This is a genomic window from Actinomycetospora sp. C-140 (assembly GCF_054796175.1).
Genome location: NZ_JBTWNF010000024.1, coordinates 55,470 through 107,622, shown reverse-complemented (window position 1 = coordinate 107,622; position 52,153 = coordinate 55,470). Strand labels below are relative to the sequence as shown.

Sequence of the window (52,153 nt, the reverse complement as noted above, 5' to 3'; positions counted from 1 at the left end):
ACCCCGTACGACGTTCAGCCCAGCACGGCGGTGAGCTCCCGGGCCGCGGTGCGGGCGTCGTCGACGGTGACGTAGGGCGCCGCGAAGCCGAAGCGCAGCAGGTCCGGGGGCCGGGCGTCGACGACGACGCCGCGCCGGGCCAGGGCCGCGCACCGGGCCTCGGCGTCGGGCACGCGCACCGCGACGTGCCCGCCGCGGCGGCCGTGCTCCCGCGGGGTGACGACGTCGACGCCGGCCGGCAGCGCCGCGAGGAAGGCGTCGCCCAGGGCCAGGGAGGCGGCCCGGATACCGGTGAGCTCGGGGGCGTCGGGGTCGTCGAACACCCAGAGCGCCCCGTCGAGGGCGAGCATCGAGAGCATCGGCGGGGTCCCCACCCGGAGCCGTGCGACACCGGGTGCGGGCGTCCACTCCTCGGTCATCCCGAACGGGTCGGCGTGGCCCGTCCAGCCGGTCAGCGGCGGGTCGAGGGCGTCGTGGTGGCGAACGGCGACGTAGGCGAACGCGGGGGCGCCCGGCCCGCCGTTGAGGTACTTGTACGTGCAGCCGACGGCGAGGTCGACGCCGAGGGCGTCGAGGGCGACGGGCATCGCGCCGACGGCGTGCGAGAGGTCGGCGACCACGACCGCGCCCGCGGCGTGGGCGCGCTCGACCACGGCGCCGAGGTCCCAGCGCTCCCCGGTCCGGAAGTCCACCGCGGGCACGGCCACGACGGCGGTGTCGGCGTCCGGCGCCATCGCTTGCGGCGAGGACGTCACCAGCCGGAGTCCCGTCAGACGCGCCACCGACGCGGCGAGGTAGCGGTCGGTGGGGAAGTGGCCGGCGTCGGAGAGCAGCACCGAACGTCCCGGCCGCAGCCGCGCGGCGGCGACGAGCGCGCCGAAGAGCTGCACCGACGTCGAGTCGCCGACGACGGTCTGCCCCGGCGCGGCCCCGACCAGCGCACCCACCCGGTCGCCGAGGCGTTGCGGCGTCGCCCACCAGCCGCAGTCCTCCCAGCCGGCCACCCCCACCCGGGCCCACTGGTCGTCGACGGCCGACAGCACCGCGTCCCGGGCCGCCCGCGGCTGTGCGCCCAGCGAGTTGCCCGCGAGGTAGACCGCGTCGGACCCGTCGGGCGCCCGCGGCAGGGAGAACCGCGAGCGCGCCCAGCCGGGCTCAGGCGAACTGCTCGAGGGCACGGATCTTGTTCGTGGCGTCGAGCGCGGCGACCTTGTAGGCCTCGGAGAGCGTCGGGTAGTTCAGCACCGCGTCGACCAGGTAGTCGACGGTGCCGCCGCACCCCATGATCGCCTGGCCGATGTGCACCAGCTCCGTGGCCGACGTGCCGAACACGTGCACGCCGAGCAGCGCGTGGGTCTCGGGGGAGACCAGGAGCTTGAGCATCCCGTAGTCGTCGCCGACGATCTGGCCGCGGGCGAGCTCGCGGTAGCGCGAGATGCCGACCTCGTACGGGACCGACTTCTCGGTCAGCTCGGCCTCGGTCGCGCCGCAGTAGCTGACCTCCGGGATCGTGTAGATCCCGTACGGCGACACGTCGGTCATGGAGTGCACGGGCTCGCCGAACGCGTGGTACGCCGCCTGCCGCCCCTGCTCCATCGAGGTCGCCGCGAGCGCGGGGAAGCCGATCACGTCGCCGACGGCGTAGATGTGCGGCACCACCGTGCGGTAGTGCTCGTCGACCTTGATGCGCCCCCGCGCGTCGGCCTCGAGGCCCGCGCGCTCGACCCGGATCTCGTCGGTGACGCCCTGGCGCCCCGCCGAGTACATGACCGTCTCGGCCGGGATCTTCTTGCCCGACGCCAGCCGCGTCACGGTGCCGCGGTCGGAGACCGAGACCCCGGCGACCTCCTCGCCGAACCGGAAGGTCACCGCCAGGTCCCGCAGGTGGAACTTCAGCGACTCGACGACCTCGGCGTCGCAGAAGTCGAGCATCTGCGGCCGCTTCTCGACGACGGTGACGCGGGTGCCGAGCGCGGCGAACATGGACGCGTACTCGATGCCGATCACGCCGGCGCCGACGACGACCATGCTGGCCGGGATCGTGTCCATCGCGAGGATGCCGTCGGAGTCGACGACGCGACGGTCGTCGAACTCCACCTCCGGCGGCCGCGCGGGCCGGGTCCCGGTCGCGACGACGATCCGGTCGGCGGTGACGGCCTGGTGCTCGCCGCGGCGCTCGCCGACGACCTCGACCGTGTGCTCGTCGACGAACCGTCCCTCCCCGGAGAGCAGGTCGACGCGGTTGCGCTGCAGCTGCGCCCGGATGACCTCGACCTCGCGGCCGATGACGAAGTGGGTGCGGGCCAGGAGGTCCTGGACGGTGATGTCCTGCTTGACGCGGTAGCTCTCGCCGTAGAGCCCGCGCATCGCGTAGCCGGTGAGGTAGAGGACGGCCTCGCGCAGCGTCTTGGACGGGATCGTGCCGGTCTGGGTGCAGACCCCGCCGACCATCCCGCGGCGCTCCACGACCGCGACCCGCTTCCCGAGCTTCGCGGCCGCGATGGCCGCCTTCTGCCCACCAGGGCCCGAGCCCAGGACGAGCAGGTCGTAGTCGCGGCGCGCGGAGGGCGCGGTCTGTTCCGCGTCGTCGGGTGAGGAGTCCGTCGCGGGATCCACCGGGTGCACGCGCCCAGCCTCGCCGCCGGTGTCGGCCCGGGCAAGCCGGGCCGGGTGACGGGCGTGCGAACTCCGCCCGAGTTGTCCACAGGCTGCGAATCCGCGGGATCCGTCGGGATCCCCGCTGCGTCGGAACCGGTGTGAGCACCGACCACCGCCCTCGTCCCTCCGGCCCCGCCCGTCGGTCCCGCGCCGGCTCCCCGTCGGTCCGGCTCCGCGTCCACGACCCCGGTGAGCTGATCGCCGCGGTCCCGCCCCTCCTCGGCTTCACGCCCGAGGCCTCGATCGTGCTCGTGGCCGTCCACGGGCGGGGACGTCGCCGCGAGCTCGGCGTCGTGGCACGCGCCGACCTGCCGGCTCCCGGCGACGTCGAGGCGCTGGCGGCGGGGTGCGCCACGCCGGTCGCGTCGAGCGGGCCCCAGGAGGTGGTGGCGATCGTCGTGGCGGAGCCGGCACACGACGACGAGCCGCCCCGGCCGGACGTCGTCGCGGCGGTCGCGGCGGCGTTCGGCGAGCGGGGGATCCCGGTGCGCTCCCGGCTGTGGGTGCCGCGCATCGCCGCCGGCGTCCGGTGGCGGTGCTACCCGCCGTGCGACTGTGCCGGCGCCGTGGCGTCCCCGGACGACTCGCCGCTCGCGGCCGAGATGGCGTGGCGCGGCCGGGTCACCCACGCGTCCCGCGACGAGATGGCGGGCTCGCTGGCGCCCGCGGTCCCGCCGCGGCTGCCCGAGCTGGTCCGCGCCGAGCGGGAGGCGGCCCGGCTCGACCGCGAGCTCGGCGGGCCCGCCGCCGCGCGGCGCGACCTGGCCGCGGTCGTCGCGGCCCGCGACGAGGTCGCCGCGGGCCGGGCCCTCGGTGACGAGGAGCTCGCGCGCCTCGCCGTGGCCCTCGGCGACCCGGGGGTGCGCGACACCGTCATGGGGTGGGCGCTCGATCCGGACGAGGCGGTCGCGGACGCGGCCGAGCGGCTGTGGACGCAGCTGGTCCGGGCGCTGCCGGAGCCCGACGTCGCCGAGCCGGCGATCCTGCTGGCGTGCGCGCTGCTCGTCCGCGGGGGATCGGCGCTGGTGACGGTCGCGCTCGACCGCGCTCTCGCCGCCGATCCGGGACACCGGCTCACCCGGCTGATCGACTCCCTGCTCGCCTCGGGGATGGGTCCCGACGCGCTGCGGACGCTCGTCCGGGAGTCGAGCGCGGAGGCCGCGGCGCAGCTGCGGGGACGGGCCGGATGAGTTCGCTCAGCGGGCGGGGCAGACCGCGGCGAGCTGCTCGAGCAGCTCCCCGAGCGCCGCCGGGGAGTCGACGAGGTGGTCCGCCCCGGCCGCCCGCAGCTCGGCGGCGCCGCCGAAGCCCCAGGTCACGCCCACGGCGGGCAGGTCGTGGGCGTGGGCGCCGTCGACGTCGTGGTGCCGGTCACCGACGAGCGCCACGACCGGCCCGTCGCACGTCTGCAGCGCGAGGTCCACGACGGCGGCCTTGCCGGCCAGCGACCCGTCGAGGGTGGCGCCGAAGACGCCGGCGTCGAACGCCGCGTCGAGCCCGACGTGGCGCAGCACCTCGCGGGCGTAGACGTCCGGCTTGCTCGTGGTGACGGCCGGCCGGTGGCCGGCCGCGGCGAGCCGGGTCAGCATCGCGGGGACGCCGTCGAAGACGGTGACGTCGTAGAGCCCGCCCGCGGCGTACACCTCCCGGTAGACGTCCATCATCGCCTCGGCGGTGGCGGGGTCGTGGCCGAGGACGTCGACGAACGCCTGCGGGAACGGCGGACCGAGCAGCGCGCGCACCTGGTCGGCGTCGGGGCGCGGCACGCCGGCGCCGTCCGCGGCGGCGGCGAGCGAGGCGGCGATGCCGGGCGACGAGTCGACCAGGGTGCCGTCGAGGTCGAAGAGGACCAGCGCGGTCACGAGGTCCGGGAGCGGGCGAACGCCCATGCGTCGGCGACGATGCCGTCGAGGTCGGTGTGGGTGGGCTTCCACCCGAGGTCGGCCTGCGCCCGGGCCGAGGAGGCCACGAGCACACCGGGGTCGCCCGCCCGCCGGGGCGCCACCCGCGCCGGGATGGGGTGCCCGGTGACCCGGCGGCAGGCCTCGATCACCTCGAGCACCGAGAACCCGGTGCCGTTGCCGAGGTTGCAGACGAGGTGACCGCCGGCCGGCCCGTCGCCCCGGGCCAGCAGATCCAGCGCGAGGAGGTGGGCGTCGGCGAGGTCGTCGACGTGGATGTAGTCGCGCACGCAGGTGCCGTCCGCGGTGGGCCAGTCGTCGCCGTAGACCGCGATCTCGTCGCGCTGCCCGAGCGCGACCTGGAGCACGAGCGGGATGAGGTGGGTCTCGACCGTGTGCCGCTCGCCGAGGGCCGGGACTCCGGTGGCGCCCGAGGTGCCCGTGTGCGCGCCCGCGACGTTGAAGTAGCGCAGGCTCACCGCCCGGAACTCCCCGTCCGCGGCCGCCGCGTAGGTGCCGATCGCGTGGTCGACGGCGAGCTTGGTGGCGCCGTAGGTGTTGGTGGGCCGCGTCGGCGCGTCCTCGGTGATCGGCGAGGTCTCGGGCTCGCCGTACGTCGCCGCGGTCGACGAGAACACCAGGCGGGGTACGCGGTGGCGGCGCAGGGCGTCGAGCAGGGCGATCGTGGTGACGACGTTGCCGTGCCAGTACTTCGCGGGCTTCTCGGTCGACTCGCCGACCAGGGAGCGCGCCGCGCAGTGGATCACGCCGTCGACGTCACCCCCGCCGAGCACGTCGTCGGCCGTCTCGGCGACGTCGCCCACCACGAGGCGGACCCCGTCGGGCACGGCGTCGCGGTGGCCCGTCGACAGGTCGTCGACGACCACCACGTCGTGCCCCGCGTCCAGCAGGTGCCGCGCGCACACGCTGCCGACGTATCCCGCCCCGCCCGTGACCACCAACGTCATGACCGTCAGTGTGCCGGGCGGAGCCGGGCCCGCCCGGTGCGGGGGCGTGCGGAGGGGCTACTGCGCGCGCACCAGCACGGCGTGGGCGACGAGCGGGTCGACCGAGGCGTTGGCGCCCTTGTGCCCGACCCCGACCGCGTCGCCGAAGCGCGGGATCGCCACGACGTCGACGTCGCTGCCCGGCAGGACGCCCGCACTCTTGAGGTCGGCCATCAGCCGCTCGTTGAGCTGGATGTGCTCGGCGATCCGGCGCACCTCGACCTTGCCGCCGCCGCTGCGGGCGAACTCGTCGAGCCGCACGAGGCCGGCCTCGTCGGGGGTGGGCGTGCGGGCGGGGGCGGTGACCTCGGGGTCGGCCTCGTTGCCCCGCAGGTACTCGAGACCGGGGATGGGGTTGCCGTACGGGGAGACCGAGGGCTCGCCGAGCAGCGTGAAGAGCTTGCGCTCGACGGCGTCGCTCATGACGTGCTCCCAGCGGCACGCCTCGACGTGGACGTGCTCCCACTCGAGGCCGATGACGTTGACGAGCAGCAGCTCGGCGAGGCGGTGCTTGCGCATGACGGCGACGGCCTTGGCGCGGCCGCCGGGGGTGAGCTCGAGGTGGCGGTCGCCGGCCACGTGGACGAGACCGTCGCGCTCCATGCGCGCGACGGTCTGGCTCACCGTGGGCCCGCTCTGCTCCAGACGCTCGGCGATGCGGGCTCGCAGGGGGACGACCCCTTCCTCCTCGAGCTCGTAGATCGTCCGGAGATACATCTCGGTGGTGTCGATGAGGTCGTTCATGCCCACCCCTTTCCGCCACGCCATCCTACCGACGAGATCGGACACCGGACGGCGGAGACGCCGTGCGGCAGGGCACGATCGCAGCATGGCCACCTCGCCGGGTCCACTACCCACCCCCGTCGTGCCCGTCGCCTGGCTCCGCGATGCCCTCGGGCGCGAGGAGGGGCGCCCGGTGGTGCTCGACGTGCGGTGGACGCTGCGGCCGCCGCCGAAGAACGCCAAGGAGCGCAAGGCGGCGGCGCGGGAGGACCCGCCCGGCCTCGTCGAGCACGACGCCGGCCACGTCCCCGGGGCGGTCTACGTCGACCTCGACACCGAGCTCGCCGGCCCGCCCGGCCCGGCCGGGCGCCACCCGCTGCCCGATCCCGACGTCCTCGAGGAGACGCTCCAGCGCGCCGGCGCCGACCGCGGCGGCGAGATCGTCGTCTACGACGGCGGCGACGGGATGGCGGCGGCGCGGGCGTGGTGGGTGCTGCGCTGGGCCGGCCTGCCCCACGACCGGGTCGCGGTGCTCGACGGCGGCTTCCCGGCGTGGGTGGCGGCCGGCGGCGAGGTCACCACCACCGGCACCGGCGTCCGCCGGCCGGGCAGCCTGCAGATCACGACCGGCTCGATGCCGGTGCTCACCGCGGACGACGCCGCGGGCGTCGCCGGGTCGGGGGAGGCCGTCCTGCTCGACGGGCGGGCGCCCGAGCGCTTCCGCGGCGAGACCGAGCCGCTGGACCCGGTCGCGGGCCACGTCCCGGGCGCGGCGAACGCGCCGGCGGCGGCGCTCGTCGCCGACGGGCACTGGCGCGACCCCGAGGGCGCCGCGGAGGTGCTGCGCCCGCTCGTGGACGGGGCCGGCACGGTCGGCGCCTACTGCGGGTCGGGCGTCAGCGCGGCGATGCTCGTGCTCGGGCTCGAGCACGCGGGGCTGCGCCCACCCGAGGATCCCGCCGGCCTCTACGTCGGCAGCTGGTCGCACTGGTGCGGGACGGGGCGGCCGGTCGAGACCGGGGCGTGACCGCGGCCGGTACGGTCGGGGCGTGACGAGCTCCGGGGTGCCGACGGTGGATCCGGCCCGCGTGGCCGTCGTGTGGGACGAGAGCCTGCTCGGCTACAAGCTCTCCGAGGACCACCCGCTGCACCCCGTCCGGCTGGACCTCACGATGCGCCTCGCGCGCACGCTCGGCGTGCTCGAGGGGATCGAGCCGATGGTGCCGACGCCGGCGCCCGACGCGGAGGTCGAGCGCATCCACCTGGCCTCCTACCTGGAGGCCGTCCGGCGGGCGCCCACCGGTGGCGACGACCCGGTCCATCAGCTCGGGACCACCGACAACCCGATCTTCGAGGGCATGCACGAGGCCAGCGCGCTCGTGTGCGGCGGGTCGATCGCCGCCGCCCGCGAGATCGCCGAGGGCCGCGCCGACCGCGCGGTGAACATCGCCGGCGGCCTGCACCACGCCATGGCCGACCACGCCTGGGGCTTCTGCGTCTACAACGACTGCGCCGTCGCGATCTCGTGGCTGCTCGACCACGGCTACGAGCGCATCTGCTACATCGACACCGACGTCCACCACGGCGACGGCGTGCAGAAGGCGTTCTACGACGACGACCGCGTGCTGACGATCTCGATGCACCAGCACCCGCGCACCCTGTGGCCCGGCACCGGGTTCGCCTCGGAGCTGGGTGCGGGCGCCGCGTCCGGGTCCGCGGTCAACCTCGCCCTGCCGCCCGGCACGCGCGACGCCGGCTGGCTGCGGGCCTTCCACGCCGTCGTCCCGGGCCTGCTGCGGGCGTTCCGGCCCCAGATCCTGGTCACCCAGTGCGGCGTGGACACCCACCACGAGGACCCGCTGGCCGAGCTGTCGCTCTCGGTCGACGGCCACCGCGCGATCTACCAGAGCCTGCGGCGGCTCGCGGCCGAGCACAGCGACGGCAAGTGGCTCGCCCTCGGCGGCGGGGGCTACGGCCTCTTCCGGGCCGTGCCGCGCTCGTGGACGCACCTGCTCGCGACGGTCCTCGACCGCGACGTCGAGCCGCACCGCCCGATCCCGGCGGACTGGACCTCCTACGCGACGGAGAAGACCCGCCGTCCGCTGCCGACCTCGATGACCGAGGAGGCCCCGACGGACTTCGAGCCGTGGGGCGGCTTCACCGAGGTCGAGGTCGACCCGTTCCTGCTCGAGACGCGGCGCGCGGTGTTCCCGCTGCACGGTCTCGACCCCGCGGACAGCCGTGACTGACCCGCGGGCACACCGATCCCCCTGGGGCTGTCGATGACCGAGTCGACGACCGAGTCGACGACCGAGACGGCTGACCCCGACGCGGCCACCGCGGAGGTCCGCGCGGTCCCCGACGCGCCCTATCCGGCGCACTGGGAGGCCGACGTCGTCGCCTCCGACGGGGCGACCGCGCACCTGCGGCCCATCTCGGCCGACGACGCGGACGCCGTCGTCGCGTTCCACGGGCAGCTCTCGGACCGCACCCGCTACTTCCGCTACTTCAGCCCCTACCCGCACATCCCCGAGCGCGACCTCAAGAACTTCGTCGAGGTCGACCACCACGACCGCGTCGCGCTCGTGCTCTGGCTGGGCAGGGAGATCATCGCGATCGGGCGCTACGTGCGGCTCGCGCAGTCGTCGGCCGCCGAGGTCGCGTTCGTCGTCCGCGACGACCACCAGGGCCGCGGCCTGGGCTCGATCCTCCTGGAGCACCTCGCGGCCGCGGCGCGGGAGTGCGGCCTGACGCGCTTCGTCGCCGAGGTCCTCACCGAGAACCACCAGATGGTGCGGGTCTTCCGCGACGCCGGGTTCGAGGTCAGCCGGGCCCTGGAGGGCTCGACGCTGCACCTGGAGTTCGACGTCGCGTCGACCTCGCGGGCCCGGGAGGTCCAGCACGCCCGCGAGCAGCGCGCCGAGGCCCGCAGCGTGGCGAACGTCCTCTCGCCGCGCTCGGTCGCGGTCGTCGGCGCCTCGCCGGACGAGACGAAGATCGGCCACGTCGTCCTGGCGAACCTGCTGCGCGGCCGGTTCACCGGGCCCGTCTACCCGGTCCACCCGGAGGCACGCTCGGTGCGCGGGGTGCGGGCGTACCCGACCGTCACCGACATCCCCGACGACGTCGACCTCGCGGTGCTGGCGGTGCCGCCGGACGAGGTGCCGGGCGTGTTCGACGCCTGCCTCTCGAAGGGCGTGCGCGCGCTCGTCGTCATCACCTCGGGTTTCGGCGAGACCGGGCCCAGCGGGCTCGCCGCCCAGCGCGAGCTGGTCACCGACGCCCGCGCGAACGGGATGCGGGTCGTCGGCCCGAGCGCGCTCGGCGTGGTGAACCTCGCCGAGGACGTGTCGCTGAACGCCTCCCTGGCGCCGGTGCTGCCCCCGCCGGGCCGCGTCGGGTTCTTCTGCCAGTCCGGCGCGCTCGGCATCCAGATCCTGGCCGCGGCCGCGGACCGCCGTCTCGGGCTGTCGTCGTTCGTCTCGGCCGGCAACCGTGCCGACCTGTCGGGCAACGACCTCATGCAGTACTGGGACACCGACCCCGACACCGACGTCGTGCTGCTCTACCTCGAGACCTTCGGCAACCCGCGCAAGTTCGCCCGCGTCGCCCGCCGGCTGGCCCGGCAGAAGCCCGTCGTCGCGGTGAAGAGCGGGCGCCACGTCGCCGCCGCGCCCGGGCTGGCCGCCAGCACCCAGCCGATCGACGAGGCCGCGGTGGCGGCGGTGTTCGACCAGTCCGGGGTCATCCGGGTCGACTCCGTCGACGAGCTCTTCGACGCCGCCCAGCTGCTGGCCCACCAGCCGCTGCCACCGGGCCCGCGCGTCGGGATCGTCGGCAACTCGACCGCGCTCGGCGTGCTCGCCGCCGACGTCGTCCTGGCCCAGGGGCTCTTCCTGGCCCGCGACCCGGTCGATCTGGGCACGGCCAGCGGCGCCGAGGAGCTGCGCGAGGCGGTCACCGACCTGCTCACCGACGACCAGTGCGACGCCCTCGTCGTCGTCTTCGTCCCGGCGGTGACCACCGACCCGACCGACCACGCCCAGGCCCTCGCCGACGCCGTCCGCGGCGCCGACAAGCCGGTGGTCTCGACGTTCCTGGCGTCCGAGGGCGTGCCCGAGGTGCTGACGGTGCGCGCCGAGGAGGACGGCCGGGGCAACGGCCACGGCGGCGAGCACCACGACGCCGGCCCCCAGCGGGGCAGCATCCCGTCCTACCCGAGCCCGGAGCGCGCGGTCCTCGCGCTGGCCAGGGCGGTGCGCTACACGCAGTGGCGCTCGCGCCCCGTCGGCGACTTCGTCGTCCCCTCCGACGTCGACGTCGACGCCGCGCGGGCGTTCGTCGACGAGCTCGCGCCCGCACCGCGCACCCTGCTCTCCGACGAGCAGGCCGACGCCCTGTTGCGCTGCGTCGGCGTCGTCGTCGCCCCGTTCCGGCGGGTGCGCTCCGCCGACGACGCGGTCGCCGCGGCCCAGGAGCTGGGCGGCGCGGTGGTGCTCAAGACCGCCGACCGCCGGTGGCGCCACCGCACCGACCTGCGCGGGGTGCACGTGGGCCTGACTGAGTCCTCGGCGATCGCGAGCGCCTACGAGCAGCTCGTCGACCTGTCGGGCTCGGACGAGGTCTACGTCCAGGTCCAGGCGCCGCCCGGCATCCCGTGCGTGGTGGAGATCCGCGACGACCCGTCGTTCGGGTCGCTGGTGTCGTTCGGCCTCGCGGGCGTGGTGGGGGAGCTGCTGGGCGACCGCGCCTACCGCGCCACCCCGCTGTCGACCATGGACGCCGCGACGCTCGTGCGCGCGCCCCGCGCCGCGCCGCTGCTCGACGGCTACCGGGGTGCACGGCGCGCGGACCTGCCGGCGCTCGAGGACCTCGTGCTGCGGATCGGCGTGCTCGCCGACGCCGTGCCCGAGATCCGGTCGCTCGTGCTCGACCCGGTGCTGGCCGCGGACCGCGGCGCCCACCCCACCGGCGTCACCGTCACCCTCGGCCCGCCGCCGGGTCCCCGCGACGCCGGTCCCCGCCGCCTGCGCTGAGGTGCGCCTCCGGCGCACGTGAGCACTTCGGAGTGCCGGAGCACTCCGAAGTGCTCACGAGCGCGGAGCGCACCATCGAAGGAGTGACCGCGTCGCGGGCGCGCACAGGGACGGTCCGCCCTACGGTCGGAGGGACCATGCGCCGCGCACCGATGCTCCCGACGACCCTGCGCCTCGGCCTGCTCACGGCGATCGTGCTGCTGGCCACGGGGTGCGGGTCGGGCGGCTCGCCGGAACAGCCCCCGTCGTCCCCGGGCGTCCCGCCGACCATCCCGACGGGTGCGCCGCCGCCGTCCAACCGCCCGGCGCCCGCGACGCCCGACCCGCTCGTCGCCACGCCGCCGGCGGGGGCGACCGCCCTGGCGGCGGAGCGCGTCGACGCGACCGCGTTGCCCGTCGGGCTCCCGACGCTCGTGTGGACGCGCGGCGACCGGGTGGTGGGCGTCTACGGCCGCGCCGGCGGGTGCACCGACGCGCGCGTGGAGGTCGTCGAGCAGGGGGCCGACCGGGTGGTGCTGCGCGTGGTGCAGTTCAGCACCGGCCCCGGACCGTGCACGCGCGAGCTCGTGTACCCGCCGCTCGAGGTGACCCTCGACGGGCCGCTGGGGGAGCGCCCGGTGGTCCTCACGGGTGCGGTGCCCTAGGAAAAGCCGGAAGACCGGGCCGGCCCCCGACCGTCCCGGTCTCCCGTCGCCGGCGGGCCGCGTCGCGCGCTGCTCGCCTCGTGGTTGGCCGGACCGGTGCGCTCCACGTGAGTGCGATCACACCCGGCCCGTGTGATTCAGACTGCCGTTACCGGCGAGTCTCCGTCAATGCGAACTTCGGGCGGCCGCAACGTGACCGATCCGGTCACGCTGCGTCCCCGGAGATCCCCGTCAGCTGGCCGCGTAGGCCTTCAGACGGCGCGCCCGGTCGCCGTCGCGGAGCTTGACCATGACCTCGCGCTCGATCTGGCGGACCCGCTCGCGGGAGAGCCCGAACTGGCGTCCGATCTGGTCGAGCGTGCGGGGCTGGCCGTCGTCCAGGCCGTAGCGCAGCCGGATGACGTTCTGCTCGCGCTCGTCGAGCGTCGCGATGACGCGGCGCATGTCGTCGTGGAGCAGACCCGAGATGACCGTCGACTCGGCGTCGGTGGCCTCGGCGTCCTCGATGAAGTCCCCGAGCGGGGCCTCCTCCTCGGAGCCGACCGGCATGTCCAGGCTGACGGGGTCGCGGCTGTGGTCGAGGAGGTCGGCGACCTTCTCCGGCGTCAGCCCCGACTCCTCGGCCAGCTCCTCGTTGGTCGCCTCGCGACCGAGGGTCTGGTGCATGTCGCGCTTGATGCGGGCCAGCTTGTTGACCTGCTCGACCAGGTGGACGGGCAGGCGGATGGTGCGGGCCTGGTCGGCCATGCCGCGGGTGATGGCCTGGCGGATCCACCACGTGGCGTAGGTCGAGAACTTGAAGCCCTTGGTGTAGTCGAACTTCTCGACCGCGCGGATCAGACCGAGGTTGCCCTCCTGGATGAGGTCCAGCAGCGGCATGCCGCGGCCGGTGTAGCGCTTGGCCAGCGAGACGACCAGGCGCAGGTTGGCCTCGAGCAGGTGGGCACGGGCGCGGCGGCCGTCGCGGGCCACGGCCCGGAGGTCGGCGGCGCGCTGGCCGTCCATGTCCGCGGAGTCCTCGAGCAGGTGCGCGGCGTAGACGCCCGCCTCGATGCGCTTGGCGAGCTCCACCTCGTCGGCGGCCGTCAGGAGCGCGGTCTTTCCGATACCGTTGAGGTAGACGCGGACGAGGTCCGCCGCAGGGCCCTGGGCGTCGAGATCGCTCTCAGCAGGCCCGGCGGGCACGGCCGCCTCGGGGCCGGTCTGCGGTGCGAGTGTCGCCGTCATTGCTTCCTCCCTGCGCGGCGCGAAGGTGCTGGGGCGCCGCGTCATCTGGTCGAACGCGTCGGGGGCGGCGTTCGTTCCCGAACTGGGATACAACGGAGGGGTAGCCCGATGTGGCGTGCCTGACGCATGGCACGCGCCACCCGGAGGCAACTCCGTCAGATCTCCACCAGCACGGTGAACGGGCCGTCGTTGACCGACTCAACGCGCATGTCGGCGCCGAACTTCCCGGTGGCGACGCTCGCCCCGCGCCCCCGCAGCGCGGCCACGACGGCGTCGACGGCGTCGTGCGCGACGGCGGGCGGCGCGGCCGCCGACCACGAGGGCCGGCGGCCTTTGCGGGTGTCGCCGTAGAGGGTGAACTGGCTGACCACGAGCAGCCCAGCGCCGGTCTCGGCACACGACTCCTCGTCGCGCAGCAGGCGCATCTCGTGGAGCTTGCGGGCCATCGTGGCCGGCGCGTCGGGGCCGTCGTCGCGGTGCACCCCGAGCAGGACGAGCAGACCGGGCCCGTCGAGCTCCCCGACGACCTCGCCGTCCACCACCACGCGCGCGGACGTCACGCGGCTCACGACGGCTCTCACGGCGCTGCCCTCACGACGCGGGCACCAGCATCCCGTGGTGCACGAGGTCGCGGACGACGGGCAGCGCGGCCGCCGCGAGTTCGTCGGCGTCGCGGCCGTGGGCGACGGCCAGGAGCTCGACGAGATCGCGCAGCGGCAGGTACCCGCGGCACCCCGCGAGCAGGGCGACGCCGAGCTCGTCGACGTCGTGGCGCCACTGCGGGCCGTCGAGGCGCACGAGCGTCGCGGCGACCGGCTCCCATCCCTCGTCGGCAGGGACCAGGCCGCGCTCGAGGGCGACGGTGTCGGGCACGCGCAGGCGCACGTCGAGCAGCGCCGCGCCGGGGTGCCGCGCCAGCCAGGCCGTGCGGTCGAGCCACGCCTCGATCTCGGGGCCCAGCGGGTCGTCGTGGGACTGGCGCAGGTCCTCGCACACGACGGTCCCGGGCACGTCCGGCGCGGTCCGGCGCAGCGTGACGAACCCGAAGCCGACGGCGGCGACACCCCCGGCGGCGAGGAAGTCGAGCCACCGCTCGGAGAGCCCGGCGCCCTCGGGCGAGGCCGGGTCGACGCCCGCGTCGCGCAGCCAGGTGCCGACGTGCAGGGCGGGGTCGGCGACGTCGCGCTGCACCACCCACGCGTCCAGCCCGCCGGGGGAGGCCGACCGCGCCGCCTCCGCGAGCCACGCCTGCGGGCGTTCCGTCCAGTCCTCGGACGTGATGAGCCACGACGCGAGCAGCTGCGCGACGCCGCCCTCGGTGAGGTGCGCCGGCAGTGCCCCGACGAGCAGCGCCGACGCCCCGTCCCCGCCGAGCCCCGCGTCGCGGTAGACGTGCTCGACCTGCGGCGGACCCGGCACGAAGGGCGGGTTGCTGACGATCTGGTCGAAGCGGCGCCCGGCGACGGGCTCCAGCCAGGGGCCGGCCAGCACCTCGGCGTCGACACCGGAGAGCGCGAACGTCGCCCGTGCCATCGCGAGGGCCCGCTCGGAGACGTCGGTGGCGGTCATCCGCGCCGCGTGGCCCGACGCGTGCAGGACCTGCACCCCGCATCCCGTGCCGACGTCGAGCAGGGCGTCCACCGGCCGGCGCACGGTGGCGCGGGCCAGCGACAGCGACGCCGCCCCCGTGCCGAGGACGTGCTCCCGGCCCGCGGTGCGCAGGGCGGGGCCGACCTCGAGGTCGGAGAGCACCCACCACGGCGGCGCGTCGGGCAGGGCGGCGTCCCCGTGCGGGCGCAGGTCGAGCGCGGCCGACACCCCGCCGTCCTCCTCGCTCAGCAGGCCGGCGGCCACGGCGTCGGCGACCTCCACGGGCTCGAGCGCGGCGTCGACGGCGGCCCGGTCGACGGCGTCGCCGAGCAGGAACAGCCGCACGAGCGTGCCCGCGTCGCCGGCGTCCCGGACGGCGCGGCGGGCCGGGGTCGTCTCGCCGCGGTCGAGCGCGGCGCGGGCCGTCGACCCCAGCAGCGCGCTGACGCCGTCGACGGTGAAACCTCCCCGGACGAGCGCGGTGCGTAAGCCACGCCACATTCGGGCATGTGGAGCCACGACACCGTCCGAACGGCGACGTTCTGCGTCGGGGTGGTCGCGTCCGGGCACGGGGAGATCGTCACACTGCTGCGGCAGTCGGTCCTCGCCACCCTGTCCGCGACCCCTCCGAACGCACCGTTGTCACAGGTCGGGGTTGTGCATGACGCTGCGCACACAGCACCGGGGCACCACGCGTCCAGACGCTGGGAGGTGCCCGGGGACGACGACCGGGAGGCTTACGCGGATGTCGGAACAGACCAGCGAGGGGAAGACCTACCCGCCGGACCCGGAGCTGTCCAAGACGGCCAACGTCCGGCCGGAGATGAAGGAGCAGGACCTCGAGACGTTCTGGGACGAGCAGGCCAAGCAGCGCCTGGACTGGTTCGAGGACTACGACCAGGTCCTGGACTGGCAGCTGCCGTACGCGAAGTGGTTCGTCGGCGGCAAGCTCAACGCCTGCTACAACTGCGTCGACCGGCACGTCGAGGGCGGGAAGGGCGACAAGGTCGCGCTGCACGTCGTGCCCGACGACGGCCCGGACTCGTCCGAGGCCCGCGACATCACGTTCTCGCAGCTCCAGCGCGAGGTCGTGAAGATGGCCAACGGCCTCAAGGAGCTCGGCGTCGGCAAGGGCGTGCCGGTCGGGATCTACATGCAGATGATCCCCGAGGCCGTCGTGGCGATGCTCGCCTGCGCCCGGCTCGGCGCGCCCCACACCGTGGTGTTCGGCGGGTTCAGCGGCAAGGCCGTGGCCGAGCGCTGCAACGACCTCGAGTGCAAGGTCCTCATCACCCAGGACGAGGCGATGCGCGGCGGCAAGGCCGGCGCGCAGAAGACCAACGCCGACGAAGGCCTGGACGCCGGCCCCACCACGGTCGAGAAGATCGTCGTGGTGCGGCGCAGCGGCGCCGACATCCCGATGAACGACCGGGACGTCTACCTGCACGACCTCACGGCGAACGTCTCGGACGACCCCGAGAGCTGCCCGTGCGAGCCGATGGAGTCCGAGGACCTGCTCTTCCTCCTCTACACGTCGGGCTCGACCGGCAAGCCCAAGGGCGTCGTGCACACGACGGCCGGCTACCTGCTCGGCGTCACGACGACCCACAACCTCGTCTTCGACGTGAAGGACGACTCGGTCTACTGGTGCGCCGCCGACATCGGCTGGATCACCGGGCACAGCTACATCACGTACGGCCCGCTGGCCAACGCGTGCACCTCGGTGCTCTACGAGGGCGTCCCCGGCTACCCGGACAAGGCCGTGTGGTGGAAGATCATCGAGAAGTACGGGGTCTCGATCCTCTACACCTCGCCCACGGCGATCAAGTCGCACATGAAGGCGGGCGAGCAGCACCTCGAGGGCCACGACCTGTCCTCGATCAAGATCCTGGGCAGCGTCGGCGAGCCGATCAACCCCGACGTGTGGGAGTGGTACCGCGAGCACGTCGGCGGCGGCAAGGCGCCGATCATGGACACCTGGTGGCAGACCGAGACCGGGCACATCCTGATCACGCCGCTGCCGGGCATCACGACGCTCAAGCCCGGCATGGCGCAGCAGCCGTTCCCGGGCGTGCGGCCCGAGATCCGCGACGACGAGGGCAACCAGCTCGACGTCGAGCAGACCGGCAACCTCGTGCTCACCCAGCCCTGGCCGGGCATGATGCGCACGCTCTACAAGGACGACGAGCGGTTCAAGGACACGTACTGGTCGAAGTACTCCGATGCGTACTTCGCTGGTGACGGCGCCAAGTACGACGCCGACGGCGACATCCAGCTCATGGGTCGCATCGACGACGTCGTCAACGTCTCGGGCCACCGCCTCTCGACCTTCGAGGTGGAGAGCGCGCTGGTCGAGCACGCCGACGTGGCCGAGGCCGCCGTCGCGGCGCGCAAGGACGACGACACCGGCCAGGCGATCATCGCCTTCGTGTCGCTCAAGGGCGACAAGCAGGGCACCGAGGAGCTGGAGCAGGCGCTGCGCGAGCAGGTGGCCCAGTCGATCGGGAAGCTGGCCCGCCCGGCGTCGGTGATCTTCGCCAACGACCTGCCGAAGACGCGGTCGGGCAAGATCATGCGGCGTCTGCTGAAGAACCTGGCCGAAGGCGAGGAGCTGGGCGACACGTCCACGCTCGTCGACCCCTCTGTCGTCGAGGAGATGCAGAAGCAGATGCAGGGCTAGGTGCGCTCCGCGCCGGTGGGCGCGTCGGAGTGCTCGGCCACTCCGTCGTGCTCACGTAGCGGGGTCCTGACCGAAGGGCACCTTCGCTCGGTTGTCGTCGAGCGAAGGTGCCTTCGCTCGTTCCCGGGGTGACGCGTCGGGCGTGCCCAGAGATCAGGAGCGCGTCAGGCACCTCGCCGGGCGAGCTGAGGTGCGTGGTGCGCTCCTGATCTCCGCGTGCGGTCTCGTCAGCTCACGGCCGGCGGCTGGAGGTCGGCGGTGGGGGTGTCGGGGTGCGCCGGCTCGTGCGGGGCGGGGCGCTCCGGTGGGTCCTCGCCGCGGAGCACCGCGAGCTGCTCGGTGATCCGGCCCATGATCCGGTCGGTGGCCTCCTGCAGGGCCTTGCGGCCGATGCGGCCCTCGCGCAGGTCGTCGAGGGCGACCGGCGGACCGGCGAGGACCTGCAACGTGGCGCGCGGGAGGAGCGTCGGTCGCGTCGCCGTCGGCGGCAGGAGCATGTTCGAGCCCCACTGCGCGACGGGGATGACGGGCGCGCCGGTCTCCAGGGCCATCCGCGCGATGCCGGTGCGGGCGGCGCGGGGCCAGCCATCCGAGTGGTCGGCGAACCCGCCCTCCGGGTAGACCACCACGACCTCGCCCCGTCCCACGGCCTCGACCGCCGCGCGGTAGGCCTCGATCCCGGACTTACCGCGGTCGACGGGGATGTGCCGGCCCCCGCGCAGCGGCGCGCCGACCACCGTCTTGCCCCACAGCTCCTTCATCGCGAGGAACCGGGGCACGCGGCCCTGCGCCAGCGTGTAGGCGACGAGGACGATCGGGTCGACGTGCGAGAGGTGGTTGACCGCGACCAGCGCGCCGCCCGACGTCGGGATCTGGCGCCCGCCGCGGAAGTCCCAGCGCGCCACGGCCATGAGCACCGGCCACAGCACGTCGATCGCGAACCCGTACCAGAAGCCGCGGTCCGTGCGCGGGTAGAGCACCCAGATCGCGAGCTTGCGCCAGAGCCGGATCGCCCGCCCCGACCGCCGACGGTCGTGGGACTGGGAGATCCGCCGGAGTCGGTCCTGCCGCGCCATGAGGCAGATCATGTCTGCCCGACCCGGGTCGTGCATGCGTAGAAGCCCCCGGGTCAGTCGCGCCCGGCCTCGACGATCTTCTCGGCCAGCAGGCCGGGGTTGGTGAACATGACCTCGTGGCTCCCCGGCAGCTGCACGAGCCGGTACAGGCCCAGGCGGCTCGACATCCGCGGGTGCCACGCCCACTCGCCGGGCGGCAGGGCGATGTCCTCGGTCGCGTTGATGTACGAGCGCGGGATCGTGGACTCGTAGAAGCGCGTGAGGGCGAGCTTGTCGCGGAACGGCTGGTACGGCTCGGGGGAGAGGAGCTCGTACGTCGACTGCGCCAGCTCGAGGGGCGCGTCCTGGATGAACGCCTCCCGCCAGATCGGGAACGGCAGCATGATCGTGTTGTCGTCGGTCGATCCCGCGAGCTGGGCGAAGAGCTCCCGGTAGTGCGGCGGGGTCTCGTCGTCGAGGCAGTTGCCCGGCGCCGGCACGAAGGCGTTCCAGAAGATCAGGCGGCGGAGCCGGTCGGGGATCTCTTCCGCGACGCGCGCGATGACGGTGCCCCCGAAGCTGTGGCCGAGCAGCACGACGTCGGAGAGGTCCTGGCCGACGATGTGGTCGACGATCGAGGCGACGCAGTCGTCGTGGTTCACGGCCTTGTCGACGCCCTTGCCGTGCCCGGCGACGGTCGGGGTGTGGACGGTGTGGCCCTGCGCGCGCAGGGGCTCGGCCACCCCCTCCCACAGGCCGCCGTGGTGCCAGGAGCCGTGGACCAGGACATACGTGCTCCTCGGGGTGTCCTCCCGGGCGGTCGAGAGCCGTCCTCCCGGCACCGTCGCCGAGGGTGCTGCCGATCCTGGCGGGGTCGGCGACCGGGCGGAAGCGGCGAGGATCGGACCATGATCCGTCCAGGTGCTCCGTTGACCCCATGACATCGGGTCGGAGGAGCAGCCGGAGCGATCTTGCCTTGCCGGCGCGTGGTCAGCGGCTCGGCCGGGGATCGAGTACGCAGTGCTCCTCGGGGTGTCCTCCCGGGCGGTGCTCCGGGCTCCGTCGCGGAGGGTGCGACCGATCCTGGCGGGGTCGGCGACCGGGCGGAAGCGGCGAGGATCGGGCCATGATCCGTCCAGGTGCTCCGTTGACCCCATGACATCGGGTCAGAGGAGCACCTGGAGCGATCTTGGAGGCGCCGGGGTCAGCCGAGGCCGTAGCCAGGCCGCAGTAGGAGCTGAGCGCCGACGATGAGCGACGTCAGGTTCACGAAGATCCAGGCAAGAGACCACACGAAGTTGGGAATGAAGGTCATCTTCGCGAGACGATCTCCGTCCGAGGACGGCTCCGACAGGAGGTTGATGGCGTCTAGGAGGCCGCCGAAGAGGAGGAGCCACACGACGCCGGTGGCGAACGCCGCCTGCAATGTGCCGGACCCGGCGATCAGTAGCCAGGTGAACCCGATGACGATCAGTGACGGGATGAGGAAAGCCAACGCGTTACGGGCGAGGACGAGCGCGAACAGCGAGAGAACGATGGCGGCCAGCAGGACTGCCCAAGGGTTGCCGAGAGCGATGAGCGCTGCGCCCGCCAGGCCGAGTAGAGACGGTGCGGCATAGCCGAGGAAGGCGACGAAGAGGGTGAAGAACCAGATTCCGCCGCGACCAGGATGTGTGCCGGCAGTGGCGTCGTCGTTCATGGTCCAGCCGTCGGTCCCGCGGAAGGTCACGAGGAGAGCGAGCATGTGCCCGCCCTCGTGAGCCAGTGTTACCGGGTACTGGAAGAGGAAGCGTGAAAGCAGCACGAGCAATAAGGCAATGAAGCCGGTCCCATAAGCGAGTGGCTCCCCCACGATCGGGACGTCGTTGACCCCCAGTCCCACCCCCATGGAGTGAATACGAGCACAGTTCGTACTCGGATCACCCGAACGACGCGCCGGGGAGACCCGATCGCGACACGCGCACTGTGACGAACGGACACCGGGCGAACCGATCGACCGTGCGGTCCGATGGTGCTCCCGACACGACGGAGGGAGACCAGCGTGGGTGCGAGCGCAGCAGAGCGGGTCGCGGGAGCGGTCGGGGCGTTCCTCGACGGGCCGTTGCCGGTGCGGATCCGGGCGTGGGACGGGAGCGAGGCCGGTCCGGCGCCCGGGCCCGGGGTGCCGACGGTGGTGCTGCGCTCGCGGCGGGCGCTGCGCCGGCTGCTCTGGGAGCCGGGGGAGATGGGGCTCGCGCACGCGTACGTCTCCGGCGACCTCGACGTCGACGGTGACCTCGCCGACGGCCTCTCGGCGATGTGGACGCTGGTGAACTCCGGGACGATCACGAAGAGGCGACCGAGCGCCCGCGAGCTGCCTGGACTCGCGACGAGCGCGGCGCGCCTGGGACTGATCGGCCCCAAGCCCGCCCCGCCGCCCGAAGCCATCAGGATCAAGGGCCGGCTGCACAGCCGCCGCCGGGACCGCGACGTCATCGCCCACCACTACGACGCCGGCAACGCCTTCTACTCGCTCCTGCTCGACGACTCGATGGCCTACTCGTCGGGTTACTACACGGCGCCGGAGAACACGCTCGCACATGCCCAGCACGACAAGCTCGACCTGATCTGCCGCAAGCTCGACCTCGCGCCCGGCCGCCGCCTGCTCGACATCGGCTGCGGGTGGGGCTCGCTCGCCGTTCACGCCGCGCGCGAGCACGGTGCGAGCGTCCGCGCCGTGACGATCTCGAGGGAGCAGCGCGACCACGTCAACACCCGGATCCGCGCGGAAGGCCTCGCCGGGAAGGTCCAGGTCGACCTCCTCGACTACCGCGACGTCGCCGAGCGGATCACCGCGACCGACGGGCCGTTCGACGCCGTCAGCGCGATCGAGATGGGCGAGCACGTCGGCGACGAGCACTACCCGACGTTCGCCGCGACGCTGCACGACGCGCTGCGCCCGGGCGGGCGGGCGCTCGTGCAGCAGATGTCACGCGGCGCCAACGCGCCGGGCGGCGGCGCGTTCATCGAGACCTACGTGACGCCGGACATGGTCATGCGCCCCGTCGGCGACACCCTGACCTTCCTCCAGCACGCCGGGCTCGAGGTCCGCGACGTCCACGTGATGCGCGAGCACTACGTGCCGACGATCCGGGCCTGGCTCGCGACGCTCGAGGACCGCTTCGACGAGGCCGTCGGGCTGCTCGGCGAGCGGAGCGCCCGGATGTGGCGGCTCTACCTCGCCGGCGGCGCGCTGGCGTTCGAGGAGAACCGGATGGGCGTCGACCAGATCCTCCTCGCCCGCCCGACCGACCGCGGCCGCAGCGGGATGCCCGCCACACGCGACGACTGGTCGGTGCCGGCGCGCGCGGACGCGGGTACGCACGGGTCGTGAGCTTCGACCTGGCCGCGTTCGGCCTCCTGCTCGTCGGCGCGGTGGCGACGGTCGTCGTCGCCTTCGCGCTGACGCTCGTCGTCGCGCGGGCGACCGGCCGGCACAGCGTCGTCGACGTGACGTGGGGCCTGGGCTTCGTGGCGGTCGCGGTCGTCGCGTACGTGGTCTCGGGGGTGCTCGGCGTCGGCGACACCCTGGTGCGCACGGTCGCGCTCGCGCTCGTGGCGGTGTGGGGCCTGCGCCTCGGTCTCTACATCGGCTGGCGCAACCGCGGGAAGGGCGAGGACCCGCGCTACGCGGAGATGCTCGGCGACGACCACGCACCCGGCGCGGTGACGGCCACGGTGCTGCGCAAGGTGTACCTGCCGCAGGCGGGCGTCATGCTCGTGGTGTCGCTGCCGGTGCTCGCCGCGATGGTCCGGGCGTCGACCGTGCTCGCCGTGGTGGTCCTCGGCGCCCTGCTGTGGCTCATCGGGTTCGTCTTCGAGAGCGTCGGCGACACCCAGCTCGCCGCGTTCAAGGCCGACCCCGACAACAAGGGGAAGATCCTCGACTCCGGGCTCTGGCGCTACACCCGGCACCCGAACTACTTCGGCGACGCCTGCGTCTGGTGGGGCGTCTTCGTCGTCGCGGCCGGCCACCCGCTCGCGCTCGTCAGCGTCGTCGGGCCGCTGCTGATGACCTACCTGCTCGTCTCGGTGACGGGCAAGGAGCTCACCGAGAAGTCGATGTCGCAGCGACCCGGCTACGACGAGTACGTGCGCCGGACCTCGGGCTTCCTGCCGCTGCCCCCGGGGTCGCGGCCGGCCCGCGCCACATGAGGGGGCCCGGACCGTCAGGCGCCCTGGCGCGACCGGAGCAGGGCGAGGGCGTCGTCGGCGTGGTTATCGAACTTCATCTCGCCGCCGATGACGCCGAGCACCGAGCGGTCGGTGTCGATGACGAAGGTCTTCCGCTTGACCGGCAGGGCCGGCAGCCACGAGCGCTTCGCCCCGAACTGCTTGGCGACGACGCCGCCGGGGTCGGAGAGCAGGGGATAGTCGAAGGAGTGCTCCGAGGAGAACGCGTGCTGCTTCTCGACCGAGTCCGCGCTGATGCCGACACGTTGCGCGCCGACGGCGGCGAACTCGCCGGCGAGATCGCGGAAGTGGCAGCTCTCCTGGGTGCAGCCGCCCGAGGAGGCCAGCGGGTAGAAGAACAGCACCACCGGGCCGCCGGCGAGGAGCTCCGAGAGGGTCCGGCGGGTGCCGGTGTCGTCGGCGAGCTCGAAGTCGGGGGCGGTGTCTCCGGCCTGCATGGGGGCTTCCCTCCTCCCGGCCGCCGGCCGGGGTGCCTGGTGTCGTCGCCGGGGCCTTCGTCCCGCGGCGGCCGCGGGTTCGATCTCCGGGACGGCGCGCCGTGACGCTCCCGCGCCTCGACCGCGTCCGCCCCGCCACCCGGCGGCCCGTCTCCGCAGCGGTCCTCGTGCTGCACGGCGGGAGCCCGGACAACCGTCAGCCGGCCGACGGCCTGCGGCTGCCGTACCTGCGCATGGTGCCGTTCGCGCGCAGCCTCGCCGCCGCCGGTGCCCGGCGCGGCGTCGACGTCGGCCTGCTGCGCTACCGGCACCGCGGCTGGAACGCCCCCGACCTCGACCCCGTCCAGGACGCCCGCTGGGCGCTGCGGGACGTCCGGGCGCGCCACGGCGACGTGCCGGTCGTCCTCGTCGGGCACTCGATGGGCGGGCGCGCGGCGCTGCGCGTCGGCGGCGACGAGGGCGTCGTCGGGGTGGCCGGCCTCGCGCCCTGGATCGAGCGCGGGGAGCCCTACGCCCACCTCTCCGGGCAGGCCGTCCTCATCGCCCACGGCGACCGCGAGCGCATGACCGACCCGCGCGCCTCGCTGCGGTTCGCCCAGCGCGTCGCGACGGTGTCCGACCGCGTGGCACGGTTCGATGTCCACGGGGACGGTCACGCGATGCTGCGCCGGGCGGGGGCGTGGCACGACCTGGTCACACACTTCGCCCTCGGGGCGCTCGGTCTCGAACCGTTCACCGAGGCCGTCGCGAAGGCCATGGCGGCCGGGGACCCCGAGGGGCTCGAGGTCCCGCTGGAGGATCCGTAGAGGGAGTGGTGGCGTGCGCGAGCGGGTCGCGGTCGTCGGTGCGGGCGTCGCGGGTCTGACGGCGGCCTACCTGCTCCAGCGGCGCCACGACGTGACCCTCTTCGAGGCCGACGACCGCCTCGGCGGGCACGCCCACACCCACGACGTCGGCCCGCTCGCCGTCGACTCCGGGTTCATCGTCCACAACGACGTGACCTACCCGCACCTGCTGCGGCTGTTCGCCGAGCTCGGCGTCGCCACGCAGGACTCCGAGATGAGCATGAGCGTCCGCGACGAGGCCACCGGTCTCGAGTACGCGGGCGCCCGGGGGGTGCGCGGGCTCTTCGCCCAGCCGCGCAACGTCGCGAACCCGCGCTACCTGCGGATGCTCGGGGAGGTCCTGCGGTTCCACCGGGAGGCCCGCGCCGTCGTCGACGGCTCGTCGCCGCTGGGGGAGGACGTGACGTTCGGCGCGTTCCTCGACGCCGGCGGGTACTCGCGCTTCTTCGTCGAGACGTTCGCGGTGCCCGTGGTGTCCGCGGTGTGGTCGTCGGGCGCGGAGCTCTCGCGGCAGTACCCGGCGCGGTACCTGTTCGCGTTCCTGGCCAACCACGGGATGCTCTCGGTCGGCGGCTCGCACCAGTGGCGCACGGTCGTCGGCGGCTCGCGCTCGTACGTCGAGCGCGCCGCCAAGGGCCTCTCGGCGGTGGAGGTGTCGACGCCGGTGCGCGCGCTGGCGCGCTCCGGCGACGAGGTGCTCGTGCGCGACGACGCCGACGTCGAGCGCCGGTTCGACCGCGCGGTCGTCGCCGCCCACGCTCCGGACGCGCTGCGGCTGCTGGCCGCCCCGACCACGGAGCAGCGCGACGTGCTCGGCGCGTTCCGGTACTCGCGCAACGAGACCTGGCTGCACACCGACACCTCCGTGCTCCCGCGTGCCGCCGGGGCCCGGGCGTCGTGGAACCTGCTGCGCGTGCCGGGAGAGGACCGGGTGCTCGTCAGCTACGACATGACCCGGCTGATGCGCCTCGAGGGGCCGGACACCCACGTCGTCACCCTCAACGCCGCGGACCGCATCGACCCGTCGACGGTGATCGCGAAGATGACCTACGAGCACCCCGCCTACACGCCGGACTCCGTCGCGGCCCAGCACCGGCTGCCCGCGCTGAACGACGACCGCCTCGCCTTCGCCGGCGCGTACCACGGCTGGGGCTTCCACGAGGACGGCTGCGCCGCCGGCGTCCGCGCCGCCGCGTCCCTGGGAGTGACGTGGTGAGACGTCAGCGGTCGGCCACCGCAGACACTCAGCGTCCGGAACGCCACACGCTCGCGCCGGCGCTCTACGAGGCGGAGGTCGGGCACCGGCGCCTGGAACGGCTCGAGCACGCGTTCACCCACCGGCTCTACCTCTGGCTCGTCGACCTCGACGACCTCCCGCGCCTGCCCGCCCCGCTGCGCCCGTTCGCACGGTTCGAGGCCGCCGACCACATCGGCGACCCGCGACGCTCGATCCGCGAGAACCTCGACGCCTTTCTCGAGGCCCGGGGGATCGCCCGGCCGGCGCGGGTGCTGATGCTCGCCCACGCCCGCGTCCTCGGGTACGTGTTCAACCCGATCACGCTCTACTGGTGCCGCGACGACGCCGGTGCGCTGGTCGCGGTGGTCGCCGAGGTCCACAACACCTACGGCGGGCGCCACCACTATCTGCTCGAGGTCGACGACGCCGGTCGCGCCCGGGTCGACAAGGACTTCTACGTCTCGCCGTTCTTCACCGTCGACGGCGAGTACCGCATGCGGGTGCCCGAGCCCGGCGACACGCTCGCCGCCACCGTCGTCCTGCGCCGCGAGGGCGCGACCGCGTTCGTCGCGACCCTGCGCGGGCGCCGCCGTCCCGCGACCGGGCGGGCCGTGCTCGCCGCCGCCCTGCGGCATCCGCTGGTGACGCTGCGGGTCGCGGCCGCCATCCGCCGCCGCGGCGTCGGGCTGTGGGCGCGCGGGGTCCCCGTCGTGCCGCGCACGCCCGCCGACGCCGACCGCGGAGACGACCAGCTCGTGACGCCGACGACACGGCACACTGGGATCTCGTGACCGCACCGCTGACGATCCGCGTCGCCGAGGCCGCCGACGTGGACTCCCTGCTCGCCCTCGTCCACAGCGCCTACCGCGGGCCGTCCGGCCGTGAGGGCTGGACCTCCGAGGCCGACCTCATCGACGGCCCCCGCACCACGCGTGAGCTGCTGGCCGCCGACGTGGCGGACCCGGCCATCACCGTCCTCGTGGCCGGCGACCTGGTCGGCTGCGCCGCGGTCACCCTCGAGCCGGGCGCGGGGACGGCCTCGTTCGGGATGTTCGCTGTGCGGCCCGGCACCCAGCGCGGCGGCGTCGGGTCGACGTTGCTGCAGGCCGCCGAGGACCACGCCCGCGACCGCGGCGCGGCGACGATGGAGATGTGCGTGATCGACCGCCGCGCGGAGCTCATCGCCTGGTACGAGCGCCGCGGCTACGTGCGCACGGGGGAGTCGCGGCCGTTCCCGTACGGGGAGGAAGGGGTCGGCGAACCGCGCGACGACGACTTCAGGTTCGCCGTCCTGGAGAAGAATCTGCGAGGCTGAGCGGGTGCCCGACCTGACCCTCGCGCAGGACGCCGACGCCGACGCCGTCCTGAGCGCCAACCCGCTGGCGCTGCTGATCGGCATGCTGCTCGACCAGCAGTTCCCGATGGAGCGCGCCTTCGCCTCGCCCGCCCTGCTCACCGAGCGCATCGGCGGCCCGATCACGGCCCGGGGCATCGCCGAGTACGACACGGAGGCGCTGGTCGCGGCCTTCACCGGCCCGCCGGCACTGCACCGGTACCCGCGCTCCATGGCCGAGCGGGTGCAGGCGCTGTGCCGACTCATCGTCTCCGACTGGGGCGGGGAGGCCGAGCGGCTCTGGGTCGACGCCGGCAGCGGGCGCGAGGTGCTCGCCAACCTGCAGTCGCTGCCGGGCTTCGGCAAGCAGAAGGCGCAGATCTTCACCGCGCTGCTGGGCAAGCAGTGCGGCGTCCGGCCGGACGGCTGGCGCGAGGCGGCCGGCCACTACGGCGACGACGGCTCGCGGCGCTCGATCGCCGACGTCGTCGACCCCGTGACGCTCGGTGAGGTGCGCGAGTTCAAGCAGGCCCAGAAGAAGGCGGCGAAGGCCGCGAAGGCGGAGGCGAGCTCCTGAGCGACCGCGCTCCCGGTGGCGCCACCCACGGCCAGGGTTGAGGGTGGATGCTGTGGGCACCCGCCGGCGAGGGCAGGTGCCGAGGAGGCGACGAGCGTGAACCGACGTCAGGACGACGACGGGCAACCGATCCTGATCACCGAGGCGGCGGTCTCGTACGACGAGGAGTTCGCCGCTCGCAAGAAGCGGTACTCGATCATCATGGCGTGCCGCATCCCGTGCCTGCTTCTCGCGGGCGTCTTCGGGATCGCCTTCCAGCTGCCGTGGGTCGCGGTGGCGTTCATCGTGCTGTCGGTACCGCTGCCGTGGGTGGCGGTGCTCATCGCGAACGACCGGCCGCCGAAGAAGTCGGAGAAGGCCAACCGCTACCGCAAGAGCCACCGCGAGCTGGGCGCCGTGCCCGACGCTCAGATCATCGATGCGGCCGAGGCCCTCGACCGCCGCGGTCAGCGCACCGAGGAGCCGCGCCAGGCCCGTCAGGACGCGCCCGACCACGAGCCCCCGCACGTCGTCGACACCGAGCCGCCGCCCCGCACCGGCAGCGAGGGATAGCTACCGCGCACCCCGCTCCGCCCGCGATGATCGTGCGGGTCGAGGAGCGGGGGAGCGCATGACCGTCAGGTTCGAGCGCCTCGGGCGGTGGTTCCTCGCCGGTGCCGCGCTCTGCCTCGTCGCCCTGCTGATCGCGCTGCCGGTGCTCGAGGGCACCGCGCGGTTCGCGACGGTCCTCACGCTCGCCGTGCTCGGCGGCAACCTCCTGGTGCAGGGCGTGGTCTGGATCGTCCTGCAGCGCCGGTGGTTCGGGAGCCCGGCCGCGCTCGAGCGCACCGCCCGCCGGGGCACCCCGACGGCCGCGCAGGTGGTCACGGTGACGAGCACGTCGAGCGCGGTCGGCAGCGAGCCGGTGCCGCTGCTGGACCTGCACCTCGGCGGGCGCCGCGTCCGGCGACGCGTGCGGGTGCCCTTCACCCACGCCGCCGAGGTCCGCCCCGGCGCGGTGCTGCCGGTCCGGGTCGACCCCGAGGGCACGCCGGTGATCGTGGTCGAGTGGGCGAAAGTGCTCTGACCTGCGCGCTCAGGTGCCGTGGTCGGCGGGTCCGAGCGGCGCGGCCAGGGCCGGGAGGGGTGCCAGGCCGGGCAGCGGTCCCAGCGTCGACCCGGCGCCCCACGCCGGGAGCCGTCCGGTCCCGGCGTCCACTACCGGGAGCGTCGCGGGCACGGCTCGCGACGCGGGCCCGCCGGCTCCCGGGACGGTGTGGTGCACGGCCCCGGGTCGGGCGTGGGGCCCGCCGTGACCGGTCGCCGCGGACGGGCGTGACTGGTGGGCGGTCGCGTGGGTCGCCAGCGCGTGGGCGAAGTTGCGCGACGGCGGCACCTGGTCGGCGCTGTCGGTCGACCCGGTGGCCGCCACGTCCTGCTCGGCGCCCTGGGTGCACCGCCGTGCGGCGTTGATGCACTCCACGCCCTCCTGGGCACGGCGTTCCGAGGACAGGTACTCGAGCAGGGCGTGGTCGGTGATCGGGTTGTGCTGCTGTTCCGGGAAGCTGTCGATGGCGAACTGCCGGCCCGGCGGCACGTCGTCGTAGTTCACGGTGACCCGCAGCGCCGGCACCGGGATGAAGTCCTGGGCGCACTCGCCGTCCTCGTCGGGATAGACGATGTGCGAGGTGTGGTCCTCGGAGTCGAGGTCCTGACCGTTCCAGCAGCTGGGGAAGTCGAACACCCGCTGCAGCGCGGAGCCCTGGGGGCACATCGCGTAGAGGTCGGTCATCCGCCCGCCCGCTCCGGAGCACGTGAACTTCGCGTTGCTGCCCTCGCCGTTCTTCGTGCCGGCCTTGGCCGAGCCCGTGACCAGCGTGATGTTCAGCGGCATCGCCTCCGCGCGCCGCGTGCCGTGGCCGTGGAAGGTGTAGTCGACCGACGACGGCTCGACGAACGAGCCGATGTTGCCGTCGAGGCTGCCGCCGTCGGCGCCGACGTCCGGCCCCTGGCCGCGCAGGTCGCGGAGCACGGGCCAGAAGAACGGGTGGCGATCGCCGTTCGTGCACGTCGTCGAGGACTCCTCGAGCGTCTGGTCCACGGAGGCGAAGTTGGTGCCCTCGTTGCCCGCGTAGTCGTGCGTGTGCTGGGCGCCGTTGCGCACGCCCGGGGCGATGACGAAGTTGTCCGAGTTGTGGTGGTTGCTCATCGCGCACGTGATCGAGTAGCTGCCGCCGGAGAACACCCCGCCCTGGCCGGGGTTCTGCAACGACCGGATCTGCTGCATGTCGACGTACTCGTTCACGCACGCGCGCCCGATCTTGTCGCGGTTCGGGAACTCCTGACCCGCGTTCTGACCGCCGCCGGCCTGTCCGCCGCCGCCCTGTCCGCCGCCGGCCTGTCCGCCGCCGCCCTGTCCGCCGCCGCCCTGTCCGCCGGTGTTCTGTCCGCCGCCGCCCTGCCCGGAACCGGAACTGCTGCCCGAGCCGGAGCCGCTGCCCGAGCCGGAGCCGCTCTCCGCGCCCGTGTCCGAGCCGGACGAGGCGGAGCCGGGGGAATCGGAGCCGCCGGAGCCCGACGATCGCGAGTCCGACGAGCCCGAACCCGACCCGGAAGAACCCGAGCCGGAGCTCGAGCCGCCGGAGCCGGAGGAGCCCGAGCCGGAGGAACCGGAGCCGCCGGAGCCGGACGACCGCGAGTCCGAGGAGCCGGAAGAACCCGAGCCGGAGCTCGAACCGCCCGCGCCCGACCCGCCCGCACTCGACCCGCCCGAGCCCGCGGAACCGGTGCCCGACCCCGAACCGCCGGAGCTCGAAGAACCGGAATCCGAGTCGCCCGAGCCCGAACCCGTATCGCCCGAGCCCGAACCCGAGCCGCTGGCTCCGGATCCCGTGCCGGCAGAGCCCGCACCCCCTGCACCGGCGCTGCAGCGGGCCTCGGAGCCGGCCGCCTCTCCCGCGGCACCGGACCCGGAGCCCGAACCAGACCCGGAGCCGGACCCGGACTCCGCGCCCGATCCCGAGCCGCCGCCCGACCCCGAACCCTGGTCCTGCCCGCCCGAGCCCTCGTCTCCCGAGCCCTCGTCTCCCGAGCGCCCGCCGCCCGAGCCGGACCCCTCGTCGGAACCCTGCTGGTCATCGTCGGCGACCGACACGAAGCCGCCGTGCGAGACGACCGGCGTGCCGGCGGTGACGGCGACGCCGACGACCAGGACGGCGGCCGCGGCGACAGCGAGCACGAGCACCGGGAGACGCCGAGGACCCCGGCGCCCGCGGTCGAGCGCAGCCCACGGGCTCTCCGGGGTCGGCGAGGCCGGCGGACGCGCGCCGGCCCTCCACCGCGAGCTCCCTCCGGACCTGCTCATCGCCCTCCGTCCCCGCACCCGCCCTCCGCGGCGCGGACGCTAGCCGCGCACCGGGGAGCCCGGGTGCGCTTTGGGAGAACTCGCGGGCTCGGGCCCACCTCCGCCCAGCCACGGGTCGCGGGCGTCGGCCGGCACGCCTCGCGACCAGGCCGGGAACGGGCCGGAGCGGGGGTCCGCGGCCGGCAGGGGTCCCGACGGACGCTCGGGGAGCCGCGCCGACGCCGGGTCCGGGAGCCGCACGGGACCGGCCCGCCGATCGCGCCCGGGCGCGGGTCCCGCGGGGCGGTCGCCCGCCGGGGCGCGGCGGGCGACCGGCACCGGCCCGGACGGCCGGTCCACCGGCACAGGACCGGACGGCCTGTCCACCGGCACGGGACCCGACGGCCGGTCGACCGGCGCCGGCCCGGACGGACGCTCCGTCGCCACGGGACCCGACGGCCGGTCCGTCGACACAGGCCTCGCCGGCCGGTCGATCGGGACCGGCCCGGACGGGCGGTCGATCCGCACCGGACCCGACGGCCGGTCCATCCGCACGGGCCCCGACGCCCGATCGAGACGGACCGGCCCGGAGGGGCGGTCGATCCGCACCGGCCCGGAGACACGCTCGCCCGGGGATGCCGCGGGGGAGCGGACACCCGCGAGCGGGATCGGCCCCGAGACCGGTGACGCCCGCCGCCCCTCCGGCACGAGCGCCGGACCGGCGGGGGACCGCCCACCGGAGGCGGCGCGCGCCAGCGGCACCGGGCGCTCGACCCGGATCTCGGTGCGCTCGGCGTCGGTCTCCGGCGGCGCGACGAGGGCCGGTGGCCCCCACCGCCGGTCACGATCACCCACGACCGTCACGAGCGACGTCGCCCGCCCCCGGTCGAGCAGCGGGGTCCACGGCCAGTACTCCTCGAGGCGCCGGCTCCGCGCGCAGCCCAGCCCGAGCACCAGTCCGAAGACGAGGTGCCCCACCAGCGACAGCGTGACGGTGGCCGGCGTGAGCGCGAACATCTGCTGCTGCCCGCGCGGCGCGAGCGCCACGGTGGCGACGAGCCCCGTCCACACCGGGAAGACCGCGAACACGACGGCGGCCGTGACCGTCGCCCGCTCGCCCCAGCGACGCAGCCCCGTCGCGGCGACGAGGACGAAGAACGCGACGCCGATGCCGCCGCCGTCGCCGAGGTAGCGCCACACGTAGCCGACGACGGCGCCGAGGACCGACTGCCCCGCGTCGACGTCGAGGATCCACGTGCCCACCCGGGGGATGAAGTCGCCCCACCACCCGAGCAGGTAGACGGTGTCGAGACGCACGGCGTCATAGACCAGCGTGGCGAGGGCCCCCCACATCGCCCCGGCCAGCACGAGCCGCTCCTCGCCGGCGGGCGAGAACACCCCGAGCATCACCGCGAGCAGCGTCAGCGGGACCACGACGAGCCCCGCCGTCACGTTCATCGGGACGAGGCCGAACACGTGCGCCGAGATGGCGAGCAGGGGGAGCGCGGCGACCACGAGGTGCAGAGCGACCCGCAGCAGCCGTGCCCGGTGCTCCGTGAGGAACGCGAGGACGTCCGCGCGGCGCGAGCCCGGATCGTCGGGGACCTCGGCCACGTCCCCGACACGCTGCGGGACCAGCGGCGACGCGAGAGGCCGGGAGGGACCGCGACCGAGGGTGTGGGCCGGGTGGGTCATCCCGCACTCCTCGCCGCCGGGATCAGGTGCTCGTCACCGTGACAGCGGCGTCGACGGCGTGGGTGCCGTTTCGCAGGATTGGTCCCCCCACACACCCCGGGCCGGTGTGAGCCCCGTGTCGGGTCGGTGGGGCATCATGGAGCCATGAGCCAGACCGCGGTGCTTCCCGACACCCGCCCGCAGGGGACCGACCGCACGGGCGACGACGACCCGAAGATGTTCCACTACGTGCGGAAGAACAAGGTCGCCGAATCGGCCGTCACGGGGTCGATGGTCGTGGCCCTCTGCGGGGAGACCTTCCCGGTGACCCGGTCGCCGAAGCCGGGCTCGCCGGTGTGCCCGGAGTGCAAGGAGATCTTCAACAAGATGCCGCGGGGCGGTGACGACGGGGAGTAGCCCCACCGGGTAGCTCCCCTGTCCGACGTCCGCCCCGGAGGGCCGTTGACCACCCGCGCGACCGGTAGCCCGACCAGCACCGATCCCTCGGGAGCACGTCCGCTGCGCCAGTGGCAGCGGCGCGCGCTCACCCGCTACCTCACCGACCGTCCCCGCGACTTCCTCGCGGTCGCGACGCCCGGCGCCGGCAAGACGACGTTCGCGCTGCGCGCGGCGTCCGAGCTCCTCGGCGACCGCACGGTCGACACCGTCACGATCGTGTGCCCCACCGAGCACCTCAAGCACCAGTGGGCGGAGGCCGCCCGGGGCGCCGGGCTGGCGATCGACCCGGAGTTCTCCAACAGCGTCGGCCGGACCTCCACCGACTTCCGCGGGGTCGCGGTGACCTACGCGCAGGTGGCCGCGCACCCGGTGCTGCACATGAACCGCACCGAGGGCCGCCGGACCCTCGTGATCTTCGACGAGATCCACCACGCGGGCGACGCCAAGTCGTGGGGCGAGGCGACGCGCGAGGCGTTCGCCGGCGCGACGCGTCGCCTGGCGCTCACGGGCACGCCGTTCCGTTCCGACGACAGCCCGATCCCGTTCATCACCTACGAGCCCGACGCCGCGGGTGTGCTGCGCTCGCGGCCCGACCACTCCTACGGCTACGCCGACGCGCTGGCCGACGGGGTCGTGCGCCCGGTCGTCTTCCTCGCCTACTCGGGCCAGGCCAGCTGGCGCACGAGCGCCGGTGAGGAGATGACCGCCCGCCTCGGCGAGCCGCTGACCGCCGAGCAGAACGCCCGTGCCTGGAAGACCGCCCTCGACCCCAAGGGCGAGTGGATGCCGGCGGTGCTGCAGGCCGCGGACACGCGCCTCACCCAGCTGCGCTCCGGCGGCGTGCCCGACGCCGGCGGGCTCGTGATCGCCACCGACCACACCACCGCCAAGGCCTACGCCACGCTCCTGCGGCGCATCGGCGGTGAGGAGCCGGTGGTCGTGCTGTCCGACGACCCCAAGGCGTCCGGGCGGATCGCGGAGTTCGCGCGCTCGAACGACCGGTGGCTCGTCGCCGTGCGCATGGTCTCCGAGGGCGTCGACGTCCCGCGGCTGGCCGTCGGCGTCTACGCGACCAGCGCCTCGACACCGCTGTTCTTCGCCCAGGCCGTCGGACGCTTCGTCCGGTCGCGGCGCCCCGGCGAGACGGCCAGCGTGTTCCTGCCGAGCGTGCCGTCGCTGCTGACGCTGGCCAGCGAGCTCGAGGTGCAGCGCGACCACGTCCTCGGCGAGCCCCACCGGCCGAAGGAGGGCTGGGACGACGACCTCGTCGAGGCGGCGAACCGCACGGAGGACGAGCCCGGCGAGCAGGAGAAGGCGTTCGAGTCGCTGTCGGCCGAGGCCGAGCTCGATCAGCTGATCTACGACGGGTCCTCGTTCGGCACGGCTGTCGGCACGGGGACGGCCGAGGAGCAGGACTACCTGGGGCTGCCCGGGCTCCTCGAGCCCGACCAGGTCCGCGCGCTGCTGCGGCGCCGCCAGAGCGAGCAGCTCGACCAGCAGGCCGTACAGGACGAGACCCCGGCGGCGGTGACGACGGCCGAGCAGCCCGCACCGACGCGCGAGTTCCGGCGCGACGTGGGCGTGGCCGAGCGGCTCAAGGATCTGCGACGGGAGCTCAACGCGCTCGTCGCCGCCCACCACCACCGCACCGGCAAGCCCCACGGGCAGATCCACGGCGACCTCCGCAAGCACTGCGGCGGCCCGGCGACCCCGATGGCGTCGGTCGACCAGATCGAGGAGCGGATCGCGACGCTGCGGTCCTGGCGCTGATCACTGACACACGGTGTTCGATCGGTGACGTGTGGTGCACATCACACACGGTGGTGGCCGCTGGCTGTCGCGGCCGTCGCGCTCGGACATGACGGCGTCACGGTGTTCACCGGAGCGTCACGATGGAGGTGATCGTCGACGCTCGTCCGGAGGCGAACGGCCTGGCCGCCGAACGCAGTAGGGGTCTCACGGGGCGCCTCATCGCCGACGATCACAGCCCGGGACGGCGAGATCCGCCCGCGGCGGCGCCGTCCGGAGGCGGCTGATCTCGGCGCCCGGGCCGGTGATCGACAGGTGATCACCCCGCACACGACGACGGGCGAGGACCCTGGGGTCCTCGCCCGTCATGGACTCGATCTCGGCTTGTGGGTCGTGCTCGCAGAACTCGCTGGTCAGACGGCTGTCATGCGGTCTCTCCGGCCTGCATGTCCACCGACAGCTCCTTCAACTTGGCCTCGTGGGCCCGGGCGTGGTGCCCGCAGAAGAGGAGTTCTCCACCGGAGGGCAGTACGGCGCGCACCTTCGCCGCTGCACCGCAGCGATCGCAGCGGTCCGAGGCGGTGAGTTCTGGCCGGGTCAGGGTGCCGGGCATCGTCATCTCCCTCCGTCGAGGCCCTGGACGAAGTGTCCGAGCCCGCGAGCTCCGGTCGTGCGACCGTCGCCCCTCCACTGTGTCAGACGCTGCCTGCGACCGCTCGTGTTCACGCGGTGCTTTGTCGTCCGTCACGAACCGCTCATCGGAGGTGAGGGACCGGTCGTTTCTGGGTACGGCCGGGACCACCCGATCGGGAGTCGATCTCGAGCGACGAGCGGTCCGGGGGTCGGGAGCCGCCGTGGCGGGCGGCGTGGTCACGGCCGTGACGTGACCGTCGCCCACTAGCCTGTGCGCCACCATGCCGACGGGTGGAGCGGAGGCGGCCATGGGCGACACGGCGGAGCGGGCGGCGGGGCTCGTCGAGGATCTGCGGAGCGCCGGGGTCGCCGGCGTGACGGTGGTCTGGGCCGACAACAACGGCATCCCGAGATCGCGCACGGTGCCGGTGGCGTCGTTGCCGCAGGTGGCCGAGTCGGGGATCGGCGTCAGCACCGTGTTCGCGATCTTCGACACGAACGACGGGATCCAGTACGGCGCGCCCGGACGGGAGACGCCCTCCGGAGACGTGCGCCTCGTCCCCGACCTCGACCGCCTGACCCCGCTGGCAGGCCAGCCCGGCCTCGCGTGGGCGCCGGGCACCCAGCTCTCCGTCGACGGCACGCCGTGGGCGTGGGACCAGCGCTCGTTGCTGGCCGGCACCGTCGACGCGCTCGCCGACCGCGGCTACACCGCGCTCGTCGGGTACGAGATGGAGTTCGCGGTCTCCGCGCCGAGCCCCGACGGCGCGCTCGTGCCCGCCTACAGCGGCCCGGCGTACAGCCCGCACGGCCTGCTCGAGATCGACGCCTTCGCCACCGACCTCCTGCGCGACGCCGAGGCCAACGGGCTGCGGATCGGCCAGTTGCACCTCGAGTACGGGCCCGGGCAGGTCGAGATCTCCCTCGGTGCCGCCGACCCCGTGCGGGCCGCCGACGACCAGCTCCTCGCCCGCCAGACCGTGCTGGCCGCCGCCGCGCGCCACGGCCTGCGGATCAGCTTCGCGCCGCTGCCGTCGCTGCAGGTCGCGGGCAACGGGTGGCACGTGCACACCTCGCTGTGGCGCGACGGCGTCAACCTCCTCGCCGGCAGTCCCGAGGGTCCCGGCGCGGCGGGCAGTGGGTACGTCGCCGGGCTGCTGCGCGACCTGCCCGCCCTGGCCGCGGTCACGGCGCCGTCGGTCGGGTCCACGGCCCGGCTGCGGCCGGGGTTCTTCGCCGGCGCCTACGGGTTCTGGGGCGTCGAGAACCGCGAGGCCCCGCTGCGCTACGTCCTGGGCTCGGAGCTGCTCGGCGCCGATCACGCGAACGTCGAGCTCAAGGTGTCCGACGCGTCCGCCAACCCCTACCTGGCCCTCACCGCGCTGCTCACCTGCGGCGTCGCCGGTGTCGAGGAGGACCTCCGGCCGCCCGCGCCGATCGGCGAGGACCCGGGCACCTGGGAGGAGGCGGCGCGTGCCGCGGCGGGCGTCGCGCCGCTGCCCACCACCCAGGCCGACCAGGAGGCGGCGCTCCTCGCGTGCCCCCGGATCACCGACGCCCTGGGCCCCGAGCGCCTCGGCGCCTTCCTCGCCGTGCGGCGTGCGGACGCGGCCTGGGCGGCGGAGCGGGACACCGAGGACGTCCTCGCGGCCTGGCGCTGGCGGTACTGAACGGCGCGTCGCGCGAGCGCACGGCGTCAGGCCAGCAGGACGTCCAGGATCGCCTCGTGCACCGACGGGCGGGCGATCAGCAGGTCGGGCGAGTAGGGGTCGTCGGCACCGAAGGGCAGCGGCGTGCCGTCGAGCCGAGTGACGCGCAGCCCGGCGCCCTCGGCGACGGCGGCGGGCGCGGCGTTGTCCCACTCGTACTGCCCGCCCGAGTGCAGGTAGGCGTCGACGCGCCCGTCGACGACCTCGAGCGTCTTCACCCCCGCCGCGGAGAGCCCCACCGTGCGGACGGGGTAGACGGCGGCGAGGCGCCGGAGCTCCACCGGCGGCCGCGAGCGGCTGACGGTGACCGTGAGCCCGCGCTCGGGGTCGACGGGCGTGTCGTCGACCGGGGCGACGGTGGCCGAGTCGGCCAGCTCGCCGCGGGCGGGCAGCGCCACGGCCCCGGCGACGAGGGCCCCGTCGACGACGAGCGCGACGTGCACGCCCCACTCGTCCCCGCCCCGGCCGTAGCCGCTCGAGCCGTCGAGGGGGTCGACGATCCACAGCCGGTGCGCCCCGCGCCGCGGCGCCGGGTCCTGGGTGCCCTCCTCGGAGAGCACGGCGTCGGCGGGGCGGTGGCGCTGCAGCCCGCGGACGAGGAACGCGTGGGCCTCGGCGTCGCCGCGGTACTCGCGGTCGCGGCCGGGACCGGTGTCGTCGCGGAGCTCCAGGAGCAGCGCGCCGGTCGCGTCGGCGAGCTCACGGGCCAGCGCCGCGTCCTCGGCGACGGAGGGCTCGGCCGTGGAGGGTCGAGCTCCCCTATCGGCGTGCTCCCCTGATCCCTTCGTCTCCCGGTCCGGCACTTCCCTCGCGGCACTCACCCCCCGATCCTGCCCGACGCCCCGCGACCACACCGGGCGGGTGGGGTCGGCGTCAGCTGATCTCCGCGGCGGCCAGCACACCCGCCAGCTCGTGCAGCACCGCGGCGCGGGCCTCGTCGGAGCCCGGCGCGGTGTCCTCGCGCTGGTCGAGCAGCAGCCGCGCGAGGCTCGCGAGGCTGACGACCTGTGCGGCGAACTCCTCCGGGCCGCCCAGCTCGCCGAGCAGCGCGCCGACGGCGTCGAGGTCGCCGGAGTCCATGCCCTGGATCAGGGCCACCGAGCGGCGGTGGACCTCGGCGGCGTCGGGGGCGTCATCGGCGGGGTCGGGCTGCACGGGCGCCAGCATGGCAGGCGCGGCCGTCGCGACCGATCGCTACCCGCGCCGCCGGCGCTTCTTCTCGCGGCGCTCCTCGCGGATCTCCTGCCACGTCTCGTGGGTGGCGTCGAGCACGCCCTTGGTGATGCCCTTCGCGCCGCCGTGCATCGTCTTCTCGGTCAGCTGCCCCGGCAGTTCGGTGAGCCCGACGCCGCCCTTCTCGTGCAGGTCGAGGCGGTTGGTGGCCTCGGCGAAGCGCAGGTAGGTGTCGACGCTGGCCACCACGATCCGGGCGTCGATCGTGAGGATCTCGATCCCGACCAGCGAGACCTTCGCGAACACGTCGATGACCAGGCCCTTGTCCAGGATCAGGTCCAGGACCTCGGCGAGACCACCCTGCGGGGAGCGGCTGACGGTCACGGCGAGGAGTCTAGGAACGCCCCCCGGTGACGACCATCGGCCGGATGATGGCGGCCGTGAGCGGAATGGCCGCCACGGCGACGACCAGCGGGACGATCCCGGCCCACCCGACGACCGCGAGCGGCACGACGCCGAGCGCGACGAGCCCGGCGACGACCGCGGGGCTCGGGCGCGGCAGGCAGGCGGCGGTCAGCAGGGCGGCACCGCCCACGACGGCCGCGACCGTGGGCACCGGCGCCGCGGCCGCGGCCATCAGCCACTGGCAGCACCCGAGCGCGCCCAGGAGGACGCGGTACCGATGCGTCGCGACGGCGGTGGCCAGCGCCCTCCCGCCCTCGGCGACGACGAGCACGCCGGCGGCGACGAGCAGGACCGCGGGGAGCCACGCGAGGACGCCGACCGTGCTCAGGCACAGCAGTCCGGGCCCGGCGAGGCCGAGCGCGACGGCCGCGCGCAGCCCGGGCGGGTCGTCGGGACGCCGCGCCCGGCGGGCGGCCGGCAGCGCCAGGGCCGCGAGGGCGACCGTGAGCAGCCCGAGCGGGACGGGCGCCATCTTGGCGCCGGTCCACGCCGGGACGGCGCGACCGAAGGCCACCTGCACGACGCCGGCGACGGCCAGCAGGAACGCGCCCGCGGTGCCCAGGCGCGCCGCCCACACGCGTCTCACGCCACCACCGCCGCGACGGGCCGCCGCGGGGTCGGGCGGGCGGGCCGGACGGGCACGCCGACCCGGACGACGAGCAGCGGGCGCGTCCCGGCCGGCAGCAGGGAGGCGAGGCGCGGGCCGAGGTCGGAGGTCGTGCCGGTCGTCGCCTCCCGGTCGAGCCGCTCGGTGATCTGGTTCATCGGATGGAGCGCGATGCCGAGGGACGTGGCGCGCAGGTGCACGCGCTGCAGCAGCCGGCCCGCCTCGAGGTGGGCCGCGCGGCTCCCGGCCCCTGCGGGCACGGTGATCACCCCGTACGCGGCGGCCGTCGCGACGTGCACGTCGCGGGTCCGGACGACCCAGAACCGGTCCCCCTCGGTCCGCGACGAGGGCGGCAGCAGCTTCGCGGCGCCGAGCTGGAGGGGGCTGAAGCCCTGACCGTCGAGCACGAGCCCGTCGCGGTACCGCTCCTCGTCGTCGTGCGTCGCGCGGAACCAGGCGAAGTTGTCGACCGACTGCTCGGTGTCCGCGACGAGCGCCTCGGCCGCGTCGACCAGCAGCCGGCCGAGCGCCGCCCGCGCCGTCGGCTCGACCACCCAGTGGAGGGTCGGGTCGCTACCCGAGAGCGCCTGGAGGGTGGCCGGGGACAGGGGCGTCGGCTGGAACGGGCCGCGGTCGGTGTGCCGGCGGTCGATGACGTCGTACAACGGGTGCGTCGCGGCCGGGCCCGGAGCGAGCGCCACCCGGGCGACCGGGTCCCCGCCGGGCAGCAGCGTCACCGTGGGGGACAGGCCGCGCGGCGGGCACGCGAGCACGAGGTTCTCCAGCGCGCACCCGAGCCCCACGTCGCGCTCGCGGGAGAAGGGGTCGACCGTACCGGTCCCGCGGGTGGGGTCGGCGAGCACGTCGATCGCGTCGTCGGAGACCGCGAACCGCCACGGTTGGGTGTTGTGGGGGCTGGCCGCGAGGACCGCCGCGCCGACGGCGCCGAGCGGGCCGGGAACGGCGCGCCAGTCGCGCCACGGCGCGTGCGCGGCGCCGCCCCCGGGATCCAGGACGGCGGCGTCGTAGGCGCGGTAGCTCAGCAGGCCCGTCGCGGCCACGGCGGCGACCCCCGTCGCGGCGCCCAGGCCACGCAGCACCTGCCGCCGGCTCACGCCCGGGGGTGCCGCCGGCGCCGGTTCGGTGGTCACCACGGCGGTCCTCCCGGGGCCGGACGGGCGGGTGGACCGAGCGTGCCCGGGATGCGGGCGCGGCCGCACCACCCCGCGACGGGGTGCACCCGGGGTGCCCTGCGGTGGCAGACTCCTCGGCCGATCGCCAGCGCCCGGAGCGGCCATGACCACCGACGTCCCCTCGCGCAGCCCGCTGCTCACCGTGAAGCGGGTGATCCCGCCGGTCCGGGCGGGCGCCGTGCGCCGCGCTCGTCTCGAGGAGCGTCTCCGGGACGCCGGCACCCGGCTGACGCTCGTCGCCGCCCCGGCGGGCTGGGGCAAGACGAGCCTGCTCAGCGGCTGGGCGTCGGCACCGGGCGCGGACGTCGTCGTGGCGTGGGTGTCGCTGGACGAGGGCGACGACGAGCCGACGCGGTTCTGGAGCTACGTCCTCACCGCCCTGGGGGAGGTCGCGGACGGTCTCGGCACCGCGGCGCTCGAGGCGCTGCGGACGCCGGGGGCCGCGCCGGTCGACCACGCGCTGCCGGTGCTGCTCAACGAGCTGGCGGCGACGGACCGCCGCCACGTGCTGGTGCTCGACGACTACCACCTGCTCGCCGATCGCCGGATCCACGAGGGCCTCGAGTACGTCGTCGGGTACCTGCCGCCGTCGCTGCGGATCGTCGTCGCCGCCCGTCACGACCCCCCGCTGCCGCTCGCCCGGCTGCGGGCGCGGGGCGAGCTGACCGAGCTGCGGGCCGCGGAACTGCGGTTCTCGGTCGCCGAGGCGGCGCACCTCGTCGCGGCCGTGTCGGGCACCGACGTCGACGAGGACGGGGTGCGGACGCTCTGGGAGCGCACCGAGGGCTGGGCGGCCGGCCTCCAGCTCAGCGGGCTGGGTCTGCGCGGGAACGGCGGCGCCCGGCCCGCCCACCACCGCCACGTGCTCGACTACCTCGCCGCCGAGGTCCTGCCGGACCTGGCGCCGGCGCAGCGCGACCTGCTCGTGGCCACGGCGCCCCTGGCTCGGCTGTCCGGCTCCCTCTGCGACGCCGTCCTCGACCGCACGGGGTCCGCGGACGTCCTCGAGGAGCTGGACCGGGCGGACCTGTTCGTCGTCGGACTCGACGAGGACCGGGAGTGGTACCGCTGCCACGCCCTGCTGCGGGACGCGCTGCGCCGTGAGGCGGGTGCCGGCGACGGGGGCGGCGACGTGCTGCGACGGGCCGCGGTGTGGTTCGCCGACCGGGGACGGCTCGACGACGCCGCCGAGCACCGAATCCTCGGCGGCGACGCCGAGGGCGCGGCGGCGCTGATGACCGCCGAGTGGATGTGGTTCGTCGAGCGCGGCGCGGCGGCCTCCTACGAGCGGCTCGGCGCCCGCCTGCCCGTCGGGGTCGTGTCGCCGACGCTCGCGCTGTGCCTCGCCTACGCCGCCGCGATCGCGGGGCGGCCCGACCGCGCGCGGCACTGGCTCGACGTCTGCGACGCCCGGATCACGCCCACCGACGTCGTCGCGGGCTGGCGCGACGGGCGGGCCGCGGCCCTCATGTGCCGGGCGATGATCGCGACCTCGGACGCGGAGCCGGCGCGGGCGGTCGAGCTCGCCGAGGAGGCGGTCCGGCGCGAGACCGCCGGCGGGGAGACGGCCTCACCCCCCGCCCTCGCCGCGCTGGGCAGCGCCTACGCCCGGGACGCCCGCTACGGCGAGGCCGTGCCGCTGCTGCGCGAGGCGTGGCGCACGCGGGACGCCGGCGCCTGGACGCGGGACCTGTCCCTGCAGCTCGGGGGCGTGCTCGGTCTCGCGCTCGAGGACACCGACCAGGACGAGGAGCTCGGGCGGCTGGTCCGCCAGGCGGGTGCCCTGGCGGACGCGGTGGAGCGCGCGTGGGGGCCGGCGACGCCCGTCGCGGCCTCGGTGCGGATCGTCGAGGGCCGCCACGCCTACCGTCGCGGCGAGATCGACGGCGCCCGCGAGGTGCTCGCCCGCGCGGTCGCCGCGGCGGAGGCGGGCGCTCGGCCGAGCGTGCACGTCGCCGGGCTGGTGTTCCTCGCCGACGCCGAGCTGGCCGCCGGCCGCCGGGGCGCGGCGCAGCGGGCGCTGGCCGTCGCGCGCGACGTCGTCGACGAGGGGGAGCCGGTCCTGCCCCACGAGGTGGACCGGCTCGTGCGCGCCGAGGCGCGGATCGGCCGGGAGGCGGTCCGGTCCGCGCACGACCGGGGTGCGCTGCCCGAGACGCTCACCGACCGCGAGCTCTCGATCCTGCGGGCGCTGACCGGCACCGCGACGCGCCGGGAGATCGCCGACGCGCTCTTCCTGTCGATCAACACCGTCAAGGCGTACACGCGCAGCCTCTACCGCAAGCTGGGCGTCGCGTCCCGTCCCGACGCGGTGGCCGTGGCACGATCACTCGGGCTCATCTGAGGCGGTCCGGGGGTGGGGTGGACGAGGTCGAGGGGCGACGCGCGCGGCTGCTCGCGGCGGCGCCGGCGCTGATCGGGCTCGCCGTGACCGTCCTCCTGCTGGCCGTGTCGGCGCGCTACGGCTTCCACCGCGACGAGTTCTACTACCTCGTCTCCGGACGCCACCCCGCGCTCGGGTACGTCGACAACCCGCCGCTGGTCCCGTGGCTCGCGGCGGCGCAGGCCGCGGTGTTCGGGGTGTCGCCGACGGCACTGCGGGTGGTGCCGGCGCTGGCCCTCGGGCTGTGCGTCGTGATCACGGGCCGGACCGCGCGCGAGCTCGGCGGCGACCGGGTCGCGGCGGCCGTCGCCGCCGGGTGCGCGGCCGGGGCCGCGTTCCCGATCGCCACCGGCCACATGCTCTCCACCAGCACGCTCGACCTGCTCGTGTGGACGACGCTGTCCTGGCTACTGGTCCGTGCCCTGCGCGACGGCGGCCGGGCCTGGGTCGCCGTCGGCGTCGTCGCCGGGGTGGGGCTGCTGACCAAGTCGCTCGTGGCCGCGTTCCTCGGCGTCGTGGCGCTCGGCGTGCTCGCGGTCGGCCCGCGGCGGGTGTTCCGCGACCCGTGGCTCGGCCTCGCGGCGCTGGTCGCCCTCGCCCTGTGGGCGCCGCACCTGGTGTGGCAGGCCACGCACGGCTGGCCGCAGCTGGCCTTCGGGCAGCAGGTCGCGACGATCGGCAACGGGGGCAGCGAGCCGCGCTGGACGTTCCCGCTGTTCCAGCTCATCGAGGTCAGCCCGTTCCTCGTCCCGGTCTGGGTCGCCGGGCTGTGGCGGCTGGCGCGCGACCCGTCCGTCGCGTCCGCCCGGGCGTTCGCGGTGGCCTACGGGCTGCTGTTCGTCCTGCTGCTCGCCGCCGGCGGCAAGCACTACTACCTGGCCGGGCTGTGCCCGGTGCTCCTCGCGGCCGGGGCCGTGCCCGTCGTCACGTGGATGCGCGCCGCGCGCGGCCGGGCCCGCGTCGTGGGCACCGTCCTGACCGTCAACGCCGTGGTGATCGCGGTCCTCATGCTGCCTCTCATCCCGGAGCGGTGGCTGCCCGGGAGCCCGCAGGTCGCGGTCTCGCCGATCCCGGCCGAGACCGTCGGGTGGCCGGAGTACCTCGACACCGTCGGACGCGCCTACGCGCTCGTGCCGCCCGCGGAGCGCGCCCGCACCGTGCTGCTGGGCAGCAACTACGGCGAGGCCGGCGCGGTCGACGTCCTGCGGGGCGGGCCGGGGGTGCCGGACCTCCCGCCGGCCTACAGCGGCCAGAACAGCTACGCCGACTGGGGGCCGCCGCCGGAGTCCACGACCACCGTGGTGGCCGTCGGCTATCCGGAGGCCGCCCTGCGGCGCTGGTTCACCGACCTGCGGCCGGTCGGTCGGATCGACAACGCGGTCGGGGTCGACAACGAGGAGCGCGGCGCGCCGGTCTGGATCGCCACCGGCCGCCGGGACACCTGGGCCGCGCTGTGGCCGTCGATCCGCCGGCTGGCCTGATCAGCAGCCCTCGTCCTCGCCGTCCTCGCCGTCCTCGCCGTCCTCGCCGTCCTCGCCTGCCCGCCGCGACTCCTCCTCCTCGAGCGCCTCGTCGAGGAGCCGCTCGAGGCCCGCGATGCTCCGGTGCGGGCCCTTGCGGTCCAGCACGACGGGCTCGTCGGGCTCACCCGCCTCGGTGAGTGCCTCCGTGATGTGATGAACTGTGTACAGACTGTGCACCGAGGCGCGGTCGGCGGCGACGTGCCGTGCGGGGGGAACCCACTCACGCGACCGCGGGTCCTCGTCCTCCGGAGTGTTCTCGTGCCTCTCATCCTCAGTCATTGGCACTGCCCGTCGTGCGACGTCGGCGGTCGCGACCAGGACCCCGAGCCGTCCTGCTGGAACTGCGGCGGGGTCCCGGTCGTGACCTCACGGCCCGGGGTGGACGGGGGCGCGCCGCCCACCCCGGCCGTGGGGGGTCCGCCACTCAGCTCGTGACCGCGGACATGCCCCGGTCGGCCCGCGCGGGACCGAACGCCGACGGGCGGATGTCGAAGTCGAAGATGGCGGTCGGCAGGTAGAGCGAGCAGCAGGCGTTCGGGATGTCCACGACGCCGCTGACCCGCCCCTCGATCGGGGCCGAGCCGAGCAGCAGGTACGCCTGCTCGCCGGTGTAGCCGAACTTCTTGAGGTACTCCACCGCGTTGAGGCACGCCCGCCGGTAGGCCAGCGTCGCGTCGAGGTACTCGTTGGTGTCGTCCTCGTCGACCGAGATGCCGATGAACGTCAGGAACTCCGAGTAGCGCGGCTCCACGTTGCCCGGCATGAAGATCGGGTTGGTGGTGACGCCGTAGGCCTCCATCCCGCCCTTGATGAGGTCGACACCGAAGTCGATGAACCCGCCCATCTCGATGGCGCCGCAGAACGTGATCTCGCCGTCGCCCTGGCTGAAGTGCAGGTCGCCGCCGGAGAGCTTCGCGTCCTTGACGTGCACGGGGTAGTAGACCCGGCTGCCGCGGGTGAAGTTCTTGATGTCGTGGTTCCCGCCGTTCTCGCGGGCCGGCACCGTGCGGGCGCCGTCCCGGGCGATGGCCTCGGCGACCGAGCCGGTGGCCTGGCCCGCGAGCGTGCTCTCGGGCAGCGGCGGGAGCGCGAGCGGCGGGACGCGGTCCGGGTCGCGGGCGATGAGCGCCCGCTCGCGACGGTTCCACCGCGCGAGCAGTTCGGCCGAGGGCGCCGTGCCGAACAGGCCGGGGTGCGTGATGCCGGTGTAGCGCACGCCGGGCAGGTGGCGCGACGTCGCGACCTGGCCGTGGAAGTCCCAGATCGCCTTGGCCGCGTCCGGGAACGTGTCGGTGAGGAACCCGCCGCCGTTCTCCTTCGCGAAGATGCCGGTGTAACCCCAGCCCTGGCCGGGCGCGTCGCCGAACTCCTGCGGCGCCTGACACGGACCGAGGTCGAGGATGTCGACGACGAGCAGGTCGCCCGGCTCGGCGCCCTCCACCCCGATGGGGCCGGACAGCATGTGCGCGTGGCTGAGGTCGACGTCGCGGACGTCGTTGGCCGAGTCGTTGTTGCCGAGCTGCGAGTCGGTCCACTCGCGGCAGTCCACCCGGAACTCGCTCCCGGGCCGGACCATCGCGGCCACCGGGATGTCCGGGTGCCACCGGTTGTGGCCGGGCACGGCCTGGTCGCGCATGGACTTGGACTGGTCGACCTCGAACACGGTCTCGGGCACGGTCGGTCACCTTCTCCAGGACGGGGGCCGGCGGTCGCCGACCGGGACTGCGGACGAGGGAGCGATCAGGTGCGGGTGTAGGCCTGGTCGGGCGGGGTCTCGACGGGCGCCGGGCCGCCCTCGCCCGCCGTCGCGGTCTGCCGGCGCGGCCCGCGGAGGGTGGGCAGCAGGACGAGGAACATCACGATGCCGATGGCGGCCAGCACCACGGCGGTGAGGCCCGTCGCCGGCCACTGGCCGGTGAGCAGCAGGAAGCCGGGGATCGCGGCGGTGATCCAGGCCTCGAGCAGCGTGACCCAGCCCGTGTAGCGCGTCAGCGACTCCCGCTTGAGCCCGAGAACGAGCCAGAACAGCGTCCACAGCACGGCCCAGTAGAGCCAGATCACGCCGAGCCACGGGGCGCCCGCGAGCGTGAAGTTCGCCCACGAGTAGCCCAGCGCGGCGATGGCGACGAACAGCGAGAACCATCCGACGCCGGTGGTGTCGAGGTCGGCGAGCAGGCCGATCCCGACGTAGAGATAGGTGAAACCGAAGAGGTACAGGCCCGACCCCGTGAGGATCGTCGCCGCGTCACCGTTCGCGGTGAAGATCACGTACGTCGGGGTGACCACCTGCAGCGTGCCGACGAACAGGTTCATGACCCCTGCGGCCTTGGGGTCGATGAAGCCGAGGAGCAGCAGTCCGTTCACGAACAGGACCGCGCCGACGTAGAACAGGCCGGTGGCTACCACTGGGGGTCCTCCCTGGGACGGGCACGGGCGACCGGCAGGGCGGCGCCGGGCCGCCTGCTCGCCCGATCAGCGACGCGCGGAGCCCGAGGTGCGAGTGACCACCTCGGGGACGTCGCGGCTGGCTTCCTCCCGCGCGAGGGCCGACCGCAGCGCGGGGTTCATCTGTGCGAGCAGCGGAGCGGTCCACTGCCGCGGCGAGGACGCAGCGCAGCGTGGGCACGCCACGCGCTCCGGTGCCTCACCCATCGGGCGGGTCTGGTCGAACGTGCCGCAGTCGGGGCAGCGGTAGGCGTACGTCGCCATCGCGTCCTCCTCGACACTCGATCCCGCGCGAGCTGGAAATAGTTTCCAAGGAGGGGCATCTGCGGGGCAAGGTGCAATCTTGCAGGTCCGGACGGCCGATGTGTTGGCGCGGGAAGGGTGGACCGATCGGGCGAGCGGCCGGCGTGCTGGCAGGCCGGCGGCGACGTTGCTCGGGGTGGCGCGGTGTCGCCGCGGCACGAGCTCGGGGTCGGTTCGGGGGAGCGGTTACTGGCTGGTATCCCTCGCCAGGCGAGCGATACCAGCCAGTAATCGTGGATCCGGAGCGGTCGCGTGCCCACTCCCGCCGCGAAGGGCACCTTGTGCATGATCCAGAGGGCCGGAGCCTCTGCCGACCGTGCTGCTTGCAGGGAGCGGGGCGTCGCGCGGGGTCGTCGTCGAGATCACGGGCGCGTCATCCACCTCGATCGGCACGGCCAGGTGCATGACGCGCTCCTGATCAGCAGGAGCGACGACGACGGTCTGCCGGCACGCCGGGAGCCCCAGGCGGCGTACCGTCCGGGGCTCCCGCTCGCTCCCGTGGCCGAGTTCGCGGTCATGCGGGAGCATCTGAGTCACGGATTGTTCGGCTGAACGGGCACGGGGTAGCGGCCGCACGGTGCCGCGGGTGGCGGACCGATAGTTTGATCCCAGTCGTCCCTCACGAGGACGATCAGGCCAGGCGATGCGTCTCGGATGGCGGGAAAGCGCTCCAAGGCGGGCACGCCGAACTGCGCTGCGAGCGCTTGGGCGGCGTCCACCTCGTCAGTCCCGCGACGGTAATAGACCGCACTCGCGGCGACACTGGTGGCATTGTAATCGCCGACCATACCGATGCTCCAGCCCCGCAGCCCCAGCTGATCGGCCGCGCGACCGGCCAGGCCGGACATTGTCGGAAAATTGTTGTACACGCGGACGGTTGCCGTTTCAGCCGCCCGTAGCTGCTCGACCGTCTGGTCAAAGGCCTGCACCACGTCCGGTGCCGAGCCAGAAGCACCCGAAGATGCCAGAACCTCCAAGGAGCTCGGGCCTCTCAATGAGTCCCGCAAGCGCTGCTCGCGCTCTGGGCTCCCCGGAGCTCCTGCGTCGATGAAGCCGTCTCGGTCTTCGGGGGCGTAGTAGAAGACGGGCCGCGCTTCGCAAGGCAAGGGAGGTTCCGGTTCCGTGAGGAATAGTTCTATAGCGCTGTCTTCGCCCACTGCGTCGATGGGCTGCGGATCTCCGTCGCGCCGGGCCGTCCATGCGCCCCAACCGCCTCCACCCTCGCGAGGGGCAAAGTCGGCAAAGAGGAATAGTTCGACGGCCCCCTGCAGACACTTCGCTTGAGCCAAGCAGGTCCCGCGGCAGATCGCGTTGTCCGAACCGCGGCAGGGCTGAGGCTCGGACGGGAGGTTTGACTCTGTGATTTGGTCACTATTCGCAATAAGAATGAGATCGAGTGCGGCCCCGAGCGACGCTGGCGTGCTATTCGCCTCGATGAACGCGCCGTTGAAGGCGGGTGGGTGGAACGTCAGTCCGCCTGCGGGGGCGGCGGCTGCGCCGGCGGGGACCGCCGCGACGGGTCCACTGGGAGCCACCGCTGCGGCTGCTCCGCCAGCGGGCACAGCTGAGTCGGCGGGCGCTGCTCCACCGGCTGCGGCTGCGCCACCGGGCGCGACTGCTCCGCCGGGCGCGACGGCGCCGCCGGGCGCGAGGGCTCCGCCGGGGGTCACCGCACCGCCCGGGGTCACCGCGCCGCCCGGGGCGACCGCTCCACCGGCCGCGCCACCCGGGACGATCGGTGCGGCCACGACCGGCCCGCCGGCCGCGGGAGTGCCGCCGGCAGGGGTGCCGCCTGCCGGGGTGCCGCCCGCGGGAGTGCCACCCGCAGGAGTGCCACCCGCAGGAGCGCCGGGCACACCACCGGGCGCGCCGGCCGGCGCGCCTCCGGCCACGGGGCCGGCACCGGGCGGCACGGCACCCGGCGCACCCGGGCCCGTTCCCGGCGGCACCGCGCCCGGCGTTGCGGGACCGGAACCCGGAGGCACGGCGCCGGGGACACCGGGGCCGGACGGGACCGTCTCCGGCGACGGGCCGGGGAGCGGCCCGGTCGCGGAGGTCGAGCCGGGCGTCCCCGGGGGCGAGGTGGTCGGTGTCGCCACCGGTGCGGTCGAGCCGCCGCCGCCGAGCGCGAGCACGCCCACGAGGGCGGCCACGGCCGCGAGAGCGATCAGGACGATGCCCGCGATCCGTAGCCTCGACGCGTCGAAGTTCCCGGGTCCTGTCATCTCTGGCCCCCCATCCACCCCGGGGCTCCCGGCCCCGCATTCACTCGATCGGATGTTTAGGTCGAGGATGAGACCACGATCGATACCTCCCGCCGGGGCGACGCGCCGCACGGCACGCGGTCGACGCTGAATCGGACGCAGCGGGCAGTTCCCGGACGTCGGGGGCGAATGAGCGCGGCCACGACGAACACGACGCGCGCGGCCGACCGCGGTGACGGCCTGCGGAACGTGCCGCTCGGCGGGGCCCGGGCGACCGCGCTCCTCACACTCCGGAGAGATCGAAGTGGAGAGCACCGCGAGGGGGCCTCACGACGACGGCCCCCGGAGCCGCAGCTCCGGGGGCCGTCGATCGCGCGGGGGCGCTAGTCCAGGTAGTCGCGCAGGACCTGCGAGCGCGAGGGGTGGCGCAGCTTCGACATCGTCTTCGACTCGATCTGGCGGATGCGCTCGCGCGTCACGCCGTAGACCTGGCCGATCTCGTCGAGGGTGCGCGGCTGGCCGTCGGTGAGGCCGAAGCGCAGGCGCACGACGCCGGCCTCGCGCTCGGACAGCGTCGCGAGCACCGACTGCAGCTGGTCCTGCAGCAGCGTGAAGGAGACCGCGTCGACGGCGACGACCGCCTCCGAGTCCTCGATGAAGTCGCCGAGCTGGGAGTCGCCCTCGTCGCCGATGGTCTGGTCGAGGCTGATGGGCTCCCGGGCGTACTGCTGGATCTCCAGCACCTTGTCCGGGGTGATGTCCATCTCCTTGGCGAGCTCCTCGGGCGTGGGCTCGCGGCCCAGGTCCTGGAGCAGCTCGCGCTGGATGCGACCGAGCTTGTTGATGACCTCGACCATGTGCACCGGGATGCGGATGGTGCGCGCCTGGTCGGCCATCGCGCGGGTGATGGCCTGGCGGATCCACCACGTCGCGTAGGTCGAGAACTTGTAGCCCTTGGTGTAGTCGAACTTCTCGACCGCACGGATCAGGCCCAGGTTGCCCTCCTGGATGAGGTCCAGGAACGCCATGCCGCGGCCGGTGTAGCGCTTGGCCAGCGAGACGACCAGGCGGAGGTTCGCCTCGAGCAGGTGGGACTTGGCGCGCTCGCCGTCGCGGACGATCCACCGCAGGTCGCGCCGCATCTGCGTCGCGAGCTCCTGCTGGGCCTCGGCGACCTTGCGCAGCCGCTCGGAGGCGTAGAGGCCGGCCTCGATGCGCTTGGCGAGCTCGACCTCCTCCTCGGCGTTGAGCAGCGCCACCTTGCCGATCTGCTTGAGGTAGGCGCGGACCGAGTCGGCGGACGCGGTGAGCTCGGCGTCCTTGCGCGCCTGGCGCAGCGCCTCGGACTCCTCCTCGTCCCAGACGAAGTCGCCGGACTTCTTGTCCTCCTCGGTGGGCTCCTCGGTCTCGACCTCGGCGGCCTCGACCACCTCGGCGCCCAGGACGACGACGTCCTCGGTGAGCTCGGAGGCCGCGGCCTCGAGCTCCGCGCCCTCGAGCCCCTCGAGGTCGGCACCCTCGGGCCCGTCGGCGCCCTCGATCTCCTCCGCGCCCTCGGGCGCGTCGGCGTCGGTCTTCGCCGCGGCACCGTTCTTTGCGCCCTTGGCGGGCGCCTTCTTGGCACCCTTGGCCGAGCGGCCGGCCGCCTTCTTCGCCGGCGCCGGAGCGTCCTCGCCGGCGGCCACCACACCGACCGGACCGCCCGTGGCGGTGGCGTCGGTGTCGGCCGCGTCGGAGGCGCGGCGTCGGGTTGCGGACTTTGCGGCTGCCACAGACGACCTTTCGTGACGAACGGCTGCACGGCGATACTCGGATCGACGAGCCCGGGCCCCCCTGGCGGGCGACCCGGACGCGAGGCCGGCGCGTGAAGGAGCCGGTCTCGACCGGTGTCCCGCCTCGGCTCGCGCTCCATTGTAACGAGCGTGAGCACTCCCCGTCGCACCTCGCGGTCGCGACACCGTGGGTACCGGGCCCGAGCGGGGTACCGGGATCGATTCCGACTGCTGCAGAGCGCGATCATCCTGGCGTCGTCGTGTGGACACCTCCGTGTGGTCGGATGCGCCGGTGGACCCCGTCGACCCGCTCGCCCTGGAGCAGCTCGCGGTCGCGATCGCGTGCGAGACCGCGGCGCTCGCCTTCGCGGTGCGCGACCGTGTCGTGAGCCCCGACCGCCTCGACACCAAGAGCTCGGCCACCGACGTCGTCACCGAGGGCGACACGGCCTGCGAGGCGCTGGTCCGCGAGCGGCTCGCCGCGGCCCGCCCGGGCGACCTCGTGCTCGGCGAGGAGGGCGGCACGAGCGGCATCCCGGCGCCCGGCCAGGTGCGATGGGTCGTCGACCCGATCGACGGCACCGTCAACTACACCCACGGCCTGCCGTGGTTCTCGGTGTCGCTGGGCGCCGAGGTGGACGGTGTGGTGGTCGCGGGTGCGGTCGTCGAACCCGTCTCCGGGCGGGTGTGGCGAGCGGCACGGGGACACGGCGCCCACCGTGACGACGAGCCGCTGCGGGCCTCGGAGCAGGACGACCTGGGCCTCGCCGTCGTCGGCACCGGCCTGAACTACGACCCCGCCCGGCGCGGCCGCCAGGCGGCGGTGCTGGCCCGGATCGCCACGCGGATCGGCGACGTGCGCCGCACCGGCTGCGCGTCGCTCGACCTGTGCTCGGTCGCCGCGGGCTGGCTCGACGGTTTCTACGAGCACGGGCTGCACGCCTGGGACGTCGCCGCCGGCGGCCTCGTCGCCGAGGAGGCCGGGGCGGTGGTGCGGCTGCCGGGCGCCGACCCCGAGGGCCTGGGGGAGAGCGCGACCCTCGTCGCGGCCCCCGCGCTCGCCGGGCCGCTGACGGAGCTGCTCGTCGCCGAGGGCGCCGGAGTGGTCTAGGAGCTGCAGTCCACCGAGCGCAGCGCGGTGAGGGCCGCGTCGTCGGGCACGCTCGCGGGGTTGCCCGAGCCGTCGGTGGCCGTCTGTCGAGCGAGGGCGCGCAGGGCCTCGGTGACCGGCTGGCCGGGGGAGATGTCCCGGAAGTCGTCGCCCAGCGCCAGGTCGACCTCGCCGCCCGACCGACCGTCCGAGACCAGCTCGGCGCAGGGCACGACCAGGCTGAGCGTGCGCGCGGCCCCCGCGCC

Annotated in this window: 48 protein-coding genes (1 of these 48 running past the window's edge); 21 read left to right on the top strand and 27 right to left on the bottom strand. The window is 74.5% G+C overall.

Translation table 11 applies throughout. The annotated features are described in order from the left end of the window. Positions 1–14 precede the first annotated feature (14 nt). Positions 15–1,178 (bottom strand): aminotransferase class V-fold PLP-dependent enzyme, encoded by a 1,164-nt coding sequence (locus ACR9E3_RS29575; RefSeq protein ID WP_460384464.1) that lies wholly within the window; start codon positions 1,176–1,178, stop codon positions 15–17. Further along, positions 1,156–2,616 (bottom strand): Si-specific NAD(P)(+) transhydrogenase, encoded by a 1,461-nt coding sequence (gene sthA, locus ACR9E3_RS29570; RefSeq protein WP_460384469.1) that lies wholly within the window; start codon positions 2,614–2,616, stop codon positions 1,156–1,158. The genes ACR9E3_RS29575 and sthA overlap by 23 nt, the downstream gene beginning before the upstream one ends. 140 nt (positions 2,617–2,756) lie before the next feature. Here sthA and ACR9E3_RS29565 point away from each other — a divergent pair, with 140 nt between their 5' ends. Then, positions 2,757–3,848: a DUF4192 domain-containing protein gene (locus ACR9E3_RS29565; RefSeq protein WP_460384462.1), complete on the top strand. Its 1,092-nt coding sequence runs from the start codon at positions 2,757–2,759 to the stop codon at positions 3,846–3,848. 6 nt (positions 3,849–3,854) lie between these two features. On the opposite strand, the gene ACR9E3_RS29560 is transcribed toward ACR9E3_RS29565, so the two are convergent. The 3 genes from ACR9E3_RS29560 to ACR9E3_RS29550 are packed head-to-tail and all read right to left on the bottom strand — an operon-like array spanning position 3,855 to position 6,310. Then, positions 3,855–4,547 (bottom strand): HAD hydrolase-like protein, encoded by a 693-nt coding sequence (locus tag ACR9E3_RS29560; protein ID WP_460384461.1) that lies wholly within the window; start codon positions 4,545–4,547, stop codon positions 3,855–3,857. After that, positions 4,517–5,527: a UDP-glucose 4-epimerase GalE gene (gene galE / locus ACR9E3_RS29555; protein ID WP_460384459.1), complete on the bottom strand. Its 1,011-nt coding sequence runs from the start codon at positions 5,525–5,527 to the stop codon at positions 4,517–4,519. Before galE ends, ACR9E3_RS29560 begins: the two co-directional genes overlap by 31 nt. Positions 5,528–5,584: 57 nt before the next feature. Beyond that, positions 5,585–6,310, bottom strand: coding sequence for a metal-dependent transcriptional regulator (locus tag ACR9E3_RS29550; protein ID WP_460384458.1), 726 nt, complete (start codon positions 6,308–6,310; stop codon positions 5,585–5,587). Between the two features lie 85 nt (positions 6,311–6,395). Here ACR9E3_RS29550 and ACR9E3_RS29545 point away from each other — a divergent pair, with 85 nt between their 5' ends. The 4 genes from ACR9E3_RS29545 to ACR9E3_RS29530 all read left to right on the top strand — a co-directional run bounded on the left by ACR9E3_RS29545 (position 6,396) and on the right by ACR9E3_RS29530 (position 11,969). After that, positions 6,396–7,316 (top strand): sulfurtransferase, encoded by a 921-nt coding sequence (locus ACR9E3_RS29545; protein WP_460384457.1) that lies wholly within the window; start codon positions 6,396–6,398, stop codon positions 7,314–7,316. 22 nt (positions 7,317–7,338) lie between these two features. Continuing rightward, a complete protein-coding gene (locus ACR9E3_RS29540) occupies positions 7,339–8,538 on the top strand; it encodes an acetoin utilization protein AcuC (protein WP_460384455.1) in 1,200 nt (399 codons plus the stop codon). 33 nt (positions 8,539–8,571) lie between these two features. Next, the gene (locus ACR9E3_RS29535; RefSeq protein ID WP_460384454.1) at positions 8,572–11,325 is read left to right on the top strand and encodes a bifunctional acetate--CoA ligase family protein/GNAT family N-acetyltransferase; all 2,754 of its coding nucleotides are present in this window, start codon (positions 8,572–8,574) and stop codon (positions 11,323–11,325) included. A 137-nt stretch (positions 11,326–11,462) separates the two neighbouring features. Further along, on the top strand, positions 11,463–11,969 hold the full coding sequence (locus tag ACR9E3_RS29530) for a hypothetical protein (RefSeq protein ID WP_460384453.1): 507 nt from the start codon (positions 11,463–11,465) through the stop codon (positions 11,967–11,969). A gap of 231 nt (positions 11,970–12,200) precedes the next feature. On the opposite strand, the gene ACR9E3_RS29525 is transcribed toward ACR9E3_RS29530, so the two are convergent. From ACR9E3_RS29525 to ACR9E3_RS29515, 3 genes are all read right to left on the bottom strand, one after another. Continuing rightward, entirely contained in the window at positions 12,201–13,196 is a 996-nt protein-coding gene (locus ACR9E3_RS29525; protein WP_285649824.1) for a sigma-70 family RNA polymerase sigma factor, read from the bottom strand. Between the two features lie 155 nt (positions 13,197–13,351). Then, positions 13,352–13,777 (bottom strand): D-aminoacyl-tRNA deacylase, encoded by a 426-nt coding sequence (gene dtd, locus ACR9E3_RS29520; protein ID WP_460384452.1) that lies wholly within the window; start codon positions 13,775–13,777, stop codon positions 13,352–13,354. Between the two features lie 10 nt (positions 13,778–13,787). Continuing rightward, the gene (locus ACR9E3_RS29515) at positions 13,788–15,287 is read right to left on the bottom strand and encodes a DUF7782 domain-containing protein (RefSeq protein ID WP_460384451.1); all 1,500 of its coding nucleotides are present in this window, start codon (positions 15,285–15,287) and stop codon (positions 13,788–13,790) included. Between the two features lie 244 nt (positions 15,288–15,531). Between ACR9E3_RS29515 and acs the strand changes: the two genes are divergently transcribed. Then, positions 15,532–17,466 carry an acetate--CoA ligase gene (acs, locus tag ACR9E3_RS29510; protein WP_460384450.1) on the top strand — a complete coding sequence of 645 codons (1,935 nt, stop codon included), beginning with the start codon at positions 15,532–15,534 and terminating at the stop codon, positions 17,464–17,466. A gap of 227 nt (positions 17,467–17,693) precedes the next feature. On the opposite strand, the gene ACR9E3_RS29505 is transcribed toward acs, so the two are convergent. From ACR9E3_RS29505 to ACR9E3_RS29495, 3 genes are all read right to left on the bottom strand, one after another. After that, on the bottom strand, positions 17,694–18,542 hold the full coding sequence (locus ACR9E3_RS29505; protein WP_460384449.1) for a lysophospholipid acyltransferase family protein: 849 nt from the start codon (positions 18,540–18,542) through the stop codon (positions 17,694–17,696). Between the two features lie 53 nt (positions 18,543–18,595). Beyond that, positions 18,596–19,363 carry an alpha/beta hydrolase gene (locus tag ACR9E3_RS29500; RefSeq protein WP_460384448.1) on the bottom strand — a complete coding sequence of 256 codons (768 nt, stop codon included), beginning with the start codon at positions 19,361–19,363 and terminating at the stop codon, positions 18,596–18,598. A 362-nt stretch (positions 19,364–19,725) separates the two neighbouring features. Next, positions 19,726–20,403, bottom strand: coding sequence for a M50 family metallopeptidase (locus tag ACR9E3_RS29495; protein WP_460384446.1), 678 nt, complete (start codon positions 20,401–20,403; stop codon positions 19,726–19,728). A gap of 126 nt (positions 20,404–20,529) precedes the next feature. On the opposite strand from ACR9E3_RS29495, the gene ACR9E3_RS29490 reads away from it, so the two are divergent. Both ACR9E3_RS29490 and ACR9E3_RS29485 read left to right on the top strand, forming a co-directional pair. Further along, the gene (locus ACR9E3_RS29490; RefSeq protein WP_460384445.1) at positions 20,530–21,894 is read left to right on the top strand and encodes a class I SAM-dependent methyltransferase; all 1,365 of its coding nucleotides are present in this window, start codon (positions 20,530–20,532) and stop codon (positions 21,892–21,894) included. Beyond that, positions 21,891–22,715 (top strand): DUF1295 domain-containing protein, encoded by an 825-nt coding sequence (locus tag ACR9E3_RS29485; RefSeq protein ID WP_460384444.1) that lies wholly within the window; start codon positions 21,891–21,893, stop codon positions 22,713–22,715. Before ACR9E3_RS29490 ends, ACR9E3_RS29485 begins: the two co-directional genes overlap by 4 nt. Positions 22,716–22,729: 14 nt before the next feature. Here the strand turns inward: ACR9E3_RS29485 and ACR9E3_RS29480 are convergent, their stop codons facing one another. Continuing rightward, positions 22,730–23,191: a peroxiredoxin gene (locus tag ACR9E3_RS29480; protein ID WP_460384442.1), complete on the bottom strand. Its 462-nt coding sequence runs from the start codon at positions 23,189–23,191 to the stop codon at positions 22,730–22,732. Positions 23,192–23,292: 101 nt separating this feature from the next. Between ACR9E3_RS29480 and ACR9E3_RS29475 the strand changes: the two genes are divergently transcribed. The 7 genes from ACR9E3_RS29475 to ACR9E3_RS29445 all read left to right on the top strand — a co-directional run bounded on the left by ACR9E3_RS29475 (position 23,293) and on the right by ACR9E3_RS29445 (position 28,249). After that, positions 23,293–23,997 carry an alpha/beta hydrolase gene (locus ACR9E3_RS29475; protein WP_460384441.1) on the top strand — a complete coding sequence of 235 codons (705 nt, stop codon included), beginning with the start codon at positions 23,293–23,295 and terminating at the stop codon, positions 23,995–23,997. Positions 23,998–24,010: 13 nt separating this feature from the next. Beyond that, positions 24,011–25,252, top strand: a complete 1,242-nt coding sequence (locus ACR9E3_RS29470; protein WP_460384439.1) for an NAD(P)/FAD-dependent oxidoreductase — start codon at positions 24,011–24,013, stop codon at positions 25,250–25,252. Next, entirely contained in the window at positions 25,246–26,064 is an 819-nt protein-coding gene (locus ACR9E3_RS29465; protein WP_460384438.1) for a DUF1365 domain-containing protein, read from the top strand. Before ACR9E3_RS29470 ends, ACR9E3_RS29465 begins: the two co-directional genes overlap by 7 nt. Next, entirely contained in the window at positions 26,061–26,588 is a 528-nt protein-coding gene (locus ACR9E3_RS29460; RefSeq protein ID WP_460384437.1) for a GNAT family N-acetyltransferase, read from the top strand. The genes ACR9E3_RS29465 and ACR9E3_RS29460 overlap by 4 nt, the downstream gene beginning before the upstream one ends. Positions 26,589–26,592: 4 nt before the next feature. Beyond that, complete coding sequence (locus ACR9E3_RS29455) at positions 26,593–27,183, top strand: HhH-GPD-type base excision DNA repair protein (protein WP_460384436.1); 591 nt, start codon at positions 26,593–26,595, stop codon at positions 27,181–27,183. A 96-nt stretch (positions 27,184–27,279) separates the two neighbouring features. After that, on the top strand, positions 27,280–27,735 hold the full coding sequence (locus ACR9E3_RS29450) for a DUF3099 domain-containing protein (RefSeq protein WP_460384435.1): 456 nt from the start codon (positions 27,280–27,282) through the stop codon (positions 27,733–27,735). Between the two features lie 58 nt (positions 27,736–27,793). After that, positions 27,794–28,249 (top strand): hypothetical protein, encoded by a 456-nt coding sequence (locus tag ACR9E3_RS29445; RefSeq protein WP_460384434.1) that lies wholly within the window; start codon positions 27,794–27,796, stop codon positions 28,247–28,249. A gap of 9 nt (positions 28,250–28,258) precedes the next feature. Here ACR9E3_RS29445 and ACR9E3_RS29440 read toward each other — a convergent pair whose 3' ends face one another. Continuing rightward, complete coding sequence (locus ACR9E3_RS29440) at positions 28,259–29,467, bottom strand: DUF1996 domain-containing protein (RefSeq protein ID WP_460384433.1); 1,209 nt, start codon at positions 29,465–29,467, stop codon at positions 28,259–28,261. 1,098 nt (positions 29,468–30,565) lie between these two features. Further along, a complete protein-coding gene (locus ACR9E3_RS29435; RefSeq protein ID WP_460384432.1) occupies positions 30,566–32,200 on the bottom strand; it encodes a hypothetical protein in 1,635 nt (544 codons plus the stop codon). Between the two features lie 144 nt (positions 32,201–32,344). Here ACR9E3_RS29435 and ACR9E3_RS29430 point away from each other — a divergent pair, with 144 nt between their 5' ends. Together ACR9E3_RS29430 and ACR9E3_RS29425 are read left to right on the top strand one after the other, a co-directional pair. After that, positions 32,345–32,596 (top strand): DUF3039 domain-containing protein, encoded by a 252-nt coding sequence (locus tag ACR9E3_RS29430; protein WP_460384431.1) that lies wholly within the window; start codon positions 32,345–32,347, stop codon positions 32,594–32,596. Positions 32,597–32,641: 45 nt separating this feature from the next. After that, on the top strand, positions 32,642–34,408 hold the full coding sequence (locus ACR9E3_RS29425; protein ID WP_460384430.1) for a DEAD/DEAH box helicase: 1,767 nt from the start codon (positions 32,642–32,644) through the stop codon (positions 34,406–34,408). A gap of 403 nt (positions 34,409–34,811) precedes the next feature. On the opposite strand, the gene ACR9E3_RS29420 is transcribed toward ACR9E3_RS29425, so the two are convergent. Continuing rightward, complete coding sequence (locus tag ACR9E3_RS29420) at positions 34,812–35,006, bottom strand: DUF7455 domain-containing protein (protein WP_285649860.1); 195 nt, start codon at positions 35,004–35,006, stop codon at positions 34,812–34,814. Between the two features lie 322 nt (positions 35,007–35,328). On the opposite strand from ACR9E3_RS29420, the gene ACR9E3_RS29415 reads away from it, so the two are divergent. Next, positions 35,329–36,690 (top strand): type I glutamate--ammonia ligase, encoded by a 1,362-nt coding sequence (locus tag ACR9E3_RS29415; protein ID WP_460384429.1) that lies wholly within the window; start codon positions 35,329–35,331, stop codon positions 36,688–36,690. A gap of 26 nt (positions 36,691–36,716) precedes the next feature. Here ACR9E3_RS29415 and ACR9E3_RS29410 read toward each other — a convergent pair whose 3' ends face one another. From ACR9E3_RS29410 to ACR9E3_RS29390, 5 genes are read right to left on the bottom strand one after another with little or no spacing between them, the layout of a single operon-like run. Then, complete coding sequence (locus ACR9E3_RS29410; protein ID WP_460384428.1) at positions 36,717–37,550, bottom strand: inositol monophosphatase family protein; 834 nt, start codon at positions 37,548–37,550, stop codon at positions 36,717–36,719. 52 nt (positions 37,551–37,602) lie between these two features. After that, positions 37,603–37,884 carry a hypothetical protein gene (locus ACR9E3_RS29405; RefSeq protein WP_460384427.1) on the bottom strand — a complete coding sequence of 94 codons (282 nt, stop codon included), beginning with the start codon at positions 37,882–37,884 and terminating at the stop codon, positions 37,603–37,605. Positions 37,885–37,923: 39 nt separating this feature from the next. After that, positions 37,924–38,286 (bottom strand): gas vesicle protein GvpJ, encoded by a 363-nt coding sequence (gvpJ, locus tag ACR9E3_RS29400; protein WP_460384426.1) that lies wholly within the window; start codon positions 38,284–38,286, stop codon positions 37,924–37,926. A 10-nt stretch (positions 38,287–38,296) separates the two neighbouring features. Further along, the gene (locus tag ACR9E3_RS29395; RefSeq protein ID WP_460384425.1) at positions 38,297–38,953 is read right to left on the bottom strand and encodes a hypothetical protein; all 657 of its coding nucleotides are present in this window, start codon (positions 38,951–38,953) and stop codon (positions 38,297–38,299) included. After that, positions 38,950–40,125, bottom strand: coding sequence for an Acg family FMN-binding oxidoreductase (locus ACR9E3_RS29390; protein ID WP_460384424.1), 1,176 nt, complete (start codon positions 40,123–40,125; stop codon positions 38,950–38,952). Before ACR9E3_RS29390 ends, ACR9E3_RS29395 begins: the two co-directional genes overlap by 4 nt. Before the next feature lie 145 nt (positions 40,126–40,270). Between ACR9E3_RS29390 and ACR9E3_RS29385 the strand changes: the two genes are divergently transcribed. Beyond that, positions 40,271–42,511, top strand: coding sequence for a LuxR C-terminal-related transcriptional regulator (locus ACR9E3_RS29385; protein ID WP_460384423.1), 2,241 nt, complete (start codon positions 40,271–40,273; stop codon positions 42,509–42,511). A 17-nt stretch (positions 42,512–42,528) separates the two neighbouring features. Continuing rightward, a complete protein-coding gene (locus tag ACR9E3_RS29380) occupies positions 42,529–44,031 on the top strand; it encodes a glycosyltransferase family 39 protein (RefSeq protein ID WP_460384421.1) in 1,503 nt (500 codons plus the stop codon). Here the strand turns inward: ACR9E3_RS29380 and ACR9E3_RS29375 are convergent, their stop codons facing one another. The 6 genes from ACR9E3_RS29375 to ACR9E3_RS29350 all read right to left on the bottom strand — a co-directional run bounded on the left by ACR9E3_RS29375 (position 44,032) and on the right by ACR9E3_RS29350 (position 50,983). Continuing rightward, a complete protein-coding gene (locus ACR9E3_RS29375; RefSeq protein WP_460384420.1) occupies positions 44,032–44,178 on the bottom strand; it encodes a hypothetical protein in 147 nt (48 codons plus the stop codon). 319 nt (positions 44,179–44,497) lie between these two features. Further along, positions 44,498–45,748, bottom strand: a complete 1,251-nt coding sequence (fmdA, locus tag ACR9E3_RS29370; protein WP_460384418.1) for a formamidase — start codon at positions 45,746–45,748, stop codon at positions 44,498–44,500. Positions 45,749–45,813: 65 nt separating this feature from the next. Further along, positions 45,814–46,479, bottom strand: a complete 666-nt coding sequence (locus ACR9E3_RS29365; RefSeq protein WP_460384417.1) for an AmiS/UreI family transporter — start codon at positions 46,477–46,479, stop codon at positions 45,814–45,816. Between the two features lie 66 nt (positions 46,480–46,545). Next, a complete protein-coding gene (locus ACR9E3_RS29360; RefSeq protein WP_460384416.1) occupies positions 46,546–46,782 on the bottom strand; it encodes an FmdB family zinc ribbon protein in 237 nt (78 codons plus the stop codon). A 572-nt stretch (positions 46,783–47,354) separates the two neighbouring features. Further along, positions 47,355–47,753, bottom strand: coding sequence for a LytR C-terminal domain-containing protein (locus ACR9E3_RS29355; protein WP_460384415.1), 399 nt, complete (start codon positions 47,751–47,753; stop codon positions 47,355–47,357). Positions 47,754–49,408: 1,655 nt separating this feature from the next. Continuing rightward, positions 49,409–50,983, bottom strand: a complete 1,575-nt coding sequence (locus ACR9E3_RS29350) for an RNA polymerase sigma factor (protein WP_460384414.1) — start codon at positions 50,981–50,983, stop codon at positions 49,409–49,411. Between the two features lie 106 nt (positions 50,984–51,089). Here ACR9E3_RS29350 and ACR9E3_RS29345 point away from each other — a divergent pair, with 106 nt between their 5' ends. Then, positions 51,090–51,908 (top strand): inositol monophosphatase family protein, encoded by an 819-nt coding sequence (locus ACR9E3_RS29345; RefSeq protein ID WP_460384413.1) that lies wholly within the window; start codon positions 51,090–51,092, stop codon positions 51,906–51,908. Here the strand turns inward: ACR9E3_RS29345 and cei are convergent. Continuing rightward, a protein-coding gene (gene cei, locus ACR9E3_RS29340) for an envelope integrity protein Cei (protein WP_460384412.1) crosses the window boundary here: on the bottom strand, positions 51,905–52,153 show its 3' end. 408 nt of this gene lie beyond the right edge of the window; 249 of the gene's 657 nt are visible here — the last part of the coding sequence; its start codon lies off the right edge, out of view — the gene reads right to left on this strand; its stop codon occupies positions 51,905–51,907. The genes ACR9E3_RS29345 and cei overlap by 4 nt on opposite strands.

Bases quoted from the DNA above. Each gene is read 5' to 3' on its own strand.
- ACR9E3_RS29420 (WP_285649860.1), bottom strand. From the start codon at position 35,006: ATGACGATGCCCGGCACCCTGACCCGGCCAGAACTCACCGCCTCGGAC.
- ACR9E3_RS29445 (WP_460384434.1), top strand. From the start codon at position 27,794: ATGACCGTCAGGTTCGAGCGCCTCGGGCGGTGGTTCCTCGCCGGTGCC.
- ACR9E3_RS29435 (WP_460384432.1), bottom strand. From the start codon at position 32,200: ATGACCCACCCGGCCCACACCCTCGGTCGCGGTCCCTCCCGGCCTCTC.
- ACR9E3_RS29490 (WP_460384445.1), top strand. From the start codon at position 20,530: ATGGTGCTCCCGACACGACGGAGGGAGACCAGCGTGGGTGCGAGCGCA.
- ACR9E3_RS29415 (WP_460384429.1), top strand. From the start codon at position 35,329: ATGGGCGACACGGCGGAGCGGGCGGCGGGGCTCGTCGAGGATCTGCGG.
- ACR9E3_RS29515 (WP_460384451.1), bottom strand. From the start codon at position 15,287: ATGTGGCGTGGCTTACGCACCGCGCTCGTCCGGGGAGGTTTCACCGTC.
- ACR9E3_RS29560 (WP_460384461.1), bottom strand. From the start codon at position 4,547: ATGGGCGTTCGCCCGCTCCCGGACCTCGTGACCGCGCTGGTCCTCTTC.
- ACR9E3_RS29530 (WP_460384453.1), top strand. From the start codon at position 11,463: ATGCGCCGCGCACCGATGCTCCCGACGACCCTGCGCCTCGGCCTGCTC.
- ACR9E3_RS29480 (WP_460384442.1), bottom strand. From the start codon at position 23,191: ATGCAGGCCGGAGACACCGCCCCCGACTTCGAGCTCGCCGACGACACC.
- ACR9E3_RS29430 (WP_460384431.1), top strand. From the start codon at position 32,345: ATGAGCCAGACCGCGGTGCTTCCCGACACCCGCCCGCAGGGGACCGAC.
- galE (WP_460384459.1), bottom strand. From the start codon at position 5,527: ATGACGTTGGTGGTCACGGGCGGGGCGGGATACGTCGGCAGCGTGTGC.
- ACR9E3_RS29550 (WP_460384458.1), bottom strand. From the start codon at position 6,310: ATGAACGACCTCATCGACACCACCGAGATGTATCTCCGGACGATCTAC.
- ACR9E3_RS29535 (WP_460384454.1), top strand. From the start codon at position 8,572: ATGACCGAGTCGACGACCGAGTCGACGACCGAGACGGCTGACCCCGAC.
- acs (WP_460384450.1), top strand. From the start codon at position 15,532: ATGTCGGAACAGACCAGCGAGGGGAAGACCTACCCGCCGGACCCGGAG.
- ACR9E3_RS29385 (WP_460384423.1), top strand. From the start codon at position 40,271: ATGACCACCGACGTCCCCTCGCGCAGCCCGCTGCTCACCGTGAAGCGG.
- ACR9E3_RS29360 (WP_460384416.1), bottom strand. From the start codon at position 46,782: ATGGCGACGTACGCCTACCGCTGCCCCGACTGCGGCACGTTCGACCAG.
- ACR9E3_RS29545 (WP_460384457.1), top strand. From the start codon at position 6,396: ATGGCCACCTCGCCGGGTCCACTACCCACCCCCGTCGTGCCCGTCGCC.
- ACR9E3_RS29505 (WP_460384449.1), bottom strand. From the start codon at position 18,542: ATGGCGCGGCAGGACCGACTCCGGCGGATCTCCCAGTCCCACGACCGT.
- ACR9E3_RS29525 (WP_285649824.1), bottom strand. From the start codon at position 13,196: ATGACGGCGACACTCGCACCGCAGACCGGCCCCGAGGCGGCCGTGCCC.